We start from the raw sequence: 57,671 nt of genomic DNA on the forward strand, positions 1-57,671 counted from the left end.
CCGACCGAGCTGGCCGTCAGCGCGGATGGCACCGTCCTGACCGGCCGTGCCGAACCGGGCAGCACTGTGCGTATCGTGGCTGCCGATGGCACCGAACTGGGCACGGCTGTAGTCGGCCCAACCGGCGTGTTCAGCATCAACCTCAACCCCCCACAGGTTGACGGCGAAGTCCTGCAAGCCACCGCGACCGATGCCGCTGGCAATACATCCGTAGCCAGCGCGGTCACTGCGCCGGATATCGACGGGGGCGACACCACGCCGCCTGAGGCCCCGACCAACTTGGTCATCGGCCTGGCCGGCAGCCAGCTGAGCGGCCGTGGCGAAGCCGGCACCACCGTGCAGGTGCGTGATGCAGCGGGTAATCTGCTGGCTACAGGAACCGTCGGCCCGGATGGCACCTTTGTGATGTCCTTGAGCCCTGCCGTGAAAGACGGCAGCGCTCTGCAAGTGACCCTGACCGATGCCGCTGGCAATGTCTCGCCACCCGCTTCGGTCACCTCGCCAGACCTGCAGGCCCCTGCGCAGCCTACCGAGCTGGCCCTGGCTGACGGCGTGACCCTCACCGGTCGCGGCGAACCGGGCGCTACCGTGCAGGTGCGTGATGCCGCAGGCACTCTCATCGGCACTGGCACTGTGGGCGCCGATGGCCTGTTCAGCTTGACCCTGAACCCTGCACAGGCCAACGGCGAAGCCTTGGATGTGCGCTTGGCGGATGCCGCCGGCAACACCTCTGCACCGCTTCAGTTCGATGCCCCGGATATCACGCCACCTGGCGCAGTAAGCAATATCGTGGTCGGCCCTGATGGCCTGGCCCTGAGCGGCCGCGGCGAACCGGGCGCCACTGTCGAAGTACGCGATGCCAACGGCACCGTGATCGGTACCGGTGTGGTCGGTGCCAACGGCACCTTCCTGATCAACCTCGACCCGGCGGTGCAGCCAGGTGAGCAACTGAGCCTGGTGCAGACCGACCCAAGCGGCAACGCTTCCGCTGCCCTCGAATACGACGTACCGCTGACCACGGCGCCGACTAGCCCAAGCAACCTGGTCATTGATGCCGACGGCACCACCCTCACCGGCTCCGCCCCTGCGGGTACTCGCGTGGAGGTGCATGACGCCAACGGCACGCTGATCGGTAGCGCCATCGCCAATGCCGATGGCACCTTCAGCATCGAGCTGAGCCCGGCCCAGGCCAACGGCGAACTGCTGGATGTGGTCGCCATCGATGACAGTGGCGTTTCCTCGTTGCCCGCACAGATCACCGCGCCGGACATCACCGCGCCGGCCGCACCGACCGAATTGGCCGTCAGCGCTGACGGCAGCGTCATCACCGGCCGTGCCGAACCCGGCAGCACTGTGCGTATCGTTGCCGCCGATGGCACCGAACTGGGTACGGCCGTGGTCGGCCCGACCGGCGTGTTCAGCATCAACCTTGCTCCGCCACAGGTAGACGGTGAAGTCCTGCAAACCACTGCGACTGATGCTGCTGGCAACACGTCCGTGGCCAGCTCCGTCACTGCACCGGATATCGACGGTGTGGATACCACACCGCCTGAAGCCCCGACCAATCTGGTAATCGGCCTGGCCGGCAGCCAACTGAGCGGCCGTGGCGAAGCGGGCACCACGGTGCAAGTGCGTGATGCCGCAGGCAACATCATCGGCACGGGTGTAGTCGGCACCGATGGCCTGTTCAGCCTGACCCTGAACCCTGCGCAAGCCAACGGCGAAACACTGGACGTACGCCTGGTGGACGCGGCCGGCAACAGTTCGATACCACTGGAATTCACAGCCCCGGACATCACCCCGCCCAATGCCGTAACCGACATCCTGGTCGGTGTGGGTGGCGCGGCCCTGAGCGGTCGTGGCGAACCGGGCGCCACGGTCGAAGTGCGCGATGCCAACGGCAGCGTGATCGGCACTGGCGTAGTCGCTGCCAACGGTACCTTCCTGATCGACCTCAGCCCAGCTGCGCAGCCTGGCGAACAGCTGAACCTGGTGCAGACTGACACAAGCGGTAACGCTTCCGTGGCAGTGGAGTACGACGTACCGCTGACCACCGCGCCGGACAGCCCGAGCAATCTGGCCGTCGATGCCGACGGCACCACCCTCACCGGCTCGGCCCCTGCAGGGACGCGCGTGGAGGTTCATGACGCCAATGGCACCCTGATCGGCAGCGCCATTGCCAATGCCGACGGCACCTTCAGCATCGAGCTGAGCCCGGCCCAGGCCAACGGCGAACTGCTGGATGTGGTCGCCATTGATGACAGTGGCGTTTCCTCACTACCTGCGCAGATCACCGCGCCGGACATCACCGCGCCGGCCGCACCGACCGAACTGGCCGTCAGCGCTGACGGCAGCGTCATCACCGGCCGTGCCGAACCGGGCAGCACTGTGCGTATCGTTGCCGCCGATGGCACCGAACTGGGTACGGCCGTGGTCGGCCCGACCGGCGTGTTCAGCATCAACCTCGCGCCGCCACAAGTCGATGGTGAAGTGCTGCAAGCCACCGCAACAGATGCCGCCGGCAACACATCGCCCACCAGCGTGGTGACCGCACCGGACATCGACGGTGTCGATACCACGCCACCGGTAGCCCCGACCGACCTGGTAATCGGCCTGGCCGGTAGCCAGCTTAGCGGGCGCGGCGAGCCTGGCACCACTGTGCAGGTACGCGATGCGGCAGGTACTGTGCTGGCCACCGGCACTGTCGGCACCGATGGCAGCTTTGCAGTTACCCTGACCCCTGCCGTGAACGACGGCAGCGCCCTGCAAGTGACCCTGACCGATGCCGCTGGCAATGTCTCGCCACCCGCTTCGGTCACCTCGCCAGACCTGCAGGCCCCTGCCCAGCCTACCGAGCTGGCCTTGGCTGACGGCGTGACCTTCACCGGTCGCGGCGAACCGGGCGCTACCGTGCAGGTGCGTGATGCCGGTGGCAACCTCATCGGCACGGGTGTAGTCGGCGCCGATGGTCTGTTCAGCTTGACCCTGAACCCCGCACAGGCCAACGGCGAAGCACTGGACGTACGTCTGGTGGATACCGCCGGCAACAGCTCTGCACCGCTGCAGTTCGATGCACCGGACATCACTCCGCCGACGGCGGTCAGCAACATCGTGGTCGGCAACGGCGGCCTGGCCCTGAGTGGTCGTGGCGAAGCCGGCGCCACTGTCGAAGTGCGTGATGCCAACGGCACCGTAATCGGCACCAGTGTGGTAGCCGCCAACGGCACCTTCCTGATCAACCTCGACCCGGCTGTGCAGCCAGGTGAGCAACTGAGCCTGGTGCAGACCGACCCAAGCGGCAACGCCTCCGAAGCGCTGCAGTTCGAAGTGCCGGTCACCACTGCCCCGGCAAGCCCCAGCGACCTGGTGTTCGCCGAAGACGGCAGCAGCATCAGCGGTACGGCACCTGCCGGCACCCGTGTGGAAGTGCATGATGCCAACGGCACGCTGATTGGCAGTGTCGTGGCGAGCCCCGATGGCAGCTTCACCGTGGTCCTCGACCCGGCCCAGGCCAATGGGGAACTGCTGGACGTGGTGGCCATCGACGATGCTGGCGTAGCGTCCCTGCCAACGCAGGTCACCGCACCGGACATCACCGCACCTGCCGCCCCGAGCGACCTGGCCGTCAACGCTGACGGCACAGTAGTCACCGGCCGTGCCGAACCGGGCAGCACCGTGCGTGTGCTGGCCGCCGATGGCACCACCGTGCTGGGTAGCGCGGTGGTGGGCGCCACGGGCAGCTTCAGCATCACCCTGGACCCGGCACAGGTCGACGGCGAAGTGCTGCAAGTCACCGCCACCGATGCGGCAGGCAACACCTCGACCGCTGGCTCGGTCACCGCGCCAGACATCGACGGGGGCGATACCACGCCACCTGACGCACCGACCAACCTGGTGATCGGCCTCGCCGGCAGCCAGTTGAGCGGGCGTGGCGAGGCCGGCACCACCGTACAGGTACGCGATGCGGCAGGCACTGTGCTGGCAACCGGCACTGTCGGCCCGGATGGCACCTTCGCGGTAACCTTGTCCCCTGCCGTGAACGACGGCAGCACGTTGCAAGTCACCCTCACCGATGCCGCTGGCAACGTCTCGCAACCGGGCTCGGTCGCCTCTCCAGACCTGCAAGCCCCGACACAACCGACCGAACTGGCCCTGGCCGATGGCGTCACCTTCACCGGCCGCGGCGAACCTGGCGCCACGGTGCAGGTGCGCAATAGCGCCGGCAACGTGATTGGTACCGGCCTGGTCAACGCAGACGGCACCTTCAGCGTCACCTTGTTCCCGGCCCAGGCCAATGGCGAGGCGCTGGACGTGCGCTTGGTGGATACCGCTGGCAACAGCTCTGCACCGCTGCAGTTCGATGCACCGGACATCACCCCGCCTGCGGCGGTCAGCAATGTCGTGGTCGGTACCGGTGGCCTGGTGCTCAGCGGTCGCGGCGAGGCCGGTGCCACTGTTGAAGTGCGTGATGCCGGCGGTACCGTCATCGGCACTGCCACGGTCGGCGCCAACGGCACCTTTGTGGTCAATCTCGACCCGGCAGCCCAACCGGGCGCCGCACTGAGCCTGGTACAGACCGACCCGAGCGGCAACGCGTCCGAAGCCTTGCAGTTCGAGGTGCCCGTTACCCCTGCCCCCGCCAGCCCAAGCGACCTGGTAGTGGCCGCGAATGGCACCAGCATCACGGGGTCTGCACCGGCCGGCAGCCGCGTGGAAGTCCACGATGCCAACGGCACGCTGGTGGGCAGTGTGGTAGTGGGCGCTGAAGGCACCTTCACCGTCATCCTCAACCCGGCCCAGGCCAACGGCGAGCTGCTGGATGTGGTCGCCATCGATGGCACGGGTGCATCGTCCCTGCCGGTGCAGATCAGTGCGCCGGATATCACCGCCCCGGCCGCCCCGAGCGAACTTGCGATCAACGCCAACGGTACCGTCGTCACTGGCCGCGCGGAAGCGGGCAGCACCGTGCGCGTGCTGGCCGCCGATGGCACTACCGTGCTGGGTACGGCGGTGGTAGGCGCCACCGGCAGCTTCAGCATCACCCTCAGCCCGGCACAAGTGGACGGTGAAGTGCTGCAAGTCACCGCCACCGACACCGCCGGCAATGCCTCCAGTGCCGGTAGCGTCACGGCCCCAGACATCGACGGTGTCGATACCACGCCACCCCAGGCGCCGACCAACCTGGTCGTCGGCCTGGCCGGTGGCCAACTGAGCGGCCGTGGCGAAGCGGGCGCCAGCGTGCAAGTGCGCGATGCCCAAGGTAACGTGCTGGCCAGCGGTACGGTCAACCCGGATGGCACCTTCCAGGTCAGCCTGGCCCCGCCGGTGAACGATGGCAGTACCCTGCAAGTGGTGCTGACCGATGCCGCCGGCAATGCCTCCACTCCGGGCACGGTGGCCACCCCAGACCTGCAGGCCCCCGCCCAGCCGACCGGTCTGGAGCTTGCCGGCGGCGTTACCTTGACCGGTAGCGGTGAGCCTGGCGCTACCGTGCAGGTGCGCGACGCCTCGGGCAACGTGATCGGCAGCGGCGTGGTCAACCCGAACGGCAGCTTCAGCGTTACCCTGTCCCCTGCCCAAGCCAATGGCGAGGTCCTCGACATCCGAGTGGTGGACGCCGCGGGTAATGTCTCCACCCCATTGCAGTTCGATGCGCCGGACACCACGCCCCCAGCCGTAGTCGGCAACATCGTGGTCGGTACCGGCGGCCTGACCTTGAGCGGTCGCGGCGAAGCCGGTGCTACCGTTGAAGTACGCGACGTCAATGGCACCGTGATCGGCACTGGCACGGTGACCGCCAACGGCACCTTCCTGCTCGACCTGGACCCGGCCGCGCTGCCGGGCGAGCGCCTGAGCCTGGTGCAGACCGACGCCAGCGGCAACGCGTCTGGGGCCTTGACCTTTGATGTACCGCTGGTGGCCACACCGGCAAGCCCGAGCGACCTGGTAGTCGCTGCGGATGGCACTAGCGTCAGCGGCTCCGCGCCGGTCGGCAGCCGCGTGGAAGTGCAGGATGCCAATGGCGCGGTGGTGGGCAGCATCGTGGTCGGCGCCGAGGGCACCTTCACCGTTGTGCTCAACCCGGCCCAGGCCAACGGCCAATTGCTGGACGTGGTCGCCATCGACAACAACGGGGCTTCGTCACTGCCGGTACAAGTGACCGCGCCGGACATCACCGCACCCGCCGCCCCCAGCGAACTCGCTGTCAGCGCCAATGGCAGCGTGGTGACCGGGCGCGCCGAAGCCGGCAGCACCGTGCGCGTGCTGGCAGCCGACGGCACTACCGTGCTAGGCAGCGTCGTGGTGGGGGCCGGCGGTACGTTCAGCATCGGCCTTACCCCGCCTCAAGTGGCCGGCGAGCAATTGCAGGTAACCGCCACCGATACCGCAGGCAATGCCTCCGCAGCCGGCACCGTCACTGCCCCGATCGTTGATAACGGTGGTGATACCACACCGCCAGCGCCTGCCACCCAACTGGTCATCAGCGTCGATGGCCGCACGGTCTCCGGCCGGGGTGAAGCAGGCACCACTGTGGAGGTGCGCAACGACCAGGGCCAGGTGCTGGTGAGCGGCACCGTGCAACCGGATGGCAGCTTCAACGTGCAACTGCCAACCCCGGTGGTGGATGGCTCGTCCCTGCAAGTGACCCTGACCGATGCCGCCGGCAACGTCTCGACACCTAGCCCGCTGACAGCGCCGGACCAGGTGGCACCGCTGCAACCAACCGACCTGGTGCTGAGCAATGGTGACAGCCTGGTCGGCACTGCAGAAGGGGGCGCCCGGGTGGAGGTGAAAGATGCCTTGGGCAACCTGATCGGCAGCGCCATTGCCGGGCCCGATGGCAGCTTCAGCCTGACCCTCGACCCGCCTCAGGCCAATGGCGAAACCCTGTCCATCACTGTGACCGATGCGGCCGGCAACACCTCGGTGCCGCTGAGCTACACGGCGCCAGACATCACCGCACCGGCGATCGTCACCGACGTGGTGGCAGGCGATGGCAGCCTGGCCGTGTCTGGCCGTGGTGAGCCCGGTGCCACGGTGCAAGTGCGTGACACCCAAGGTGTCGTGCTCGGTTCCGGCATCGTGGCGCCCAATGGCACCTTCGTGGTTGACCTGGAGGCACCGCTGGCCGCAGGTGAGAACATCGTCCTGGTGCAGACCGATGCCGCCGGCAATACCTCGGCAGGGGTCAGTGTGACCGTTGCCGATACCCCGCTGCCCGAGAGCCCGAGCGGCGTGCAGGTGGCCGGCGACGGCTCCAGCGTTTCCGGTACCGCACCGGCCGGTACGCAGGTGCAGGTGCGTGACGCACAGGGCAATGTCCTGGGCAGCGTCCAGGCTGGCCAGGATGGCAGCTTCACCATCGGCCTGAGCCCGGCCCAGGCCAATGGCGAGACCCTGGATGTGGTGGCGGTTGATGGCGCTGGCAACAGCTCGCTGCCGACCCAGATCACCGCCCCTGACATCACCCCGCCCAATGAAGCCAGCGAACTGCAACTGAGTGCCGACGGCGGCCTGCTCACCGGCCGCGGCGAACCGGGCACCACCGTGCAGGTCATCAGTGCCGACGGCACTGTGCTGGGCAACGCCCAGGTCGGTAACGATGGTGTGATCAGCGTGGTCCTGAACCCACCGCAGACAGACGGCCAGGAACTGGACGTGGTACTGCGCGACCCCGCTGGCAATACCTCGACCGCCACCATCGTGGCGCCCGATACCGATGGCCCGCTGCAACCCTCGGGGCTGGCCATCGATACCGCTGGCATTCACCTCACCGGCCAAGGCCAGAACGGTTCCATCGTCACCGTGCGTGACGCCGATGGCAACGTGCTGGGCACCGCCACCGTAGGCGCCGACGGCCGCTTCGATGTCACCCTCAACGCACCGCAGCGCAATGGTGAAAGCCTCACAGTCGAAGCCACTGACAACCTGGGCAACAGCGCAGGGCCCGTAGACTTCACTGCACCCGACTCCACCCCTCCGCAAGTGGTCACCACCCCGGCCATCGATGGCACCGGCACCACGGTCACCGGCAACGGCGAACCCGGTGCCACCGTCACCGTGCGCGGGCCGGACGGCAGCGTGCTGGGCAGCACCGTGGTCGGCACTGGCGGCGCATTCGAAATCACGCTCGACACGCCTCAGACCAACGGCCAGGCACTGACCGTGGAGCAACGCGACCCGGCTGGCAACCTGTCAGCGGCGGTCGACTTGCCAGCACCGGATACCCAGGCACCCGATATACCCACCGGCCTGATTCTGGCTGGCGACGGCAGCAGCCTGAGCGGCAGCGGCGAGCCTGGTGCGCAGGTGACCGTGGGCGGCGCGGGTGGCGCAGTACTGGGTACCGCAACGGTCCAGCCCGATGGCACCTTCCAGGTGACAATCGACCCGCCACAGCTCAACGGCCAGACCCTGTCCGTCACCCAGACGGACAACGCCGGCAACGACTCACCGGCCGGCACCGTCACCGCACCTGACTTCGAGGCACCGCTGCCGGCGCAAGGCCTGGGCCTCGACCCTACGGGCACGCTGCTCAGCGGCCAGGGCGAAGCCGGGAGCACCGTCGAGGTTCGCAACGCCGCCGGTGACCTGCTGGGCACCATACCGGTGGCGGCAGACGGCACCTTCGAAGTTCCACTCACCCCCGCCCAGACCAATGGCGAGGTGCTGTCGGTGGTGCTGATCGATGGGGGCGGCAATGCCTCGCCGTCGGCTACTTTTACCGCCGACGACAGCACTGCACCGGCCGCACCGACCGGCCTCACCATCACCCCGGGCGGCAACGCCATCCAGGGTACGGGTGAAGCTGGCTCTACGGTGGAAGTGCGGCTGGCAGACGGCACCGTGGTCGGTACCGTAGTCGTGCCGGCAGGCGGCAACTTCACGGTACCGCTGTCGCCTGCGCAACTGGACGGCCAGGCCCTGAACGTGACCTTGACCGACGCGGCGGGTAATGAGTCCCTGCCCGGCCAGATCACTGCGCCGGACATCACGCCACCGGCTGCGCCCACAGGTGTGCTTGTCAGCGACGACGGCACCACGGTCACCGGTAACGCACCTGGCGCGGACTCGGTCACCGTAAGCGATGGGGCTGGCAATGTGATCACTGTCCCGGTCAACCCGGACGGCAGTTTCAGCGTGCCACTGGATACAGCGCAGAACAACGGCCAGACCGTGACCGTGGTAGTGACCGACGCTGCCGGTAACGACTCGGCACCGGTCTCTGTCACCGCCCCGGACACCACTGATCCACTGCCGGCCACCGGCATTAGCGTGAGCCCGGACGGCGGCACGGTCGGCGGCACCGCCGAACCCGGCAGCACGGTAGAAATCCGCAACCCGGATGACACCGTGCGCGGCACAATCACCGTAGGGCCGGACGGTACCTTCGTGGTGCCGGTCGACCCGCCACTGACAACCGGCGAAACTGTCGCTGTGGTGGTGATCGACCCTGCCGGCAATGAGTCACCCCAGGTGCCAGTAGCAGGCCCGACTGGCACGGAAGTGGCCACACCGTCGGCCCTTGCCATCAGCGCCGACGGCTTCCTGCTGACCGGCCAAGGTACGGTCGGCTCGCTGATTACCGTGACCTCCGGGGGCACTACCCTGGGCACCGCCACGGTCGGCAGCGACGGCACCTTCCGGGTGTTCTTCCAGAACGCCCAGCTCAATGCCCAGACCTTGCAAGTCAGTGCCAAGGCTACTGTCGACGGCCAGCCTTCGGTGCCGGCCATCGTGGTGGCCAATGACACCACGGCACCGAACGCGCCGGCCCAGGTAACCCTCAACGCCACCGGCAGCACACTGACCGGCCAGGGCGAAGTGGGCGCAACCGTGCGCGTGACAGACGCTCAAGGCACGCTGCTGGGGACTGCTACCGTCGGCAGCAATGGCCTGTTCAGCGTCAGTTTCTCGCCGGCCGTGGCCAATGGGCAGAACCTGATCGTGACCCAGGCCGATGCTGCGGGTAACGTTTCGCTCGCGGCCACGCTGCAAGCACCTGACCTGCAAGCACCGCTGGCGGCCAGCAACCTCAGCCTCAACAGCGCGGCCACCGTGCTCAGCGGCCAGGGTGAAGCCGGCGCCAGCGTCACCGTCCGCGACGCCAGTGGCGCCATCCTGGCCACCGGCACCGTCAACCAGAGCGGCCAGTTCCAGATCACCCTGCCCAGCGCGCAAACCACCGGCAGCCCGCTGCAAGTCACCCTCAGCGATGCTGCCGGCAACGTCTCCGGCCCGGCCAGCCTGGCCACGCCCGACCGCACGCCACCCGCCGCCATCACCAACCCGCTATTGAGCCAGGACGGCCGCCAGCTGTCCGGCAGCGGTGAAGTGGGCGCTACCGTGCAGGTGCGCAACGCCGCCGGCACCGTGCTGGGCACCGCCACCGTGGGCGCCGACGGCCGCTTCACGGTGACCTTCGACACCCCGCAAGCCAATGGCCAGGCCATCGGCGTCACGCAGGTGGATGCCGCCGGCAACACGTCGCCAGCCATCAACGTGTCGACCCCGGACCTGACCCCACCCGCGCCGCTGACCAATGTGGTGCTGAACAACAACGGCCTGACCCTGACCGGCTTGGGCGAAGCCGGCGCCACAGTCACCGTGCGCGGTCCGGACGGCACCATCATCGGCAGCGGCCTGGTGGCGGCCAATGGCAGCTTTACCCTGACCCTGAACAGCGCCCAGCTCAACGCCCAGCACCTGAACGTTACGCAGACCGATGCGGGCAACAACACCTCAACCGCCGTGGCGGTCACTGCGCCGGACTTCACCCCGCCTGCGGCACCGACCACACTCGCCCTGTCCGGTACCGGGCTGCAACTGACCGGGAACGCCGAAGCCGGCAGCACCGTGACCGTACGCGATGCCAGCGGCAACGTGTTGGGCACGGCGGTGGCCGGCAGCAACGGCACCTTCCAGGTCACCCTGAACAGCGCCCAGACCAATGGCCAGACGCTGCAGGTGACCGCCACCGACGCCGCCGGCAACGTGTCGCCGGCCGCGCCTTACAGCGCAGCCGACACCACGCCGCCAGCGGCCGTGACCAATCTGGCGGTCTCCGCCAATGGCGCGACCCTGACAGGCAATGGCGAAGCAGGCGCAACAGTCACTGTGCGGGCACCCGACAATACCGTGCTGGGCACCGCCACGGTCGGGGCCGACGGCCACTTCAGCGTGGCCCTGTCGCCGGCCGCGATCACCGGTGAAAGCCTGAGCGTGATTCAGGCGGATGCCGCACAGAATGTCTCCCCTGCGCAAAACGTCACCGCGCCGGGTGTTCTGGCACCGGCAACCCCGGACAACCTGGTCCTGGCCGCTGACGGCCTGTCGGTGACCGGCACCGCAGCGGCGGGCAGCACAGTCAAGGTGTATGGCCCCAATGGCGTCTTGCTGGGCAGCAGCCCGGTCGCCAACGACGGTACCTTCACTGTCAACCTGGGCAGTGCACAGGCCAATGGTGAAGTGCTGCAGGTCAGCGCAACGGGCACCGATGGCAGCGTATCGCTGCCTGCCACCTTGCAGGCACCGGACACCACGGCACCGCAACCACTGACCAACCTGGTGCTGTCCAACGACGGCCTTGTCCTCAGTGGCCGCGGCGAGGCAGGTGCCACCGTTACCGTGCTAGGCGAAGGCGGTATCGAGCTGGGTACTGCCGTGGTCGATGCCAGTGGCAACTTCAGCGTCAACCTGAGCGCGCCGCAGATCAATGGCGAACAGCTCAACGCCAGCCAGTCCGATGTGGCCGGCAACGAGTCCAACAGCGTCAGCTTGATCGCCCCTGACCGCGTCGCCCCGGATGCTGCCGGCAACCTGGCCTTCGCAGGGGGCGGCAGCTTGCTGAACGGTACCGGCGAAGCAGGTGCCGGCGTGCGCGTGCTCGCCGCCGACGGTTCGGTGCTGGGCAGTGCAACGGTGCGCGCGGACGGCACCTTCCAGGTCAACCTTGCATCGCCTCAGGCAAACGGCCAGCAAGTGCAAGTGGTACTGACCGATGCGGCTGGCAACCAGTCCGCCGCCAGCGCCATTACCGCACCCGATACCACGCCGCCAACGGCACCAGCCGAACTGGCCGTTTCCGGGGATGGCGTCACCCTCACCGGCCGCGGCGAAGTTGGCGCGCTGGTGACCGTGACCAACCCGGCCGGCGACGAAATCGGCAGCGCCACCGTCGATGCCAGCGGCCACTTCACCATCACCCTGAACCCGGCACTGGGCAACGCCGAGCTGCTTAGCTTTACCCAGGCCGACGCAGCCGGCAACGTGTCGGCAGTGGCAACCCTGCAAACCCCGGACTTCACCCCACCCGCCCCGCTCACCCAAGTGGTGATCAACGCAGACGGCAGCGTTGTCAGCGGCCTGGGCGAAGCCGGCGCGACGGTCATCGTAAGCAATGCCGCCGGCACGGTGCTGGGTACTGGCACGGTGCTCGCCGATGGCAGCTTCCGTGTCGAACTTACGCCTGCGCAAATCAACAACCAGTTGCTGTCGGTACTGCAGGCCGACCCACCCGGCAACGTCAGCCTGCCGGTCAGCGTACTGGCGCCGGACCACACGCCGCCTGCTGCGGCAACCGAGCTACGGCTCAATGCGGCGGGTGACGAACTGGGCGGTGTCGGCGAAGCAGGCGCCACGGTGCGGGTCTACGTTGGCACCACGCAGGTCGGTACCGGTACGGTGGGAGCCAGCGGCACCTTCGTGGTCGAGCTGGATACCGCAAAACTCAATGGCCAAGTGCTGCAAGTGACCCTGACCGATGGTGCCGGTAACATCTCGCCAATCAGTTCGGTCACGGCTGTGGACACCACGCCACCGGCCACCGTGATCGCCACCATCAACGACAGCGGCACCCAGGTGATCGGTACCGCCGAAGCCGGCACCCGCGTCACCGTGGTCAACAACAACGGCGACCTGCTGGGCCAGGTGACGGTCGATCCGGACGGCACCTTTGTCCTCAACCTGAACAACCCGCAGATCAACGGTGAAGTCCTCACCGTCATCGCCCAGGACGCCACGGGCAACCCGTCGGCGCCCCTGCAGGTGAACGCGCCAGACCTTACGCCGCCAGTGCAACCCGATAACCTGTTGCTCAACCCGGCAGGTACGTCGATGACCGGTACGGCAGAAGCCGGCACCACCATCACGGTGCGTGACCCGAACAACAACGTCGTAGGCACCGTGGAAGTGGGTGCAAACGGCCAGTTCACCGTGCCGATCAACCCGCCGCAGAACAACGGCCAGTTGCTCACAGTGGTGTCCACGGACGATGCCGGCAACGCCTCGGTGGTTGTGCCCTATCAGACCAACGACACCTCACCGCCTGGGGTGGTCACCGACATGGCCATCAACAACACGTTCAACGTGCTGACCGGCAAGGGCGAGCCGAATGCCACCGTCACCATCAGCCGCGGCGGATTGGTTATCGGCACGGGTACGGTAGATGCCGCGGGTAACTTCCAGATAACCCTGGTGCCGGCGGCGGGCTCGCTCGCCACCTTGGCAGTGACGCAATCCGACGGCATCAATACCTCTGCGGTCGCCACGTACATCACACCACTGATCGCGCCACCAGTGCCCCCCACCAATGTGACGCTGGGCAGCGACGGGCTGACCTTGGCCGGTAATGCGCCAAGTGGCGTGGGCATCCGGGTCTACGATGCCGCAGGCAACCTGATCGGCACAGGCGGCGCTACCCTGAACGGCACCTTTACCCTGACGCTGAACACAGCGCAGCTCAACGGCCAGCATATTTCGGTGACAGCTGTAGCACTGGTAGGCGGTGAATCGCAGCCAACCTTCCTGCAAGCCGCCGACATCACACCACCGGCCAACCCGCTGGTGACCGGGCTGTCTCTGAACGGCCTGGTGCTGACCGGTACCGGTGAAGCCGGCGCCACGGTGACCGTGCGCGACGCCAGCAACAACGTGCTCGGCACGGCGGTGGTGAATGGCGGTGGCGTGTTCACCGTCAACCTGAACGCCGCACAGCTCAACGGCCAGGTACTGGGCGTGAGCCAGGCCGACGCTGCGGGTAATGTGTCCGGCAGTACCAGCTACACCGCCACGGACGTGCAACCACCTGCAACACCGACCAACGTCACCATCAACGGCGCGGGTACCGTGCTCACCGGTAACGGTGAAGCGGGCGCCACCGTGACGGTGCAAGGCCCGAACGGCCAGGTCGGTACCGGTGTGGTGCAAGCCGACGGCACCTTCACCATCACCCTGACCTCGCCACAGAACGACGGGCAACTGCTGGTGGTGCGCCAGGCCGATGCTGCCGGCAACCTGTCCGGTAGCACCAGCCTGACCGCGCCCGACACCACCCCGCCAGCCGCCCCGCTGGCCACCATCAACGCCAACGGCACCTCGGTCAGCGGTTCTGGCCAGATCGGCAGCACGGTCACCGTGCGCAACAGCGCCGGCACCGTGCTGGGGACAGCAACGGTGGGCAGCAACGGCCTGTTCGTGGTCAGCCTGACTGCGGCGCAGATCGACAACCAGGCGCTCAGCGTCACCCTCACCGACAGCGCCGGCAACGTCTCCACCGGCACTACGCTGACCGCACCAGACCTGACCCCACCTGCGGCTGCCGGCAACCTGCTGATCAGTGCCGACGGCGGTACCCTGACCGGTACTGGCGAAGTGGGCGCCACCGTGACCGTGCGCAGCGCCAACGGTACCGTGCTGCAAACCGCGACGGTGCAGCCGGGCGGCACCTTTACCGTGACCCTGAGCCCGCCTCAGGACAACGGCCAGATCCTCTCGGTGACCCTCAGCGACCCGCGCGGCAACGTGTCGGGCAACGTCAACGTCACCGCGCCGGATGTGGATGCCAACGCGCCGGTCATCGCCAGCGACAACCTGGCCACGGCCACGGTCAACCTGGCAGCGGTCAGTGCCACCAAGACCTACACCGACAGCTTCACCACGCTGCTGTCGGGCTTCTCCAAGACCTACACCTGGACGGTGGCGGCAGGCACCACGGCCGACCCGACCCTGACACTGACCACCAACAGCGTGCTGGCACTGCTCAACAACACCAGCTTCACCCTGCAGGTAAAAGACGCCAGCGGCGCCTGGGTGACCCTCGCCACCGGCAACACGCAGGGCCTGCTCGACCTGATCGTGCTGCCGATTGGCTTGCAGGTGGACATCGGCGTGCTGCAAGCCGGTGACTACCGGTTGACCGTGGGCAGTGGCGGCATCGGCCTGGTCACCAACGTGAGCACCGCGCTGGACATCACCTCCACCAGCCTGACCCAGTTCACCGGCACCGGCACTGCCACCACCGGCAACGTCATCACCGACGTGGGCACCGATGGCGCGGTGGATGCCCGCGGCCCGGACAGCGCCGCCGTGCTGCAAGTGCTGAAAAACGGCAGTTATGTCTCGGCCGGTACATCGACCACGGTTCAGGGCCAGTACGGCACCCTGGTGATCAGTGCGGATGGCAGCTACACCTACACCCCGAACGGCAGCCCGAACAGTGTCGGCAAGGTGGATGTGTTCAGCTACCAGCTGGTGCACCCGAACGGCCTGTCCGACACCGCCAACCTGTACGTACGCATCGACAGCCCGCAAGCCACGGAGGTCTGGAGCAACACCAACTACGCTGCACCGGCCACGGTGGTCGACGCGGTCAACGATGTCGGGACCAGCCATGTCACCCTGGCCAACCGTGTTGACACCAGCAGCAGTGCGCTGGGCTCGCTGAGCCTGCCGGTGATCGGTACCCGCCAGGCCACCTACACCACCACGGTTGCCGCCGATACCACGGCCAACCTGCAGGTGGTGGTCAACTCCGCCAACCTGTTGAGCCTGCTCAACGGCACCACCATCGAACTGCTCAAGCTCAACCCGGCCACCGGCCAGTACGTACTGGTGCAGTCGGTACCGGGGGGGTCGCTGATCAGCCTGCTCGGTGGCGGCGCGGGCTATACCTTCCAGAACCAGGGGGCCGGCACCTACCACGTACGTGTCACCGCCGGCGGCATCGGCCTGCTCAGCTCCATCACCACCAGCCTCAACGCCACCACCACGCACCTGACCGAGTTCGTGGTCAGCGGCGCGACGGCAGCCACCGGCAACCTGCTGAGTGACGACAACGTCGGTTCGGCACTGACCGTGCTGAGCGTGCTGACAGCGGCCAACACCTACACCATCCCGGGCTACAACGGGGTGAGTGTGGCCGGCACCTACGGCACGCTGCTGGTGCATGCCGACGGCAGCTACACCTACACCCTCAACCCAGGGCTTACCTCGGCGGTGGTCGGCCAGCACGACACCTTCACCTACGAGCTGACCCACCCGAACGGCACCACCGACACCGCCACGCTGACCGTCAACCTGGACAATGCTGCCGGCCTCACCACCTTCACTTCGCTGCAGGCCGACACCGGTGACGAGGCGGTAGCGCTGGCCAGCCTGGCAGCCGCCACCGATGTCATCGCCGGCACCGACGGCAACGACCACCTCGATGGCAGCCAGGGTGGCCACATCACCCTGCAGGGTGGTGCGGGTAACGACACGCTGGTGGTGGTCGACCAGAACTTCGCCAGCGTCGAGGGCGGCACAGGTACCGACACCCTGCTGTGGGGCGGCGGCGATGCCAGCATCGACCTGGGCAACCTGGCCGGGCGCGTGCACGACATCGAAGTCATCGACCTCAACGACACCAGTTCGGTGGCGCTGACGCTCAACCTGGCGGACGTGGTGGCAATCACCGAAACCGGCACCGACACACTCATCATCAAAGGGGACAACAAAGACTCGGTTCACATGACGGACAACTGGACGCTGGTCGGGAACCAAACTGCCGACGGTATCGACTATAACCAATACACGGCCCAGGAGGATCCAAGCCATCACCTGTGGGTACAGAACGGTATCCATGTGGTCTGAGGCCGCTGCAAACCCGCCGGGCAAATGCCCGGCGGCAAGGACGACCAGCAGTAAGGGAACTATGTGAAGCGAAGCAGTCCGCTGTCACCGCTGTTGCTGGGAGCCTTCGGGCTCCTGGCCCTGAACTTCCACCCGGTTGCCCTGGCAGCCGATGACATAGACCCCCAACTGCGCCAGATCGGGCCATCGCTGCTACGCGATGCGCCCGAAGCAGTGCCCGCACGCCCCGCCACCGGCATGGCCCCGGTCGCCAGTGGCGAGCGGCTGGGGCTGACCGACGCGGTGCTGCAGGCCGCTCAATGGCACCCCAGCATCGCCGAGGCCATCGGCAACCTCTATAAGCAGGGCGAAGGCATCAACGTCGCCCGCGCCGGGTATTACCCGCAGATTTCCGGCGGTATCCGCACCGGTTATGACACCGGTTATGGCGGCGACCGCAACAGCCAGGCGCTGAACCTGTCGCTCAAGCAGATGCTCTACGACTTCGGCAAGGTCGACAGCGCCGTCAGCGCGGCGCAGGCTGCTGCCGCCCGCGCCCAGGCCAATATCCTGCTGGTGGTCGACGACCTGGCCCGCGACACGGCTTATGCCTGGATCGAAACCCGCCGCTACGAGCAACTGATGACCATCGCCCGCGACCAGATTCGCGGGGTCGGTGACATTGCCGGCATGGCCCGCCAACGCAGCGACATGGGCGCCAGCACCCGTTCCGACGTGGTGCAGGCCGAGTCCCGTGTGGAAAGCGCCCGCGCCACGCTGGAGGAATACCAGTCGCAGTACGAGCGCTGGCGCTCGACCCTGGCGGCACTGATGGGGCGCATCACTCCACCGGCGCTGGCCGAGGATTCGCCAGCAGCGCTGAACCAGGCCTGCAAGCGGCCCTCGCAAGGCGATGACCGCCTGCCTGCCGTGCTCATGGCCCTGGCCCAGCGCGCCCAGGGCCAGGCCGAGCTGGCCCAGGCCAAGGCCGAGGCCTACCCGACACTGTCGTTGCAACCACAGGTCAACCACTACCTGGACAACGACTACAACCGCGACAACTCACGGATGGACCGCACCCAGGCAGGCATCTACCTGAACGTCGAGGTACCTATCTATCAAGGGGGTGCCATCAGCGCCCGCAGCCGCGCTGCCGGCCACGCCCTGACCGCCGCCGACTCCGCCGAAGACGCGGCCCGCCTGCAAGCCCGTCGTGGCCTGGCCGAGGCCATGGCACAAACCTCCGGGCTAGGCCGCCGGCTGACTTCGCTGGAAGCCCGCCAGGTCAGCATTCAGGAAGCACGCATGCTTTACGGGCGCCAGTACCTGGACCTGGGCACGCGGCCCCTGCTCGACCTGCTCAACGCCGAGCAGGAGATCTACCAGTCACGCTTCGAACTCGCCGGCACCCGCTCCGACCTGCTGCGCCTGGATGTCGACTGCCTGTACAACACCGGCGCCCTGCGCACGGCCTTTGGCCTTGAGGGGCGCAACCTGCAAGGGGTGGAGATCCAGCCATGACCGATTCGATCAATGTGACCCTGCCTGAACAGCCCACTGCCCCCGCGGCCGAAGCGCCTCATCGACCGGACCTTGGACCGTGGCTGGAAGTAATGCTGCAGGTGGCGCACCACTACCGCTTGGACGTGTCGCCCCAGCGTATTCGCCTGGCCGCCGTCGAGGACGCCCGCCCGCTGGATGAAATCCTTCGCCACATGGCGCGCCAGGCCGGCCTGGCCCTGCGCTTCGTGCGCTTCGACGCCAAGGGCTTGCGACAGTGGCGTACACCGCTGGTACTGGAACTGGATGATGGCCAGTTGGCGGTGGTCGAGTCGGTCACCGAAGAGGACGACCTGGCGGTGGTGTTTGCCGGTGACCAGGGCCTGACCTCTCGCCTGCCCCGCGACAGCCTCAAGGGCCGCATCAACCGCGTTGCGCTGCTGCGCCCGGCACGGCCGCTGCGCGATGTACGCACCGATGACTACACCGCACCCTACGACCGCCACTGGTTTGCCCGCATCGTGCTGCGCGACCTGCGCCCGTATGGGCAGGTGATGGTCGCCTCGCTGGTAGCCAACGTCTTGGCCCTCGCGGGGGTTTTGTTCTCGATGCAGGTGTACGACCGGGTGATCCCGGCCGAGTCGCTGCCCACCCTGTACGTGCTGTTCGGGGGGGTAGTGCTGGCGCTGGTGTTCGACTTCAGCATGCGCCTGCTGCGGCTGAAGGTGACCGACCTGCTGGGCAAACGCGCCGACCTGCGGGTGAGCGACCTGGTCTACGGGCATGCCTTGCGCCTGCGCAACTCGGTGCGCCCTAAGTCCACCGGGTCGTTCATCTCGCAACTGCGCGAGCTGGAATCGATCCGCGACCTGATCACTTCCAGCACCGCCACGGCGCTGGCCGACCTGCCGTTCTTCCTGTTGTTCCTGTTCGTGTTCTGGCTGATCGGCGGCGTGCTGGTGTTCATCCCGCTGGTCGCATTGCTGGCCATGGTGGTGCCTGGGGTACTGGCCCAACGGCGCCTGGCGCGGCTGGCCAATGCCTCCATGCGCGAGTCGGCGCTGCGCAACGCCATGCTGGTAGAAAGCATCCAGGGCCTGGACGAAATCAAGGCACTGCAGGCCGAAGCACGCTTCGAACGGCAGTGGAACCAGTACAACGCCGCCTGCGCCCATACCAACCTGCGCCTGCGCACCCTCACCAACGGCCTGGTGACCTGGACCCAGAACGTGCAAGGCGCGGTGTTTGCTGTGGTCATCGTGGTCGGCGCACCGATGGTCATCGCCGGCGACCTTACGACCGGTAGCCTGGTGGCGGCGTCGATGCTGTCGTCACGGATGATGGCGCCGCTGGCGCAACTGACCCATGTGCTGACCCGCTGGCAGCAGGCCAAGGTGGCCCTGCAAGGGCTGGACAAGCTGATGCAGTCACCGGTCGACCACCCCGAAGGCGAAGCCCGCGTACACCTGCCGGCGATTCGTGGCGAGTACCGCCTGCGCCAGGCCAACTTCCGCTACAGCGAGGAGTCCCCGCCAGTGCTGAACATCGGCCAGCTGGATATCCAGCCGGGCGAGCGCATTGCCGTGCTCGGGCGCAACGGCGCCGGCAAGTCGACCCTGCTGCAAGCGCTGGGAGGGGCCATGGACCTGGTGCAAGGCGAGGTCAGCCTGGACGGCATCGCCATGGGCCACCTCGACCCTGCCGACCTGCGCCGTGACGTGGGCCTGCTGCCGCAATACGCACGCTTGTTCCACGGCACCCTGCGGGAAAACCTCACCCTCGGTGCCGGCCAGGCCAGCGACCAGGAACTGGTGGCCGCACTGGCTGCCACGGGCGCGCTGGACTTCGTCCGCCGCCTGCCCAAGGGCATGGACCATCTGATCCTGGAAGGCGGCCTGGGCTTGTCGGGCGGCCAGCGCCAGGCCCTGGTGCTGTCGCGCCTGCTGGTGCGCCAGCCGCAAGTGTTGCTGCTGGACGAGCCGACTGCGTCGCTGGACGACATGACCGAGCGCAAGCTGCTGGATAACCTCGAACGCTTCTGCCAGGGCCGCACCCTGGTGATCGCCACCCACCGCCTGAGCGTGTTGCAACGGGTCGACCGCATCCTGGTGCTGGACGGCGGGCGCATCGTCATCGATGACACCCGCGATGCCGCGCTGGCCAAACTGCAGGGAGCCCAGGCATGAGCAACCATGAACTCCCGGCCTCCTACCTGGATGGGCAGGACGACCAGGCAGTGTTTCGCGCCGGCCGCATCATTACCCTTTGCGCCTTGATGCTGGCCGCGTTCCTGGCCTGGGCCGCCTGGTTCGAGGTGACCGAAGTGTCCACCGGCACCGGCAAGGTGATCCCCAGTTCGCGGGAGCAGGTGATCCAGTCGTTCGAGGGCGGCATCGTCGCGCAGATGAGCGTGGCCGAAGGCGACCTGGTCGAGCGCGGACAGGTGCTGGCCCAGCTCGACCCGACCAAGACCGCCTCCAGTGTCGGCGAGAGCGAAGCCAAGTACCGCGCTGCCAAGGCCAGCCAGGCCCGCTTGCAGGCAGAGGTCACTGGCAGGCCGCTGACTTTCCCGGACAGCCTGCGCGACTCGCCCGACCTGATCGACGCCGAAACCGCGCTGTACCAGACCCGCCGCCGCGGCCTGGAGCAGACCCTGGCGGGTATCCAGGACTCGCTGCAACTGGTGCGCAGCGAGCTGAAGATCACCGAGAACCTGGCAAAGATGGGCGCCTCCAGCCGGGTCGAAGTGATCCGCCTGAACCGCCAGCGTTCAGAGCTGGAGCTCAAGGCCAACGAAGCCCGCTCCGACTACCTGGTGCGTGCCCGGGAAGAACTGGCCAAAGCCAGCGCCGAGGCCGACAGCCTGTCAGAAGTGGTCCGCGGGCGCAGCGACTCGCTTACCCGCCTGACCTTGCGCTCACCGGTGCGTGGCATCGTCAAGGACATTGAGGTCAACACCCTGGGCGGCGTGGTGCAGCCCGGTGGCCAGGTCATGAAGATCGTGCCGATGGACGAACGCCTGCTGATCGAAACCCGCATCGCCCCGCGCGATATCGCGTTCATCCACCCCGACCAGGCGGCCAAGGTCAAGATCAGTGCCTATGACTATTCGGTGTATGGCGGACTGGATGGCAAGGTGGTGGGGATTTCGCCGGATACCCTGCAGGATGAGGTGAAACCGGAAATCTACTACTACAGGGTGTTCATCCGCACCGAGCAGGACAGCCTGCAGAACAAGGCCGGCAAGCACTTCGCGATCGTGCCGGGGATGATTGCCACGGTGGATATCCGCACCGGCGAGAAGACCATCCTCGATTACCTGATCAAGCCGCTGAACCGGGCCAAGGAGGCACTGCGCGAACGCTGATCCAGGCGTTTACACACATCACCTGTGGGAGCGGGCATGCCCGCGAACACCGGCGGAGCCGGTGCCATGTACCGCGTCGCACGCTTCGCGGGCATGCCCGCTCCCACAGGGTCCCAAGCATCCCCAGGTTCTGTGCAAAATGCCTAAAGCCCGACCAAAACGGGCCGATAACCGGTTATCCCCTGTTCCCCACCGAAGGTCACCATGGCCACGCAAAATGCCCGCGCGGACTCGTTGTCCCTGCTGCTGTTCACCCTGCGCAGCGGCAAGTTGATGGCAATCAACCTGCTCAAGGTCAGCGAAATCATCCCCTGCCCGCCGCTGACCAAGCTGCCGGAGTCGCACCCCAACGTGAAGGGTGTGGCGACCCTGCGTGGCCATTCGCTGTCGGTCATCGACCTGTCACGCGCCATCGGCGAGCGGCCCCTGGAAGACCCGCAAGGCGGCTGCCTGATCGTCACTGAAATCAGCCGCTCGCGCCAAGGCCTGCATGTGCAGGCGGTCAGCCGCATCGTGCATTGCCTGAGCACCGACATCAAACCGCCACCCTTTGCTTCGGGCAACCGCTCGTTCATCACCGGCGTGACCCGGGTCGACAACACCCTGGTGCAGGTGCTGGACATCGAAAAAGTCATCCACTCCATCGCCCCACCGCCGGCCGAACCCGCACACGGCACCTTGAGCGAAGAAGACGCCAGCCTGCTGGCCGCCGCCAACATCCTGGTGGTGGACGACAGCCTGGTGGCCCTGCAGCAGTCGGTGCACACCCTGCGCAACCTGGGCATCGAATGCCACACCGCGCGCAGCGCCAAAGATGCCATCAACGTGTTGCTGGAGCTGCAAGGCACCGCGCAGGAGATCAACATCATCGTCTCCGACATCGAAATGAGCGAGATGGATGGCTACGCCTTCACCCGCACCCTGCGCGAAACCCCTGATTTCCAGCACCTGTACGTGCTGCTGCACACCTCGCTGGACAGTGCCATGAGCAGCGAGAAGGCAACCCAGGCCGGGGCCAACGCCATCCTCACCAAGTTCTCCTCGCCAGAGCTGACCGATTGTCTGGTGGTGGCCGCGCGTACCGTGGTGTTTGCCGAGCACTGATATATTAAGCGACAAACTCCCCGGCTTGCCGCCGGGGGTGAGTCGGGCATAATTCGCGCCCCTCGCAAGCAAATTGCCGGAATCGCGTATGAAGTTTTTCAGCTCTATCCTGATCACCTGCGCCCTCCTCAGCGGTATCGCCCAGGCCTCCAGCAGCCAGGCCTGGAACGAGCAGCGCCAACAGATGCTCAAGGCCTGCCTGGCCGCCAGCCAGTTCAAGGATGCCCACGCCCGCGGCAAGCCCGCCGAGTTCGATGACCAGGTCGGCATGAGCGCCCTGCTGGTCGAAGGCGTCTACCCGCAGAAGCACATGCAGCAACGCACCGGCACCGAGCTGTGCCTGTACGACCGCCAGCACCAGCGTGCCTTCATCAGCGAGTGGAGCCCGGAAGCCAAGTGACCGACAACTTGCGATTCGGTTGTACCGGCTGCGGCAAGTGCTGCACCGGGCACCACGTGCCCCTGACGCTGGCTGAGGCACGCCGCTGGGCAGATGATGCCGGCCAGGTGATAGTGCTGATCGAAGCCTTCGTGGCCGATGGCCCCGGCATGCCGCCTGAGCAGCGCGAACATGTGCTGCGCCGCTCGTATCCGGTGGCCTGCGGCGACGGTGAGGCACGCGTGTCGGTGACCTTTGCCGCGTTCAACCCCGGGCGCTGCCGCAACCTGGACGACGACGACCTGTGCACCATCTATGAACAGCGCCCGCTGGTCTGTCGCATCTACCCGGTGGAAATCAACCCGCACATTCCGCTGCGCCCGGACAGCAAGGACTGCCCGCCGGAGGCCTGGCAGCAAGGGCCGGAACTGATTCACGGCACGCAACTGGTCGATGCGGAACTGCAAGCGCTGGTGCAAGCGTCACGGCAAGCCGACCGCGATGACATAGCTGCCAAGGTGGCGGTGTGCCAGGCGCTGGGCATGACCACCAGTGCGCTCAAGGGCAATGGCTTTACCGCCTACCTGCCAGACATGGGCGCGTTTGCCACGGCGCTGGCGCAGGAGCCCATACCTGACGCTGCACAGTGGACCTTGCATGTGCAGGATGAACCGCTGGTCGCGAGCTTGCAGGGGCTTGGTTTGCGCACTACCCACGAAACCCCGGTGTACTACGCCTTCATAGGCTTTTAGCCTGAGCGACTTCAGCAAGCATTCCACGGTAACCTGTGGGAGCGGGCGTGCCCACGAACACCGGCGCAGCCGGTGCCATCCACCGCGTCGTCTTCTTCGCGGGCACGGCCGCTCCCACAGTGGTCCCCTGTCGCATGCCACCCGGTGAAACTGACAGCGCTGTCAGCCAGCCGTCACGCTGCCGACCCGGTGCGGGGGCTATAAGATTGAGTACAGACAACCGTTTCCCTCCCACCTGGCCAAGGTGCCCGCACCGATGCGACGTCCGTCCCGCTCTGCCTTCCTCGCCGCACTGGCGCTCCTGGCCCTGGTGGTAGCAGGCACCTGGTTCAGCCAGCACCAACCCGCACCGGCCGCCCGCGCGCAAACCGCCGTACCGGTGCGCGTGGTCAGCGTCGCCCAGCAGGACGTGCCACGCTATGCCAGCGCCATCGGCTCGGTATTGTCGCTGCACAGCGTCGAGGTCCGGCCCCAGGTCGAGGGGATACTCACCCAAGTGCTGGTCAAGGAAGGCCAATGGGTCAAGGAAGGTGACCTGCTCGCTACCCTCGACGACCGCAGCATCCGCGCCAGCCTCGATCAGGCCCGCGCACAACTCGGCCAAAGCCAGGCACAGATCCAGGTGGCCGGCGTCGACCTCAAGCGTTACCGCCTGCTCAGCAGCGATGACGGCGTGTCCAAGCAAACCCTCGACCAGCAACAGGCGTTGGTCAACCAGCTGCAAGCCACGGTCAAGGGCAACCAGGCGGCCATCGCCAACGCCGAGGTGCAACTCTCCTACACACAGATACGCTCACCGGTAACCGGGCGCGTGGGCATCCGCAATATCGACCCGGGCAACCTGGTGCGCACCAGCGACACCCAGGGGCTGTTCAGCGTGACCCAGATCGACCCGATCGCTGTGGAGTTCTCGCTGCCGCAACAGATGCTGCCAACCCTGCAAGGCCTGCTCAAGGCGCAAACGCCGGCGCTGGTCGAGGCCTACATGGATGCCGATGGTGAGCGCAACCTGCTCGGCGCAGGCCACCTTGCCCTGATCGACAACCAGATTTCGGCCAACACCGGCACGGTGCGCGTCAAGGCCGAGTTCGACAACAAGGACGGCCTGCTATGGCCGGGGCAACTGGTCACCGTGCGCCTGCGCACGGCGATGGACCAAGACGCCCTGGTGGTGCCGCCCCCCGTGGTGCAACGCAGCATCGATGGCCACTTCGTCTACCGCGTCGACGGCGACAAAGTCACCAACGTGCCGGTCAAGGTACTGTATCAGGACAGCACGCTGAACATCGTCGCCGGGGTCAAGGCCGGCGACCAGCTGGTACTCGATGGCCAATCGCGCCTCAAACCCGGCTCCAGGGTCGAGATCACCCCTGACGCCCCGCCGCCTGCCGAGATGGCCGAGCGCAGGAGCCAGCCATGAACACCCGCAATGGCGTCTCGGCGTGGTGCATCGACCACCCTATCGCCACCCTGCTGCTGACCTTCGCCTTGGTCCTGCTCGGCGCCATCGCCTTCCCGCGCCTGCCGGTGGCACCCTTGCCAGAAGCGGACTTCCCGACCATTCAGGTCACCGCCCAGTTGCCCGGTGCCAGCCCGGAAACCATGGCCTCGTCGGTGGCCACGCCGCTGGAGGTGCAGTTCAGCGCCATCCCCGGCATGACCCAGATGACCAGCAGCAGCGCGCTGGGCTCGACCACGCTGATCCTGCAGTTCACCCTGGACAAGAACATCGACACCGCCGCCCAGGAAGTGCAGGCAGCGATCAACACGGCCACCGCCCGCCTGCCCCAGGACCTGCCCAGCCCGCCCACCTGGCGCAAGGTCAACCCGGCCGACAGCCCGGTGGTAATCCTCACCGTCAGCTCCGCACAGATGCCCGGCAACGAGCTCAGCGACTACGCCGAAACCCTCTTGGCGCGCCAGCTCAGCCAGATCGACGGGGTCGGCCTGATCAACATCACCGGCCAGCTGCGCCCGGCCATACGGGTGCAGGCACAACCCGAGAAACTCGCGGCCATCGGCCTGACCCTGGCCGACGTGCGCCTGGCTATCCAGCAGACCAGCCTGAACCTGGCCAAAGGCGCGCTGTACGGCGAGCACAGCGTGTCGACCATCGCCGCCAACGACCAGCTGTTCCACCCCGAAGACTATGCGCAGCTGATCGTCAGCTACCGCAATGGCGCCCCGGTGCACCTGAAGGACGTGGCCAAGGTAATCAATGGTGCCGAGAACGCCTATGTAAGTGCCTGGTCAGGCAACCAACCGGGGCTGAATCTGGTGATCTTCCGCCAGCCTGGCGCCAATATCGTCGACACCGTGGACCGGGTGCTCGACGCCTTGCCGCGCTTGCAAGAGATGCTGCCGGCCTCGGTTGAAGTGTCGGTGCTGCAGGACCGCACCCAGACCATCCGCAGTTCGCTGCACGAGGTCGAGCTGACCCTGATGATCGCCGTGGCGCTGGTGATTGGGGTGATGGCGCTGTTCCTGCGTCAGTGGTCGGCCACCTTCATCGTCTCCAGCGTGCTCGGCGTCTCGCTGATCGCCACGTGCGCGCTGATGTACGTGTTCGGCTTCAGCCTCAACAACCTGACCTTGGTGGCCATCGTCATTGCCGTCGGCTTCGTGGTCGATGATGCCATCGTTGTGGTGGAGAACATTCATCGCCATCTGGAAGCCGGCGACGATAGCCGCACCGCTGCGCTCAAAGGCGCCGGCGAGATCGGCTTTACCGTGGTGTCGATCAGTTTCTCGCTGATCGCCGCGTTCATTCCGCTGCTGTTCATGGGCGGTGTGGTGGGCCGGCTGTTCAAGGAGTTCGCCCTGACCGCCACGGCCACCATTTTGATCTCGGTGGTGGTATCGCTGACCCTGGCCCCCACCCTTTCGGCGCTGTTCATGCGCCGCCCACCCGGCGACCACCAGGGCGGTTTCGGCCAGCGCCTGCTGGGTTGGTACGAAAAAGGCCTGGACCGCGCGCTGGCCCACCGGCGGATCACCCTGGGGGTGTTCGGCATTACCCTGGCGCTGGCCGTGGCCGGCTACGTGGGCATCCCCAAAGGCTTCTTCCCACTGCAGGACACCGGCTTCATTCTCGGTACCACCGAGGCAGCTGCGGACGTGTCCTACCCGTCGATGATCGACAAGCACCTGGCGCTGGCGAAAATCATCGGTGACGACCCGGCAGTGCGCGCCTATTCGCACTCGGTGGGGGTGACTGGCAGCAACCAGACCATCGCCAACGGCCGTTTCTGGATCTCGCTCAAGCCCCGCGGCGAGCGCGATGTCTCGGCCAGCGAATGGATCGACCGGATTCGCCCGAAACTCGCCCAGGTGCCGGGCATCGTCCTGTACATGCGCGCCGGCCAGGACATCAACCTCAGCTCCGGCCCGTCACGCACCCAGTACCAATACGTGCTCAAGAGCAACGACGGCGTCGCGCTCAACCTGTGGACCCAGCGCCTTACCGACCGCCTGCGGGAAAACCCGGCGCTGCGTGACCTGTCCAACGACCTGCAACTGGGCGCCAGCGTCACCCGCATCGATATCGACCGCCAGGCCGCGGCGCGTTTCGGCCTGACCACCACCGACGTCGACCAGGCCCTGTACGATGCCTTCGGCCAGCGCCAGATCAGCGAATTTCAGACCGAGACCAACCAGTACAAGGTCATCCTCGAACTGGACGCGCAACAGCGCGGCAAGGCTGAAAGCCTCAACTTCTTCTACTTGCGCTCACCGCTGACCAACGAGATGGTGCCGCTGTCGGCCCTGGCGCATGTCGCCGCGCCAAGCACCGGGCCGCTGTCGATCAGCCACGACGGCCTGTTCCCGGCCGCCAACCTGTCGTTCAACCTGGCGCCCGGCGTGGCCTTGGGCGATGCGGTGCAGATCCTGGAGCGTGCGCAGCGCGAGCTGGGCATGCCCGACTCGATCACCGGCAACTTCCAGGGCGCCGCCCAGGCGTTCCAGAGCTCGCTGTCGAGCCAGCCCTACCTGATCCTCGCCGCGCTGGTGGCGGTTTACATCATCCTCGGTGTGCTCTACGAGAGCTTCGTTCACCCGCTGACCATCATCTCCACCCTGCCCTCCGCAGGCCTGGGCGCGATCATCCTGCTGTGGGCCAGCGGCCAAGACTTCAGCATCATGGGGCTGATCGGCGTGGTACTGCTGATCGGCATCGTCAAGAAGAACGGCATCCTGCTCATCGACTTTGCCCTCGAAGCCCAGCGCCACCACGGCATGACACCCGAACAGGCGATACGCCAGGCATGCCTGGTGCGCTTCCGTCCGATCATCATGACTACCCTGGCCGCGCTACTGGGCGCGGTGCCGCTGATGTTCGGCTTTGGCACCGGCGCCGAGCTGCGCCAGCCACTGGGCATCGCCGTGGTGGGTGGCCTGCTGGTGAGCCAGGCCCTGACGCTGTTTACCACCCCGGTCATATACTTGGCCCTGGAGCGCCTGTTCCATCGCCGCCAGGCTGCCCGCGCGGCAGCGCCAAGTGCCAGTTAGGACAAGACCATGCGTGTGCTGATCATCGAAGACGAAGAAAAAACCGCCGACTACCTGCATCGCGGCCTGAGCGAACAGGGCTTTACCGTTGACCTGGCACGGGACGGTATCGATGGCCTGCACCTGGCCCTGGAGGGCGACTACGCGGTGATCGTGCTGGATGTGATGCTGCCTGGCCTGGACGGCTATGGCGTGCTGCGCGCCTTGCGCGCACGCAAGCAGACGCCGGTGATCATGCTGACCGCCCGTGAACGGGTCGAAGACCGCATTCATGGCTTGCGTGAGGGCGCCGACGACTATCTGGGCAAGCCGTTCTCGTTCCTTGAACTGGTCGCCCGCCTGCAGGCCCTGACCCGGCGCAGCAGCAGCCATGAACCGTTGCAGGTGCAGGTGGCAGACCTGTGGATCGACTTGATGGCCCGCAAGGCCACACGCGCCGGGCAGCGCCTGGACCTGACGGCCAAAGAGTTCTCGCTGCTCAGCGTGCTGGCCCGGCGGCAGGGTGAAATCCTGTCGAAAACGGCGATTGCCGAACTGGTCTGGGACATCAACTTCGACAGCGACGCCAACGTCGTGGAAGTGGCAATCAAACGCCTGCGCGCCAAGCTCGACGGGCCCTTCGACAACAAGCTGCTGCACACCATCCGAGGCATGGGCTATGTCCTGGAAAACCGCGCGGGGTAATTCCATCGCCCTGCGCCTGTCGGCGCTGTTCATCCTGGTGGCGCTGGGCGTGTTCCTGCTGATCGGCTCGGCGCTGTACCGCCAGGTCGACCGCAGCCTGGACCTGCTGCCGCAGGCGGAACTGGATGCGCGCTTCAGCGTGCTCGAATCTACCCTCAACCGCTTCGGCACACAGGAACACTGGGCCAAGATCAACAACAAGCTCAACCTGCTCAGCGAAGAAGACAAGCGCATCCGCTTCTGGGTAGTCAGCAGCAACCCGGCCTACGAATACGGCCACCCCAGCGAGCTGGTCCGTGCCTTTGCCGAAGGCCCGCAGGGTATGCGCGACCTGCGCCTGCCCGACCGGCCCTACCCTTACAAGGTGCTGGTCAGCGAGCTACCGGGCCTGGGCGAGCGGCCACCGCTGCGCTTTTTGATTGGCATCGACACCGAAACGTTCTGGCAGGCCCAGCACAGCCTGCTGCTGGCGATTGTCGGGCTGGCGGTGCTTGGCGTGCTGCTGGCTTCAATGCTGGGGTACTGGGTCGCGCGCATTGGCCTGCGCCCGCTGCTGGCGTTGTCCAACGAGGCCCAGGCCCTGGCCCCGCCACGCCTGGATGGGCGTTTGCAAACCCACGCCCTGGCCCCGGAACTGGCACAGTTCGCCGGCGCCTTCAACGCCGCCCTCGACCGGGTCAGCCAGGCCTACTCACGGCTGGAAGCCTTCAACGCCGACGTCGCCCACGAACTGCGCTCGCCGCTGACCAACCTGATCGGCCAGACCCAGGTAGCGCTTACCCGTGGCCGCAGTGCCGAGCATTACTTCGAAGTGCTGCAATCAAACCTGGAAGAGCTGGAGCGCCTGCGCAGCATCATCAACGACATGCTGTTTCTGGCCAGCGCCGACCAAGGCAGCAAGGCCACCGCCCTCACCCAGGCCTCGCTGGCCGAAGAAGTGGCAACCACCCTCGACTACCTGGACTACATCCTCGAAGACGCCCAGGTCAGCGTGAGCGTGATCGGCGACGCCCAGGCGCCCATCGAAAAGGCCCAGTTACGCCGGGCGCTGATCAACCTGCTGAACAACGCCGTGCAGCACACCGCGCCGCACCAGGTGATCCAGGTGCAGATCGATGCCGGGCCCGAGCAGGTCAGCATTGCCGTGAGCAACCCGGGGCCGGCGATTGACGATGAACACCTGCCGTTGCTGTTCGAACGCTTCTACCGCGTGGATGCGGCGCGCAGCAACAGCGGTGGGGGCAACCATGGGCTGGGGTTGGCGATCGTCAAGGCGATTGCGCTGATGCATGGGGGGGAAGTGTTTGTGCGCAGTGGGGCCGGGCTCAATACCTTTGGTATCCAGTTGCCGACCTTGAGGCCTGCGCGCTCTGTGTAGGAGCGGCCTTGTGCCGCGAAAGGGTCGCGAAGCGGCCCCAGACGTTTTGGCAGGGCCAAGATTGCCGGGGCTGCTGCGCAGCCCATTCGCGGCGCAAGGCCGCTCCTACAAGGACCGCGCAGGCTCTCTAGCGCGGGAGTTTGCGGCCAAAGTCCTATTGCTTTTTCTTGGATCGTTACCTTTTGCGCAACAGTGCTTATCGCACTTCGCTCTGTTTCAAGTGCACTGAAAGGACTAACTTTACCCCCGTCCTCATTAGCACTTGCACCGCAAGAAGGTAGTTTCAAATGTCCAACAGTATGGGTATTGCCAGCGTCTTCGTTCTGTCTTCCCTGTTGTTGTCGCCCCTGGCCATGGCCGAAGAATCCAGCGCTTTCGTCACCCGTAATGCAGAGCTCGCCGCCGTCCATCAAGAGGCCCGCGACGCTGTAGCAGCAAACAAGGCAGAAGCCGCCAAATCCCCAGAACAGACCGCTTCCAAAGTTTCTGTCGATGCCAATGCCGACAGCTGATCAAGCGCTGTTGCTGCTCCCGATTTCCCTTGGCTACACCATGGGCACCACCGGTGCCGATATGTTAGCCTTTTAAAGCCGCTGCCGATCAGCGGCTTTTTTTATGTGCTTTAAACCTCAGCCCGGCTGTAACATCTACCTAAAAAAAAAGACGCACATTCAAAAATAAAAACTGCCCCACCGTCAGACCAAAGGAGCTAGTACCGGTGCCTTCCGCGTTTCGCTTTACCCCGCTGTTCATTGCGTTGACTGCAACGATCCCTGTCGCCGCCCAGGCAGATGAAGACAAGGCTGATGGCTTCATTGAAGGGTCGTCCTTCAACCTGCACTTTCGTAATGCCTACTTCAACCGCGACAACCACAACGCTGGCGTGCGTGACACCCGCGAGTGGGGCCAGGGCGCGGTTGCGCGCTTCGAGTCGGGCTACACCCCAGGCGTAATCGGCTTCGGCCTGGATGCCCACGCCATGCTGGGCCTCAAGTTGGACGGCGGTGGCGGCCATGCCGGCACCAGCATCCTGCCCGAGCACATCAAGGACGACGGTGAGCTGGGCGCTGCCCCGCATTCGTTCTCCACTGCCGGTGCTGCGGTCAAGCTCAAGGCATTCGACACCGAGCTGAAAGCCGGTGACCTGTTCCTCACCAACCCGGTGATCGCGGGCGGCGAAACCCGCATGCTGCCGCAGACATTCCGTGGTGTGAGCCTGACCAACACCAGCATCGACGGCCTGCTGCTCGAAGGCGGCCAGGTGAGCTTTACCCACCCGTACAACCAGAGCGGCCACCGCCGCATCGACACCTACTACGGTTCGCTGGACGAGCACGACAAGAGCAAGCACCTGAACTGGGCCGGCGCGTCATGGAGCGGTACCGAGAACATCACCAGCAACCTTTACGCCGCCGAGCTGAAGGACATCTGGAACCAGTACTACGCGGACTTCGACTACACCTACGTGGTCAACGACTTGGTCAGCCTGAACCCGGGCGTGCACTTCTACCACACGCAGGACACCGGCCAGGCCCTGCTGGGCAAGATCGACAACAACACCTACAGCGTGCACTTCACCGTCAATGCGGGCTTCCACAGCGTCACCGCCGCCTACCAACGGGTCAATGGCAACACGCCATTCGACTACATCAACCTGGGCGACAGCGTGTATCTGGACAACTCGCGCATGTACTCGGACTTCAACGCGCCAAACGAGCGCTCGTGGAAGCTGCAGTACGACTATGATTTCGCCGGTGTCGGCGTGCCTGGCCTGACCACCTCGCTGTCGTACTCGCGCGGCGAGGCCGACCTGACCAAAGCCACCCAGGACACCAGCCACTACGACTACTACCGTGAAGATGGCAAGAACGCCATGCACTGGGAACGTGACCTGGACGTAAAGTACGTGTTCCAGGAGGGTGACCTGAAGGACCTGTCGGTACTGGTGCGCTATGCCACTCACCGTGGCAGCCAGGGGTATGCGTCGATCGACAGCAACAGCGACAACGATGAAGTGCGGGTGATCGTCGACTACCCACTGAACGTGTTCTGATCCAGGACCGCTAGCGAGGGCTGCGCCCTCGATCGCCGGCAAGCCAGCTCCCACAGGTACTGCATAACCGCTAAGCCTGATGCTGTACCTGTGGGAGCTGGCTTGCCGGCAAAGGGCTGCGCAGCAGCCCCAGACGTGATTCCGTCGGACAAATCTTGTCCGACAATCACTGCTTCCCTAGAATATCGCCGCCGCGAATGGCCCTGCCCACGCAGTAGCGAGCATGCCCACCCGATTACCGCGTTTCGCATTTCTCAGGTCGCACCCCGAGCTGGCCCTCAACCTGGGCAGTTGCCTTGCCGTGCTCGCCATCGTGGCCATCGTCAGCTTCCTGCTGGCGCGTGAACGTGACAGCGTCGAGCTGTCAGCCATTCGCTCGTCAAGCAACATTGTCCAGCTGATCGAAAGCGACATCCTGCGCAACGCCGAACTCTACGACCAGTCACTGCAGGGCCTGATCTGGGCCGTCGGGCGCAAGGAGCTGCCGGAAATACCCGGCCCGCTGCGCCAACGCCTGCTGTTCAATGAAGCCTTCGTCGACCGCAAACGCGGCGACGTGCTGTGGCTGGACAAGCAAGGCAATGTGGTGGGCGACTCCACCAGCAGTGTGCCGCGCAAGGCCAACTTTGGCGAAACCGGGGTGTTCAAGGCACACCAGGCCAACGCCAATCTGGGCTTGCTGGTAGGCCCGCCATTCAAGGCCAAGCTCGGCGACCTGGACTGGTGTATCAGCTTCAGCCGGCGTATCTCCGGCCCCGATGGCGAGTTTGCCGGACTGGCAGCAGGCGCATTGCGCCTGTCGTATTTCAGTGAGCTGTTCCAGCGCCTGGACATCGGCGCCGACAGCAGCATCAACCTGTTCAATACCGACGGGCAGCTCCTCGCCCGTCAGCCCTCACGCCCGCAAGACCCGCTGATCGGTTCCAACTATGCCGAGCGGCCCAACTTCAAGCGCATTCTCAGCGAACAGAGCGGTAACTTCACTGCCCGCTCTGGCAGCAACGGCAATCCGCAGATCTATACCTTCGCCCGGGTCGCGCAGCTGCCACTGATCGTGCTGGTGGTGCACTCGGCCGACGAGGTGTTCCAGTCCTGGCGCCGCACTGCGGTTCTGGTCAGCGTCGCCACGGGCGTGCTGTGCGTGGGCATCCTCTGGCTGACCCTGCTCCTGGGCCGCGAACTGCGTCGCCGCCAAGAGGCCGAACAAGGTCTGGCAACATTGGCCGCCACTGATAGCCTGACCGGCCTGGCCAACCGTCGCCGTCTGGACCAGGTGCTGCGCCAGGAGTGGGCGCGTGCGCAGCGCAATGGCAAGCCGCTGGCGGTACTGATGGTGGATGTGGACCATTTCAAGGCGTTCAACCAGCGTCATGGACATGCCGGTGGCGACCACGCGTTGCGGGAGGTAGCCAAGACCATCGAGGCGAGCATCCGCCGGCCGGCAGATCTGGCTGCTCGTTATGGTGGGGAGGAGTTTCAGGTGGTGCTGCCGGAAACCGATCTGGCCGGCGCGCGGCTGCTGGCCGAGCGCATTCGTACAAGTGTAGAAGCGCTGGCACCTTTTGCCGATGACGCCCACGCGGTAACAGTGAGCATCGGCATCGGCCTGTCCGGCACCCAGCACGAACTGAGCAGTGTGCTGGGCGCTGCGGACGAAGCCCTCTACCGGGCCAAGGCCAAGGGCCGCAACCGGGTAGAGGGGCCCGACGCTTAAGAGCGGGCGCGGGCGGCGTTGCGCAGGGCTTTGACCTGGTCATGGTTGCGCTGCACGCCTTGCAGCTGTTTTTCCACCAGTCCATAGGTCATGTCACTGGCGCTGCGGCCCAGCTTTACCAGCTTCTCGCGGGCTTCCTTGTAGGCTTTGAGGGCGTGGTCTTCACCGCGTTCGACCTCGTTCAGCACCGCTTCTTCGTCCTTGCCGGTGACCAGCGACTTCAGGTTCACCCAGCCGCGATGCAAGTCGCCGCTGATGCTGGTGGATGTTTCCGGGTCGCCGCCCAGCCGGCGCACTTCGCTTTGCAGTTCGCCGGCAGCGTTGGCGCATTCACCGGCACGCTGAACGAAGAACGCTTTGAGCTCGGGATTCTTCACATCATCGGCCGAGGCTTTGAATCCTTTCTCGCCATCCTTGCTGTATTCGATCAGGTCGTTGAGTACGTCAATCACGTCTTTGTTGGGGTTGCTCATGGTCGAACTCCTTGGCAGGTGATAGTCATCTACAGAGTTGCAGCGTTCGTGCCATGCTTTCGAGTAAAATAAATCCTTTGTTTTTCAATTACTTATCTAATATTCAAGAATGGCTGATACCGGCGTTCTGCATGATCGCCGCTTGGGGCTTCGTGCAGATTGCAGTATGGTCGGCACTTTTCCACTCAAGGCGCACCGAAGATGAAGCCGGAAATGCTCGAATTGCTGGTGACCCGCAGCATGCCGTTCGGCAAGTACCAAGGGCGCATCATTGCCGACCTGCCGGGGGACTACCTGGCGTGGTTTGCGCGCAAGGGTTTCCCCACGGGTGAGCTGGGCGGGTTGCTGGCGTTGATGCATGAAATCGACCACAACGGGCTGGGGGATCTGCTGGTACCGTTGCGCAACAAGCATGGGCGTTGACCTGCGACGGCCCTATCGCCGGCAAGCCAGCTCCCACAGGATCACGCAGGCCTCAAAATCTGCGCTATCCCTGTAGGAGCTGGCTTGCCGGCGATTAGGGCCAGCGGGGCCAACCAAAAGCTCTAGCCTTTCACTGGCGTCACGGCCAGCTCTACCTGCTCGCTCTTCTTGATCACGGCATACACCACCGCCGTCAGCAGGCTACCCGCCACGATCGCCAGCAAATACAGCAACGCATGGTTAATGGCATTGGGGATCAACAGCACGAACAAGCCGCCGTGCGGCGCCATCAGCTTGCAACCGAAGTACATCGACAATGCCCCGGTCAGCGCACCGCCGGCCACGCTGGCGGGGATCACCCGCAGCGGGTCATTGGCAGCAAACGGAATAGCCCCTTCGGAAATGAAACAAAGCCCCAGGGCCAATGCGGCCTTGCCCGCCTCGCGCTCACTCTGGGCGAACTTGCGCCGGGCCAGGAAGGTGGCGATACCCAGGCCGATCGGCGGCACCATGCCAGCAGCCATGGTCGCCGCCATCGGCGCGTAGCTCGACGATGCCAGCAGCCCCACCGAGAAGGCGTAGGCGGCCTTGTTGATCGGCCCGCCCAGGTCGACACACATCATGCCGCCCAGCAACAGCCCCAGCAGAATGGCATTGGTGGTGCCCATGCTGTCGAGGAAGTGCGTGAGGCCTTCGAGCATGGCTGCCACCGGCTGGCCGACCACGTAGATCATCACCAGGCCGGTGACCAGGCTGGCCAGCAGCGGAATGATCAAGATCGGCTTGAGCGCTTCCAGGCTGCTGGGCAAGCGTGCCCAGCGGGCAATGGCCTTGGCGCTGTAACCGGCAATGAAGCCGGCGACAATGCCACCGATGAAGCCGGCCCCCAAGGTACTGGCCAGCAGGCCACCGATCATGCCCGGCGCAAGCCCCGGGCGGTCGGCGATGGACCAGGCGATATAGCCGGCCAGCAGCGGCACCATAAGCTTGAACGCCGCCTCACCGCCTATCTGCATCAACGCAGCCGGCAAGGTGCCCGGCTGTTTGTAGGCCTCAATACCGAACACGAACGACAGCGCAATCAGCAGGCCGCCAGCCACCACCATGGGCAGCATGAACGACACGCCGGTGAGCAGGTGCTTGTACACACCGGTCTTTTCACCCTTCGCCGTGGTAGCAACCGCTGCGGCATCGGCGCTGTTTTCCACCTTGGCTTCGGCCAGGGCCTTGTCCAGGGTGGCACGTGCCTGCTTGAGTGCAATGCCGGTGCCGCATCGGTAGATGCGCTTGCCGGCAAACCGCGCGGTCGGCACTTCAATGTCAGCAGCTAGCAGCACCACATCCGCTTCAGCAATGGCCTGGGCAGACAACGGGTTACGCGCACCGACCGAGCCTTGGGTCTCGACCGTGAGCTGATATCCCATTAGTTGCGCGGCTTGCTGCAAGGCCTCCGCCGCCATGAACGTGTGCGCGACGCCCGTCGGGCAGGCGGTGACCGCGACAATGCGTGCGCCCGTGCTGCCAACCTCGGGCGGCGCACCTGCTGCGGCCAACAGCGGTTGGGCGTTGGCCGCCGCTTCATCGAGGAAGCCCTCGCGGTCGGCCAGTGCCTGGGCGGGCGTGCTCTGGTAAACCCGCTTGCTGACGAAGCGGGCCAGGTCCACCGGGCCGGTGCTGACCACCAGCACCCAGTCGGCCTCGGCGATCTGCGCGGCACTCAGTTGCCGTTCGGGGTGCCCGGCATCCTGCACTTCTACACTGGTGCTCCAGCCGCGCCGCTGGGCAGCGGCAGACAGCAAGCGCGCGCTCAGCACGCTCGACACCTGGCCGTTGGGGCAGGCGGTGACAATGGCAATGTTCATCGGCAACCCTCTTGTTGTTCTGTCAGTTGCACGGCAGCTTCCAGACACGTCAGTTGCTCACGGTCATGGATGCCGAAGCCAACCTGGGTGACGGCCTGGGCGGCAATCGCGGTGGCGCGGATCAAGGTCTGCGCAGGCGCCTCGCCCTGCAGCAGGCCATGGACCATGCCAGCCACCAACGAATCCCCCGCCCCCACTGTACTGGCAACCCGCACGGTGGGCGGGCAGGCATGCAGGGCCAGGTCGCGGGCGAACCAGCTGACGCCCTGCTCGCCGGCAGACACCACCACGTGTTCCACGCCGCTGGCCAGCAACTGCTCGGCGGCGACGCGTTGCTGCGCCGGGTTATCCACGGCCTGGCCAAGCACTTCGCCAAGTTCTTCGGTATTGGGTTTGACCAGCCAGGGCGCGCTTTGCAGGCCGGCGCGCAGGGCTTCGCCGCTGCTGTCCAGCGCCACCTTGAGGCCAAGGGCCTTCAACTGGTCAAGCAACTGGCGGAACCAGTCGGCGCTGATCCCTCGCGGCAGGCTGCCCGCCACCACCACGGCATCGTGCCCCGGGGCGACCTGCTCCAGCCGCTGCATCAAGGCAATGCATGCCGCTTCGTCGACCTCGGGGCCTTGGCCATTGATGTCAGTCACGCGGCCATCGGCTTCTACCAGCTTGATGTTGCTGCGGGTTTCGCCGGGGACGCGAACAAAGCAGTCGGTAAAGCCACGCCATTCAATCAACGATTCAAACGGCTGCAGGTTATCGCGCCCGAGGAAACCGCCAACGGTCACGCGGTGCCCCAGGTCGGCCAGTACCTGGGCAACGTTCAGCCCTTTGCCCGCCGCGTGGCTCTGTTGTGCATGGCTGCGGTTGACCTGCCCCGGGCGCAGGGTATCAAGGCCGATGGTGATATCCAGCGCCGGGTTCAGGGTGAGGGTAAGGATCTTGGCCATTCAGTAACGCTCCACCAGCGCGCGAACCGCTGCGGCGCTGTCTTGTTGCAGGGCCTCTCGCGCCAGGGCGCGGGCCGTCTGATGATCGGCCTGGCGAACCAGGGCCTTGACTTCGGCAATGCTGCGCGCAGACACGCTGAGTTCGTCCACGTCCAGCCCGAGCAGCACAGGCACCGCCTGCGGATCTGCCGCCAGCTCACCGCATACGCCCACCCACTTGCCGTGGGCATGGGCGGCGCGCACGGTCATGTCGATCAGGCTCAATACTGCCGGGTGCAGGCCGTCGGCCTGGGCCGAAAGGCTGGGGTGGCCACGGTCGATGGCCAGGGTGTATTGGGTCAGGTCGTTGGTGCCGATACTGAAGAAGTCCACTTCGCGCGCCAGTTGCCCAGCCAACAGGGCCGCCGAAGGCACCTCGACCATGATGCCCAGCTGCAGGTCGGCCACGGGAATTTCTGCCCGCAGGCGCTCGACCATGGCCCGCGCCTCGCGCCACTCATGCACCTGGCCCACCATGGGGAACATGATGCGCAGCGGGCGCTGGTCGGCAGCCCTGAGCAAGGCGCGCAGCTGGTCCTCCATCACTTGCGGCCGTTGCAAGGTCAGGCGTACGCCACGCACGCCGAGGAACGGGTTTTCCTCAGCGGTAATCGGCCAGTACGGCAGCGGCTTGTCGCCGCCGACATCGAGGGTGCGCACCACCAGCGGTCGTCCGTCCAGGCCATCGAGCACGCGACGGTACTCAGCCTCCTGGGTGGAAACGTCCGGGGCCTGGGGGTGGGCCATGAAAATCAGTTCGGTGCGCAGCAAGCCGACACCTTCGGCGCCCTGCTCCACCACCTTGGCGATACCGCTGCTCTCACCGATGTTGGCGAACACCTCCACGGCGTGGCCATCGCGGGTGACGGCCGGTTCAAAACGGTTGGCCCAGGCGGCCTGCAAACGCTGTTCGCGCGCATCTCGCTCGGCCAGGGCGCGCTGCAATTCATCCTCCGGCGGTGCCACGCTGACCACGCCGCGTTGGCCATCAAGCAGTAACGGTGTGCCTGCTTCCAACAGCAAGATCGCCGCCCCCGCACCCACCACAGCCGGGATGCCCAAGGCACGGGCGACAATGGCGCTGTGTGCAGTGGCGCCACCCTGAGCAGTGACGATACCGGCGACCCGGCCTGGGTCCAGCCGGGCAACATCGGACGGGCCGACTTCGGTCATCACCAGTACGTAGGGTTGTTCGGGCTCAGCCTGGGCCTGGACACCGCACAACTGCGCCAGCACGCGGCGGCCAACATCGCGCAAGTCAGCGGCGCGCTCGGCCAGCAGGGCATCGTGCAACGCCTCTTGCTGGCGCGCCGCGGCCTCGATCACAGCCATCCACGCTGCCGCAGCGCTCTCCCCCTGGGCAAGGCGCTGCTCGACATCATCGGTCAAGGCCGGGTCGGCGAGCATTTCCTGATGCGTGACGAATATCTCGCCAATGGCCTTGTCGCTGCGCTGGACCAGCGCCTGAAGCTCGCTGGCCACCGTTGCCAAAGCCTGGTGCAACTTTTGCCGTTCCTGGGCGCAGGATTCGCCGCGCAGTGGGTAGTCGAACTCGCGCTCGACACACACATGGGCAGGTCCACTGGCAATGCCGGGCGCAGCGCCCACGCCCTGAACACGGCTACCGGCGGCGGGGGCTTGCAGCACCTGGGCCGCAACACTGGCAATGGGCTCCATGCTCTGCGGCAGCGGCTCTACCTCTTCACCCAGGCCCTGTTCAATGGCAGCCAACAGCACCGGCAAGGCGTCGGCGGCAATACCCGGCTCGGCCACCAGTTCCAGGAGCTGGCCACGACGGGCGCCAAGGCTGAGCAGCTTGCTCAGGCTCTTCACCGACACCGCCGGCTGCGCGCTGTCGACCAGGCGTACACGGATTTCCCCGTCGAAGCCTTTGGCCAGTTGCGCCAGCACCTTGGCCGGGCGGGCATGCAAGCCATGTGGGTTGGCCAGCACGACGCGCGCGCTGGGCCAATCCGCCGGCGCCTCGCCCCCCAGCACTGCCAGCACAGCTCGGCTGCTGGTGGCCTGATAGAGCATCTGCCCGCGGCCTTCGATCAGCACTTCGCACAGGCGCTCAAGCAGGGCCTGGTGAGCGGCGCCAAGGCTGGCCAGGCAGAACAGGCCATTGAGCGGCTGGTCGCGATAACGCAGGGGCTGCTGTGGAGTAACGAAGGCCAGGCCCGGCTGGCGCACCTGGCGCTCGCTGTGCAGCCACCACAGGCCCTCGCCCAGCGGCAGCGGCTCGGCCTGCTGCAGCACCGCGGCAAAACCACTGTCGACGCAGTCGGCACGCTGCAACAGGCGGGCGCCGCGCCAGGCCAGTTCGTCAAAGTCTTCAGCCGGCAGGTTCAGGCCGACCAGTTGTGCATCCAGTGCCAGCTCCTGTGGCGCGCCTTGCAGCAGCTTGAGCAGCGCTTCGGCGGAACTGGCCCGGCGCAGCGCTTCGGCCAGGTCGGTTTCGCCCAAGGCGCGGGTCAGCAGCTGCAGCAAGCGCAGGTGTTCGTCGGAACGGGCGGCGATACCGATGGCCAGGTAGACCATTTGCCCATCGCCCCAGTCTACGCCCTCGGGAAACTGCAGCAGGCGCACGCCGGTGGCATAAACCAGGTCACGGGTTTGCGGGGTGCCATGGGGAATGGCGATGCCCTGGCCAAGGAAGGTGGAGCCTTGCCCCTCGCGGTCCTGCAGCCCTTGCAAGTACCCCTGTGCGACCAGGCCATCAGCGACCAGCCGGTCCGCCAGCAGGCGCAACGCCTCGGCCTTGTCGGCGGCCGTCTGGCCCATGGCTATCTGCTCCTTGGCGAGTTCGAGCATGACCTTCTCCTTTTGCAGTTCCCGGTCGGGTACTGGAGTATTGTTGTGAAATTCACATGAAGGGCCAGTTCAACAGCCTTGCACAGATGGCAGCCGAGGCAGAAAATTCGGCAGCTGAAACGTTTAACCTGACCAGGCGGCCACGTTACTCGATAATCTGCCCGGTAAAAAGCCCCATCCTGTCGGACAATTGCGACAATGGTCGTCTGCGCATGGCGCCAGTACCGGGTCAGAATACCCGGTCCGGCCTCACAGCCAGCCCCGGAAATAACAAGGAAAATTCGGTGAAACTCAGCGATATCGCCCGCCTGGCCGGTGTGTCCGTGACCACTGCCAGCTACGTCATCAACGGCAAGGCTGAACAGCAACGCATCAGTAACAGCACTGTAGAACGGGTACGCGCGGTGGTTGAAGCCCACGGCTTTACCCCCAACCCGCAGGCTGCGGGCCTGCGCAGCCGGCACACGCGCACCCTGGGCTTCATTCTCCCGGATCTGGAGAACCCCAGCTACGCCCGCATCGCCAAGCAGCTGGAACAAGGTGCCCGCGCCCGTGGCTATCAGCTGCTTATCGCCAGCAGCGATGACCAGCCCGACAGCGAGCGCCAGTTGCAGCAACTGTTCCGCGCGCGCCGTTGTGATGCCCTGTTCGTCGCCAGCTGCCTGCCGCCGGAAGACGACAGCTACCGCGAAATGCAGGACAAAGGCCTGCCGGTGATAGCCATCGACCGCCGCCTGGACCCTGCGCACTTCTGCTCGGTTATCAGCGATGACCGCGATGCCAGCCGCCAACTGGCCGCCAGCCTGCTCAGCGCAGCCCCGCGCAGCATTGCCCTGATTGGCGCACGCCCCGAGCTGTCGGTCAGCCAGGCACGTGCCGGCGGGTTCGACGAAGCCCTGCAAGGCTATGCCGGTGATGTGCGTCGCTACCAGGGCGAGGCATTCAGCCGTGAGTGCGGCCAGCGCCTGATGCAACAGCTTATCAATGACCTGGGCGGCCTGCCGGATGCCCTGGTGACCACCTCGTACGTGCTGCTGCAAGGGGTGTTCGACACATTGCAGGCGCGCCCTGCCGACTCGCGCCAGCTGCAGTTGGGCACCTTTGGCGACAACCAGTTGCTCGACTTCCTGCCGCTACCGGTCAATGCCATGGCGCAGCAGCATGGCCTGATTGCCGCCACTGCGCTGGAGCTGGCGCTGGCCGCAATCGAGGAAAAACGCTACGAACCTGGCGTGCATGCTGTCGGCCGCACCTTCAAGCAGCGCATCACGGCGGCCTGAGCATGCGCCTGATCGACACCCACACCCACCTGGACTTCCCCGAGTTCGACGCCGATCGCCCGCGCCTGTTGGCCAACGCGGCGGCGCGCGGGGTGGAACGGATGGTGGTGCTGGGGGTTTACCAGGCAAATTTCCAACGGGTGTGGGACCTGGCCTGCGCCGATCAGCGCCTGTTCGCGGCACTGGGCCTGCACCCGGTGTACCTCGACCAGCATCGCCCGGAGCATTTGACGCAATTGCGCGAATGGCTGGAACGCCTGCACGGCGACCCACGGCTCTGCGCCGTGGGTGAGTTTGGCCTGGACTACTATCTCGAAGACCTGGACAAAACGCGCCAACAGGACCTGTTCGAAGCGCAACTGCACATGGCCTGCGACTTCGAGCTGCCCGCGCTGTTGCACGTGCGCCGCAGCCATGCCCAGGTGATCGCCACGCTCAAGCGCTACAGGCCGGCGCGGGCGGGAGTGATTCATGCGTTTGCCGGCAGTTACGAAGAGGCGCGTGAATATATCAAGCTGGGATTTCGGCTTGGGCTTGGCGGTGCCGGCACCTGGCCACAGGCGCTGCGGCTGCGCAAGACGCTGGCGCGGCTGCCACTGGAGAGTGTAGTGCTGGAGACCGATGCGCCGGATATGGCGCCGGTGATGTATGCGGGGCAACGGAACAGCCCGGAGCATCTGCCGGACATTGCCGGGGCGCTGGCCCTGGTGATGGGAGTGGATGTAGAGGCGCTGGCGCAGGCCAGTAGCCGCAATGCTTGCGAATTGTTTGGCTGGTGCTCGCCTTTGTAGTTGCTGCGCCTGGCAGATCGAGCGCCGCGCGGGCGGCGCTCGATCTGCCAGGCGACGCAAATAGCAAGGCGACCCTATGTCAGACCAGCACGGTCCACAGCGCAAACCCGGCATACCACAGCACTGCACAGCGCAGCAGCAGCTCCCAAAGGCTGTCCAGCCGCCCCAGGCCACGCTGACTGTCTTCTTCCTCGGGAATGTCATCGGCAATACGCCCCACCCGCGCCACCAGGTGTGCAGCGCTGATGTGCCAGTTGAGCACCTCGTGCAGCATCACCCGGGTCACTGCGAGGAAGTTGCCCACCAGCGCAAAGCTCATTGCCATCAAGCGCACCGGTAGCCAGTCCATGATGTGCCGCAGCTGTTCGGCACGCGCCTTCAGCGCAGGCTGCTGGCTGTGCTCGCCGCACAGCGCCACCAGTCGATAAGCCAGCGCCGCACCAGGGCCTAGCACGAAATACCAGAAGATCACCGCAAAAAACCCTTGGTACACCTGCCACAGCAAGTTGCCCTGCACACGCACCAACAGGCTGTGCGGCTCATCCGCCACCACGCCCAGGTCGCGCTCTGCAACATGCAGCGTCGCTTGGTCGTCACCCCGCCGCCAGGCATCACGGAACGGGCCCAGCGACGCCTTGGCATCGCCACGGCCCAGGCTGTAGACCAGCACCAGCAAATGCACCGGCAAGGCCAAAAGCCCATAGGCCACCGGTTCCAGCACATGCAGCAGCAACACCAGCAGCGCTACCGGTGCCAGCACCACGACGGCCAGCGTCCACCAGGGGTGCACCTTGCCGCTGCGCTCCAGGCGAAGCAGCTCGCCAAGGAAGAACCCGTCACGCTGCACTTGATGCCGCAGGGCCGAAAACTTCTCGACCCACAGCGCCAGCAACAACACCAGAAAACTCATGCCTTGTCCTCGTTGTGCAACAACGCTTCGCGGTAGCGCGGCCAATCGAAAGACGGGCCGGGGTCGGTCTTGCGTTGTGGGGCAATGTCGCTGTGGCCCTGAATACGGCCCAGGTCGATGGCCGGCCAGGCGCTACGAATGTGCCGGGTAAGCTGCTCCAGCACGGCGTACTGAGCATCGGTATAGGGCAGGTCGTCGGTGCCTTCCAGCTCTATGCCGATGGAAAAATCGTTACAGCCTTCACGCCCGTCGAAGCACGACACACCCGCGTGCCAGGCACGCTCGAGCAACGAAACGAACTGGGTCACCGCGCCGTCACGCTCGACGAACAGGTGCGCCGAAACGGTGAGGTGGCTGATGCTGGCGAAATAAGGGTGTTCGTTGGGGTCCAGGCGGTTCTGGAAGAACTGCTGCACCTTGCCGGTACCAAAACAGGCCGGCGGCAGGCTGATGTTGTGGATCACCAGCAGGGAAACCGATTCGCCTTCGGGGCGGGCATTGAAGTTCGGCGAGGGGCAGTGGGTGATTCCGATTCCGTGGAACCAGCCAGTGGCACGGTCCAATTGCATGGGGCAAATCCTGAAAGCGCCTTGAACAGACCCACAGTATGCCCTGCCGCCAACACCGTTTGCATGTGAATGATTGTAATGTTGCCGCCTACCTCACCGGTGGCTGCCGCAGCCCATCGAGCACCGCTTCCAGCGCCCGCTCGAACAACAACCCGTCATCCAGCAGCCGCACGTCCCCTCGCTGTAGCGCCTGGGCCAGGCCGGCACCGTTCCACTCTCTCACCTTCATGCCGGTGCGGTTGGCAAACACCAGCCTGTCGCTGCTGCCGATACGCGCCACCAGTTTGCAGCGCAACGGTTCGTCGTCATCAAGTACTTCGACCCAGTTACCGATGCGCAAGCGCTGCACCTGCCGCAACGCGGCTGCCTGGCCTTCGGCAACGTGCAGCGGCGCGCAGGACGGTTCTTCGGCAATCGCCAGCACAATATCTTCGTCCACCCGCACTTCGGCCAAGGGTTGCTCATGGCCAACCGGTAACTCAGCGCCTGTGCAGGCACGCAAGTGCAATTGCTCCAGTTGCAGGAAGAACTCGCGGGTTGCCGCCGAGTTCAGGGCCACACTGGCCAACCCATCGCGCAGCGCCTTGAGCAGCCCAGGTACCTGCTGCAACAGCGCTTGCGGTTCATGCCCAGGGGTGATGCTGGCCAATAGCGTGTCCAGCGTGTGCAGGGCATCCCGCCAAGCCTGGGAGGCCTCACCATGCTTGAGCCAGGCCAGCAGCAGCACCTGGCTCCAGGCCTGTACCAGCATTTGCACCACCACCAAAGGCAGTACCCGGCCCCGCAGGCGCTGGTTGAGCACCCGCTGCACCTGCTGCCGGGCCTGCAGGGCACGGGCGCGTCCTTCTTCGGCGTCGCGAGTGCGCTGCTCAAGCAACTCGTTGCGCCGCCGCTCCTCCTGGTTGAACGCAAGAAACTCGTCGAGCAGGTCGGTGAAAATGCCGACATCTTCGGCAAAATCATTGATCAAGCGCTGGACCACGCGCTCTACCCGTAAGTGCAGGCTGTCGCGCAGACCTTCGCCGCTGCACTCCCAGCCAATAGCTGCGCCAGCGATTTCGTTAAGCAGCCGGCGTGCAGGGTGGCTGGCCCGACTGAACAGCCCCTTGTCCAGCAGTGCCACCTTTAACAATGGGATATGCAACCGCGCGATCAACGCACGCAGGCTGGCCGGCAGGTTGTCATCGCCCTGAATACAGGCGAACAGCAGGCCAACCAGGTTGATCGTGTCTTCGTCGGCCACGGCTATGCGCCGCCGGGTGCCGCTGCGCACGCTGACCCTCAGCAGCAATTGTTCAAGCTGTTGGCCGAGTTCAAAATCCTCAGCCTCGCCGGCAGCGGGTACGTAGTGCTGCAAATGCGAAAGCAGGCGGACCAGGTCTGCGGTGCTGATGGACTGGGCGGCAGCCACCGCCTGCAATCGGGGTGCGAACTGCCCACGCGCCGGGGCCAGCAAGGTTTGCAAAGAGGCAAAGAACGCCTGCCCTGCCGCATCTGCGCTCGCTCCCTGGCCTTGGCTTGCCACCCGCTGGCTTGCCATCATGCGCTGATCCTCGGCGCGACGGCGCGGGGCCGGTTGCAACTCGGGCAGCACACCGGCGACGGCCAGCAATTGATTGGCTTCGGCATAGATGACGTCCAGATCGCGCAAGACATAACGCTCGAACAGCTTGAGCAGGACCAGTTTGACCCTCAGGCCAACCCCCAGGTTCCGGCCAGCCTCAAGGAAGTAGCCGCACAGCGCGGCAGGGCCCAGTGGGCTGCATTGCTCATGCACGGGGCGATCGAGCAGGGCCTGCAACCGCAGGCCCAGTTGCTGCAGGGCAATGCCATCACGCGACAGCACCCGCGCAACCATGCATTCGATGGCCGCAGCCCGCTCGAGTTGCATCTTGTTGCGCAGGTTGCCCGGTTCGGCGAGAGGCGCCAGCAGGTCGACATGGCCGATGCGGGAATAGGTGTCATAAAACGTATCAAGGAAGCCGCGTTCGATACTTTTTCGCTTCAGACGCAGATCGCGCATGGCCTCGAAATACAGATTCTGGTCACAACGGTCCACGGCCTTGTCGGCCATTCCGAACAAGGTGTCATCGGCATTGTCGAACAGCGCCTGCAAGCCCTGACGCAGTTGCAACGCAGCCTTGTCGCGCACTTGCAGGAGCAATACCGGAAGGCAAGGAAGAGGCGTGCGCCCCCCTCGGTCGATGGCTGCCGCCAGGGGCACCACCTTGCCTTCGTTTTGCATCCTGGACTCCTTGCAGGTTGTCATGCCCGAAAGGGCTGAAAATCGTCAAAGCTATGACGCCAAATACTGGTCGCCATTATCGGTAAAAAATCTCACAGCTGCCAGCGCCGATTCATGGGCGGTCAACGCCCTCATTTGCAGTCATCGCCCAGCAAGACCGACCAAGGGTCATAGCCCAGGCAGCTGTACACATCTGGCCCCTGCCCTATAATCGCCGGCATCTTGCTTGTGGAGCCGACCATGCCGAACCTACGCCTTGCCGACCTGACCGCTGAAATCGAAGCCAACGTGCGCCGCGCACTGTTGGAGGACATCGGCAGTGGCGATATCACCGCGCAGCTGATCCCGGCCGAGCGCCTGGCCAAGGCGACCATCATCACCCGCGAGGACTGCGTGATTGCCGGCACTGCCTGGGTTGACGCCGTGTTTCGCCAGCTCGACCCGCGCGTTGCAGTGCACTGGCAGGTGGCCGACGGTGAACGGGCTACTGCCAATCAGCCGCTGTTCCACCTGGAAGGCCCGGCCCGCTCGCTGCTCAGTGGTGAACGCAGTGCGCTGAACTTCCTGCAGCTGCTGTCGGGCGTGGCCACCCGCGCGCGCGCGCTCGCCGACCTGGTGGCAGGCACGCAAGTGCGCCTGCTGGACACCCGCAAAACCCTGCCAGGCCTGCGCCTGGCGCAGAAGTACGCGGTGACCTGCGGCGGTTGCGACAACCACCGCATTGGCCTGTACGACGCCTTCCTGATCAAGGAAAACCACATTGCCGCCAGCGGCGGCGTAGCCCAGGCAGTGACAGCGGCGCACCGCATTGCGCCGGGCAAGCCGGTGGAAATCGAGGTGGAAAGCCTGGATGAACTGCGCGAGGCGCTGGCCGCTGGCGCGGATATCATCATGCTCGACGAGCTGAACCTGGACGAAATGCGCGAAGCGGTACGCATTACCGCTGGCAAAGCCAAGCTTGAGGCCAGTGGCGGGGTGAACGAGACGACCTTGCGGGTGATTGCCGAGACTGGGGTGGACTACATCTCGATTGGCGCCATGACCAAGGATGTGAAAGCCGTGGACCTGTCCATGCGGTTGAGCCTGTGAGCTGACCGCAGGCAATAAAAAACCGGCCTTTCGGCCGGTTTTTTTGGGGCGCTATCTGATCAGAACGAGGCGTTGGCCAGCCCGTCCAGGTAACGCTCCACGTCAAGGGCCGCCATGCAGCCAGCGCCGGCCGAGGTAATGGCCTGACGGTAAACGTGGTCAGCCACGTCACCCGCAGCGAACACACCTTCAACGTTGGTGGCGGTGGCGTTGCCTTCACGGCCGCCGTTGACTACCAGGTAGCCGTCCTTGAGGGTCAGCTGGCCTTCGAACAGCGACGTGTTCGGGGTGTGGCCAATGGCAATGAATACGCCGTCGACCTTGATTTCGTCGCTGCTGCCGTCGTTGTTCTTCAGGCGCGCACCGGTCACACCCATGTTGTCACCCAATACTTCGTCCAGGGTGGCGTTGAGCTTGAGCTCGATCTTGCCTTCGGCCACACGGGCGTTGAGTTTGTCGACCAGGATCTTCTCGGCGCGGAAGGTCTCGCGGCGGTGCACCAGGGTTACCTTGCTGGCGATGTTGGCCAGGTACAGCGCCTCTTCCACGGCAGTGTTGCCGCCGCCAACCACGGCGACTGGCTTGTTGCGGTAGAAGAAACCGTCGCAGGTGGCGCAGGCCGAAACGCCCTTGCCCATGAAGGCCTCTTCCGACGGCAGGCCCAGGTAGCGGGCGCTGGCACCAGTAGCGATGATCAGTGCGTCGCAGGTGTACTTGCCGCTGTCACCCTGCAGGGTGAACGGCTTGTTGGCCAAGTCGACGGCGTTGATGTGGTCGAAGACGATTTCGGTTTCGAAGCGCTCGGCGTGTTCCTGCATGCGCTGCATCAGGGCCGGGCCGGTCAGGCCGTGTGGGTCGCCCGGCCAGTTGTCGACTTCGGTAGTGGTAGTCAGCTGGCCGCCGGCCTGCATGCCGGTGATCAGCAGCGGCTTGAGGTTGGCGCGGGCCGCATAGACCGCAGCGCTGTATCCGGCAGGGCCGGAACCGAGAATGATGACGCGCGAATGACGTACTTCAGACATGTCGAACTCCTGTCGAGCCGGCCGCTCGGGCCGGCATCGGTGTACCGGCTGCGCCAGCTGGAAAATTAAAACGGACCCACGCAGCACTTGGGGAAGGCTACAACGCGCAGGCCCTGAAAGCGAAAAGTTGAGCGCACTGTAGCGAGGTCGCAAAGATTAAGGAAATATCCTTAGACAATCCACCTCATAGGCATCGTCTATTCACTGTTTTCATCGATAGCCCAGACCCCGGCGCTTTTGTTACAGCCCGTGTCCGGCTTGCCAGCCACCTTTCGTCGGCGATGCAAACTCGGTAAGGTCAGCGCGTTTTCCTTCTCTGCGGAGTCTCCCGATGCAAGCCCCTGTCCTCTCCGGCCCCCAATACCTGCGCGAAGGCCTGAAACTGGTGCTGAGCCCCAACCTGCGGCTGTTCGTGCTGCTGCCGCTGGCGATCAACCTGCTGCTGTTCGGTAGCATGGTCTACTTCGCCGGCCACCAGTTTGCCCTTTGGCTCGATGCCCTGATGCCGACGCTGCCAGACTGGTTGAGCTTCCTCAGCTACATCCTCTGGCCGCTGTTCGTTGCCTTGCTGGTGCTGATGGTGTTCTTCACCTTCACCCTGGTGGCCAACATCATTGCCGCGCCGTTCAATGGCTTTTTGGCGGAAAAGGTCGAGGTTGTGGTACGGGGCGAAGACACCTTCCCGGCGTTCAGCTGGGGCGAGCTGGTGGCCATGGTGCCACGCACCTTCAGCCGCGAAATGCGCAAGCTGGGCTACTTCCTGCCGCGGGCAGTCGGCCTGTTCATTCTGTCGCTGATCCCGGTGGTCAACGTCGTCGCCGCGCCACTGTGGCTGATGTTCGGGGTATGGATGATGGCCATCCAGTACATCGACTACCCGGCGGACAACAACAAGATGAGCTGGCAGGACATGCTGGCCTGGCTGCGCAGCAAGCGCTGGCAGTCGCTGGGCTTTGGCGGCATCACCTACCTGGCGCTGATGATTCCGGGGGTGAACGTATTGATGATGCCGGCGGCGGTGGCCGGGGCTACGTTGTTCTGGGTGCGGGAGCGCAACTGATCCCGGAGCGCATGCGAGATTCTCTGCAGGAAATCGCTCGGTCCTTTGAGGTGCCCTGTGGGAGCGCCCGCGAATGGGGGCACGCGGTGCCTGGCACCGGCTTTGCCGGTGTTCGCGGGACAAGCCCGCTCCCACAAAGTGGACTGCTCACAGAAAAGAACCAAGCTGGCCTGGGGCTTACTGCCCCAACCGGCTGGAGAACTGCCCCACCACATCCACCACCCGTTTCGCCCCGTCCTGAATCTCGACAATCACGCTACCTGTCTCGTCAGCCAGCGCCAGCCCCTGCTCGGCCTGGCGCTTGCTGGTGTCGATGATCGCCACTGCCGCCTGAGCCAGCTGTTCGTTCTGCTGTACCACCCGGGCAATTTCCTCGGTGGCGGTACTGGTGCGCGACGCCAGCTGGCGCACTTCGTCGGCAACCACGGCAAAGCCCCGCCCTTGCTCGCCCGCGCGGGCCGCTTCAATGGCCGCGTTAAGGGCCAGCAGGTTGGTCTGCCCGGCAATGTCGCTGATGGTCTTGATGATCGAACCGATCACCCGCGACTGGGTGTCCAGCGCCTGGATGCCCTCGGCCGCCTCTTGCATCGAGGCCTCCAGGCCACGCATGACGCTGACGGTCTGGGTAACCACCTCGGTGGCTTTGCGGGCGCTGACATCGGTACCCAGCGAGGTGCTGTAGGCGACATCTGCTGCCTGGGCCACGGCCTGCTCCTGGTTGACCTGGTCGGTGATGACAGTGGCGAACTTGACCACCTTGTACAGGACGTCGTGGGCATCGAAGATCGGGTTGTAGGAAGCCTCCAGCCAGATCACCCGGCCATGGGCATCGATACGCTTGAAGCGTTCGGCGACATATTCACCACGGCGCAGCTTGTCCCAGAACGCCTGGTAGCCGGCCGAGTGCGCCTCCTCCGGCTCGCAGAACATGCGGTGATGCTTGCCGCGAATCTGCTCCAGGCGGTAACCGACAGTGGCCAGGAAACGCTCGTTGGCCGTGAGGATGGTGCCGTCGAGGTCAAACTCGATGACAGCGGTAGAACGCATCAGCGCCTTGATCAGGCTTTCATGCTCGCGGGATGCCTCGATAGTGCGGGTAAGGTCGCTGGAATGCAGGGTGAAATACTTGATGCGCCCCTCGCCGTTCTTGACCGGCTGCAGAATCGAGCGCAGCCAGGCTTCCTGGCCGTTGCCGCGCAGCAGGCGGAAGGCACCATTAAGGTGCTCGCCCCGGCTGATAGCGCTCTTCATGCGTTGATAGAAATCCAGCGACTTCACATGGGAAGGGACGATGTCCTCGATGTTGCGTCCAAGCAATTGTTCGGAACGGTAAAACATTTCGCTCTCGAAATTACCGTTGACCATCTCGATCCGTCCCTGGGGGTCGAGCTGAAGTACCAGCATCTCGCTGTCGAGACTGCTCTTGACCTGTTCCACTGACATCAGGTCTTCGCGCAGCTGCCGGATTTCTTGCTTGAGCTTGCTGTTGAACATCACCGCACTCCTGGAGCGCATCATCTAATCGAATGCATCTTCATCGGCTGCCGGTTGCACCTTCTTGAGCACCGGGCAACGAAATATTCATGAAGGCAAAAGCGTCAGTGGTCAGGCGTCATCTCTACGTCACATAACCGTCAAATTGGCGCAACCCGGCAGGCGGAAACTTTTTGTCATGAATACAGCCGCCCTGCGCATCACCCTGGTCAGCGAGACCTTCCCACCCGAAATCAACGGCGTGGCCAACACACTTGGCCGCCTTGGTGAAGGGCTGCGTCAACGCGGCCATGAGGTCGAGGTGGTACGCCCGCGCCAGGCCGGCGAAGCACCTGTGCACAACGACCCGCATCTGATGCTGTGTCGTGGCTGGGCACTGCCCGGCTACCCGGGTTTGCAGTGGGGCGAAGTGTCCATGCACACGTTGCTACGCCGCTGGCGGCGGCAGCGCCCGGACGTGCTGTACATCGCCACCGAGGGGCCGCTGGGGCTCAGCGCCCTGCGCGCCGCCAAACGCCTGGGAATCGCGGTCGTCAGCGGCTTCCACACCAACTTCCCGCAGTATTCCGGTCAGTACGGGCTGGGTTTGCTGGCGCGCCTGCTCACCCACTACCTGCGCTGGTTCCATCGCCGCACGGCAATCACCTTGGTGCCCAGCCTCAGCCAGCGCCTGGAGCTGGAACGCCGTGGCTTCGAGCGCCTGGAACTGCTGGCCCGGGGTGTCGATGCCTGCCTGTTCAACCCCGCCCGGCGCAACCAGGCGTTGCGCGAAAGCTGGGGGCTGGGCCCGGACGATATCGCCGTGTTGCATGTCGGACGGCTGGCAGTGGAAAAAAACCTCGGATTACTACGCCCATGCGTTGAAGCATTGCAGAAGACTTATCCACAGAAACGCCTGCGCCTGATCCTGGTGGGTGACGGGCCACAGCGCGCCGCCCTCCAACAGCAGATACCGGATGCCATGTTCTGCGGCGCCCAGCGCGGTGAGGTGCTGGCCGAGCACTACGCCAGCGGTGACCTGTTCCTGTTCCCGAGCCTGACCGAAACCTTTGGCAATGTGGTGCTCGAAGCCATGGCTTCGGGGTTGGCGGTGGTTGCTTATGACGAGGCAGCCGCAGCGCAGCACATACGCCACGGTCACAGCGGCGTGCTGGCGATGCCGGGGGACCAGGCGGGGTTTGTCGACGCGGCCTGCTGGCTGCTGGAGGAAGAGGAAACGTTGCGCCGGGTGCGCCTTAATGCCCGCCAGCATGCCAGCCGTCAGGGTTGGCCGGCGATTGTCGAAGAATTTGAGGAGTACCTGTGCAACGCTTGCAGGCAACCAGGTGTTGCGGCTGGGCGTTCTGCGCCATTTTTGCAGCGCCTGTGAGATCGAGCGCCGCGCGGGCAGCGCTCGATCTCACAGGTGCCAAACGTTTCGCGGCAGGCACTCTTCAGGCCAACGCCTTCTCGATCGCCTGCACCACCGCCGGGTCATCCGGCGCCGTGCGCGGCGAAAAACGCGCCAGCACCCGCCCATCCTTGCCCACCAGAAACTTCTCGAAGTTCCAGGTGATATCACCGGGGAACTCGGCCCCCTCACCCGCCAACAGGCGGTACAACGAATGGCGTTGCGGCCCGTTGACCTCCAGCTTGCCGCCCAGCGGGAAGCTCACCCCGTAGTTGAGGCTACAGAATTCCTGGATTTCCTTTTCGCTGCCCGGCTCTTGGCCGGCAAACTGGTTGCACGGCAGGCCAAGCACGTTGAAGCCCTTGTCCTTGTAAACCTGGTAGAGGTTTTCCAGGGCCTTGTACTGCGGCGTGAGACCACATTTGGAGGCAACGTTGACCACCAGCACCACTTGGCCCTTGAACGGTGCGAGGGACAGCTCCCCGCCGTTCAGCGCCTCCAGTTTCAGGTCGTGAAATGCACTCATGACGAATCCCCTCTCAGGTTCCCGGTTGCCGCACAGGCGAATTGCGCCCACTAAAAAGGCGCCCGTTCAAACCGTCCACCTCCCGTAGGAAGGCAAATCGGCTTGCCCGAGCGCCTGGCGACTTTCTGAGCTTAGCGCAGAAAATCAGTGGTGATGGCCACCCTCACCGTGGATGTGGCGGTGAGCGATTTCTTCTTCGCTGGCGTCACGCACGTCGACTACCTTGACCTGGAAGGTCAGGCGCTGGCCGGCCAGCGGGTGGTTGCCGTCAACGGTGACGTCGTCGCCGTCGAGGTCGCGGATGGTCACGATCTGCATCTGGCCGTCCGGCGCCGAAGCGTGGAACTGCATGCCCACTTCCAGCTCGTCAACGCCTTCGAACAGGCTGCGGTTCAGGGTGCTGACCAGCTCGGCCAGGTATTCGCCGTAGGCGTCTTCCGGCTCGATGGTAACGTTCAGCTCGTCACCGGCCTGTTTGCCTTCCAGGGCTTTTTCCAGGCCCGGGATGATGTTGCCGGCACCGTGCAGGTAGACCAGCGGCGCGCCACCGGCGGAGCTGTCGATGGTCTCCCCGGCGTCGTTGGTCAGGGTATAGTCGATGGAGACAGCCTTGTTGGCGGCGATCAGCATGGGGCAAGACCTTTTGCAAAAGTATGTAGAGCGGACAAGTGTAACCAAGCCATCGTCCGATTGCGAACGCACTGCGGACGAGCAACGGCCCATCAGTCGGATCACCGGCTTCCACCAGGACGAAGAAGGCCACTGGGTGGTCGAGCTTTCGTGCGGTCACACACAGCACCTGCGCCACCAACCGCCGTGGCAGGCACGCCCCTGGGTGCTCGATCCGGCACAACGTACGCAGCGCATAGGCCAACCTTTTAGTTGTGGCTGGTGCGCACAAGGGACCGATAGCGCTACCCTTGGCCGTTAATTTCTTGCACCGCTTATTTCGAGAAGCACGCATGCAGACATTTTTCATTGCGCCGACCGACTTTGGTGTCGGCCTGACCTCCATTAGCCTGGGCCTGGTGCGCACCCTGGAGCGCGCCGGCCTGAAAGTCGGTTTTTTCAAGCCGATCGCCCAGCCCCACCCGGGCGACACCGGCCCCGAGCGCTCGACAGAACTGGTGGCGCGCACCCACGGCATCAAGCCACCCGTGCCTCTGAGCCTGGCCCAGGTCGAGCGCATGCTTGGCGACGGCCAGCTGGACGAATTGCTCGAAGAAATCATCCGCCTCTACCAGCAAGCCTGCGTTGGCAATGACGTGGTGGTGGTCGAGGGCATGGTGCCCACGCGCCACGCAAGCTACGCGGCGCGGGTCAACCTGCACCTGGCCAAGAGCCTGGATGCCGAGGTGATCCTGGTGTCGGCGCCGGAAAACGAAGTGCTCAGCGAACTGTCCGGCCGGGTTGAACTGCAGGCACAGCTGTTCGGCGGCCCACGCGACCCGAAGGTCCTCGGAGTAATCCTCAACAAGGTGCGCACCGATGAAAGCATGGCGGACTTTGCCACCCGTCTGCGCGAGCACTCGCCCTTGCTACGCGGCAACGACTTCCGCCTGCTCGGCTGCATCCCCTACCAGCCAGAGCTGAACGCCCCGCGCACCCGCGACGTGGCCGATCTGCTCGGCGCCCAGGTGCTCAACCCCGGCGACTACGAGCAACGGCGCATGAGCAAGATCATCATCTGCGCACGCACCGTGGCCAACACGGTGCCGCTGCTGACGTCGGGTACCCTGGTGGTCACCCCGGGCGATCGCGACGACATCATCCTCGCCGTCAGCCTGGCCGCAATCAATGGCGTACCACTGGCCGGGCTGCTGCTAACCAGCGACAGCAAGCCCGACGCGCGTATCCTCGGCCTGTGCCGCGGCGCGCTGCAGGCAGGCTTGCCGATCCTGTCGGTCAGCACCGGCTCGTACGACACTGCCAACCAGCTCAATTCGCTGAACCGCGAAATCCCGGTCGACGACCGCGAGCGCGCCGAGTTCATCACCGACTTTGTCGCCAGCCACCTCGATGCAGCCTGGTTGCACCAACGCTGCGGTACGCCGCGCGAAATGCGCCTCTCGCCAGCGGTTTTCCGCTACCAGCTGATTCAGCGGGCGCAGCAGGCCAACAAGCGCATTGTCTTGCCAGAAGGTGCCGAGCCGCTGCTGGTGCAGGCCGCAGCTATCTGCCAGGCGCGCGGCATTGCCCGCTGCGTGCTGCTGGCCAAGCCCGAAGATGTCGAGGCCGTAGCCCGTGCGCAAGGCATTACCCTGCCGCCTGGCCTGGAAATTCTCGACCCCGAGCTGATTCGCGGGCGCTACGTGGAGCCGATGGTCGCCCTGCGCAAGAGCAAGAACCTCAACGCGCCAATGGCCGAGCAGCAACTGGAAGACCCTGTGGTGATCGGCACCATGATGCTGGCCCTGGACGAGGTGGACGGCCTGGTCTCGGGCCTGGTGCACTCCACCGCCAACACCATCCGCCCGGCCTTGCAGTTGATCAAGACCGAGCCGGGCTCCAGCCTGGTGTCATCCGTGTTCTTCATGCTGTTCCCCGAACAGGTGCTGGTGTACGGCGACTGCGTGATGAACCCTCACCCGAGCGCTTGCGAACTGGCCGAGATCGCCCGGCAGAGTGCTGAATCGGCGCAGGCCTTCGGCATCGCGCCGCGGGTGGCGATGATCAGTTATTCAAGCGATTCGGCCAGTGATGAAGAGGTTGGGAAAGTGCGCGAGGCGACACGCCTGGCACAGGGTGCAGCGCCGCAGCTGCTGATTGATGGGCCGCTGCAGTATGACGCGGCAGCCAACCCGGCGATTGCACGGGAGCTGGCGCCAGGTAGCCCGGTGGCAGGGCGTGCCACGGTGTTCGTGTTCCCCGACCTCAATACCGGCAACACTACGCACAAAGCAGTGCAACGCAGTGCCGACGGGGTCAGCCTGGGGCCAATGCTGCAGGGGTTGCGCAAACCGGTGAACGACTTGCCGCGCGGGGCTCAGGTTGACGATATCGTGCATACCATCGCCCTGACGGCGATTCAGGCCAGCGTAGCGCGCTAAAAGCTGGGGCTGCTTTGCAGCCATTCGCGGCACAAGGCCGCTCCTACAGGGATCGTGTAATGCCCGTGGGAGCGGCCTTGCGTCGCGATAGGGCCGCAAAGCGGCCCCGGGGGTCAATCAGGGATACTGCTGAACCTGGCCTTGCTGCTGGTCATATTGCTGACCCGGAATCGGCTTCAGGTTCACTTCCACCCGGCGGTTCTGCGCACGGCCATTGGCATCGGCGTTGCTGGCGATCGGCTGGTCCGGGCCCATGCCACGCACCGAGATACGCGAAGCATCCACACCCTGCGAGGTCAGGTAGGTGCTGACCGCCTGCGCACGGCGCTGGGACAGGTCCATGTTGTGCTGGCGGCTGCCAGTGCTGTCGGTGAAGCCGACCACTTCGATGGTGTTCTGGTTGAACTGCTTGAACGAGCCTGCCAGGTTGTTCAGCGGCGAGTAGAAGCTTGGGGCAATGTTGGCCGAGTCGGTAGCGAAGGTGATGTTGCCCGGCATGATCAGTTTGATCTGGTCGCCCTGGCGTTGAACTTCAACCCCAGTGTTGGCCATCTGGGCGCGCAGCTCGGCCTCTTGCTTGTCGGCATAGTAGCCATAACCTGCGGCTGCAGCACCTACCGCAGCGGCACCGATCAGCGCACCCTTGCCACGGTTGTTGTGGTCGATGGCAGCACCGGCGATGGCACCAGCCAGCGCGCCCAGGCCGCCGTATTTGGCAGTCTTGCTCATCCCCGTTGAGCCCTGCGCCTGACCTTGGTTGTCATAAGGGTTCTGGCCGGCGCAGCCGGTCATCAGGGCCGCGGCAGTTGCGACGATAATCAGACGACGCATGGTGAACATGGACAAGCTCCTACTGAAATTCATAAATGCGGCAGATCACAAGCGGATCTATGCCAGCCTTGGATTGCATCGGCAATGAAAAATTCCATGAAAGAGCCTTCATGTGCCTTCAGGCACGGACAAAGGGGTTTTCACGCATCTCATCGCCCAGTCGGGTATCGGGCCCGTGGCCGGTCACCACGATAGCCTCCTCGTCCAGCCGGTACAGCCGCTCCTTGATGGAACGCACGATAGCCCGCTGGTCACCCCCCCACAAATCAGTGCGGCCAATGCCACGGCGGAACAAGGTATCGCCGGCAATCAACAGCTTGGCGTCGGCGAACCAGAAGCTCATCGAGCCTGGGGTATGCCCTGGCGTATGCAAGGCCACGCCACAGCCGCAGGCCAGTTCTTCGTCATCGCCCAACCAGCGATCGGGAGCCGGCACCGGCGTGTAGGGAACGCCGAACATCTGGCATTGCATCTCCAGGTTGTCCCACAGTACCTGGTCGTCCTTGTGCAGGTGCAAGGTGGCGCCGGT

The 57,671-nt window shown here is 65.1% G+C and carries 35 protein-coding genes and 1 pseudogene (1 of these 36 running past the window's edge); 22 read left to right on the forward strand and 14 right to left on the reverse strand.

Annotated features, from left to right (window positions below):
* The 14 genes from AC07XM_RS20585 to AC07XM_RS20650 form a co-directional block, all read left to right on the forward strand.
* A partial coding sequence (locus AC07XM_RS20585; RefSeq protein ID WP_495045352.1) for a BapA/Bap/LapF family large adhesin occupies window positions 1-16,911 on the forward strand: 16,911 nt, incomplete at its 5' end.
* 63 nt (window positions 16,912-16,974) lie between these two features.
* Complete coding sequence (locus AC07XM_RS20590) at window positions 16,975-18,411, forward strand: TolC family outer membrane protein (protein WP_016484935.1); 1,437 nt, start codon at window positions 16,975-16,977, stop codon at window positions 18,409-18,411.
* Complete coding sequence (locus tag AC07XM_RS20595; RefSeq protein ID WP_016484934.1) at window positions 18,408-20,576, forward strand: type I secretion system permease/ATPase; 2,169 nt, start codon at window positions 18,408-18,410, stop codon at window positions 20,574-20,576. Before AC07XM_RS20590 ends, AC07XM_RS20595 begins: the two co-directional genes overlap by 4 nt.
* Window positions 20,573-21,757, forward strand: a complete 1,185-nt coding sequence (locus tag AC07XM_RS20600) for an HlyD family type I secretion periplasmic adaptor subunit (protein WP_016484933.1) — start codon at window positions 20,573-20,575, stop codon at window positions 21,755-21,757. Before AC07XM_RS20595 ends, AC07XM_RS20600 begins: the two co-directional genes overlap by 4 nt.
* 204 nt (window positions 21,758-21,961) lie before the next feature.
* A complete protein-coding gene (locus tag AC07XM_RS20605; RefSeq protein ID WP_016484932.1) occupies window positions 21,962-22,861 on the forward strand; it encodes a chemotaxis protein in 900 nt (299 codons plus the stop codon).
* Window positions 22,862-22,949: 88 nt separating this feature from the next.
* A complete protein-coding gene (locus AC07XM_RS20610) occupies window positions 22,950-23,261 on the forward strand; it encodes a hypothetical protein (RefSeq protein WP_016484931.1) in 312 nt (103 codons plus the stop codon).
* The gene (locus AC07XM_RS20615; protein WP_095115839.1) at window positions 23,258-23,992 is read left to right on the forward strand and encodes a YkgJ family cysteine cluster protein; all 735 of its coding nucleotides are present in this window, start codon (window positions 23,258-23,260) and stop codon (window positions 23,990-23,992) included. The genes AC07XM_RS20610 and AC07XM_RS20615 overlap by 4 nt, the downstream gene beginning before the upstream one ends.
* Window positions 23,993-24,248: 256 nt before the next feature.
* Complete coding sequence (locus tag AC07XM_RS20620; protein WP_016484929.1) at window positions 24,249-25,412, forward strand: efflux RND transporter periplasmic adaptor subunit; 1,164 nt, start codon at window positions 24,249-24,251, stop codon at window positions 25,410-25,412.
* Window positions 25,409-28,501 carry a multidrug efflux RND transporter permease subunit gene (locus AC07XM_RS20625; RefSeq protein ID WP_060517664.1) on the forward strand — a complete coding sequence of 1,031 codons (3,093 nt, stop codon included), beginning with the start codon at window positions 25,409-25,411 and terminating at the stop codon, window positions 28,499-28,501. The genes AC07XM_RS20620 and AC07XM_RS20625 overlap by 4 nt, the downstream gene beginning before the upstream one ends.
* A 9-nt stretch (window positions 28,502-28,510) precedes the next feature.
* Window positions 28,511-29,185 carry a heavy metal response regulator transcription factor gene (locus tag AC07XM_RS20630; protein ID WP_012270545.1) on the forward strand — a complete coding sequence of 225 codons (675 nt, stop codon included), beginning with the start codon at window positions 28,511-28,513 and terminating at the stop codon, window positions 29,183-29,185.
* Window positions 29,160-30,563, forward strand: a complete 1,404-nt coding sequence (locus AC07XM_RS20635; RefSeq protein ID WP_016484927.1) for a heavy metal sensor histidine kinase — start codon at window positions 29,160-29,162, stop codon at window positions 30,561-30,563. Before AC07XM_RS20630 ends, AC07XM_RS20635 begins: the two co-directional genes overlap by 26 nt.
* Window positions 30,564-30,850: 287 nt before the next feature.
* Complete coding sequence (locus AC07XM_RS20640) at window positions 30,851-31,075, forward strand: hypothetical protein (protein WP_023047986.1); 225 nt, start codon at window positions 30,851-30,853, stop codon at window positions 31,073-31,075.
* Between the two features lie 206 nt (window positions 31,076-31,281).
* On the forward strand, window positions 31,282-32,616 hold the full coding sequence (locus tag AC07XM_RS20645; RefSeq protein ID WP_016484925.1) for an OprD family porin: 1,335 nt from the start codon (window positions 31,282-31,284) through the stop codon (window positions 32,614-32,616).
* Between the two features lie 223 nt (window positions 32,617-32,839).
* Window positions 32,840-34,330 carry a sensor domain-containing diguanylate cyclase gene (locus tag AC07XM_RS20650; RefSeq protein ID WP_016484924.1) on the forward strand — a complete coding sequence of 497 codons (1,491 nt, stop codon included), beginning with the start codon at window positions 32,840-32,842 and terminating at the stop codon, window positions 34,328-34,330.
* Here AC07XM_RS20650 and AC07XM_RS20655 read toward each other — a convergent pair.
* The gene (locus tag AC07XM_RS20655; protein ID WP_016484923.1) at window positions 34,327-34,803 is read right to left on the reverse strand and encodes a ferritin-like domain-containing protein; all 477 of its coding nucleotides are present in this window, start codon (window positions 34,801-34,803) and stop codon (window positions 34,327-34,329) included. The two genes, AC07XM_RS20650 and AC07XM_RS20655, sit on opposite strands and share 4 nt — an antisense overlap.
* A gap of 201 nt (window positions 34,804-35,004) precedes the next feature.
* On the opposite strand from AC07XM_RS20655, the gene AC07XM_RS20660 reads away from it, so the two are divergent.
* The gene (locus tag AC07XM_RS20660; RefSeq protein ID WP_016484922.1) at window positions 35,005-35,226 is read left to right on the forward strand and encodes a DUF3820 family protein; all 222 of its coding nucleotides are present in this window, start codon (window positions 35,005-35,007) and stop codon (window positions 35,224-35,226) included.
* A gap of 122 nt (window positions 35,227-35,348) precedes the next feature.
* Here AC07XM_RS20660 and AC07XM_RS20665 read toward each other — a convergent pair whose 3' ends face one another.
* The 3 genes from AC07XM_RS20665 to ptsP are packed head-to-tail and all read right to left on the reverse strand — an operon-like array spanning window position 35,349 to window position 40,885.
* On the reverse strand, window positions 35,349-37,088 hold the full coding sequence (locus AC07XM_RS20665; protein WP_102689655.1) for a PTS fructose-like transporter subunit IIB: 1,740 nt from the start codon (window positions 37,086-37,088) through the stop codon (window positions 35,349-35,351).
* Window positions 37,085-38,032 carry a 1-phosphofructokinase gene (gene pfkB / locus AC07XM_RS20670; RefSeq protein ID WP_016484920.1) on the reverse strand — a complete coding sequence of 316 codons (948 nt, stop codon included), beginning with the start codon at window positions 38,030-38,032 and terminating at the stop codon, window positions 37,085-37,087. The genes AC07XM_RS20665 and pfkB overlap by 4 nt, the downstream gene beginning before the upstream one ends.
* Window positions 38,033-40,885 carry a phosphoenolpyruvate--protein phosphotransferase gene (gene ptsP, locus AC07XM_RS20675; protein ID WP_102689656.1) on the reverse strand — a complete coding sequence of 951 codons (2,853 nt, stop codon included), beginning with the start codon at window positions 40,883-40,885 and terminating at the stop codon, window positions 38,033-38,035. It lies immediately after the preceding gene.
* Window positions 40,886-41,169: 284 nt separating this feature from the next.
* Between ptsP and cra the strand changes: the two genes are divergently transcribed.
* Both cra and AC07XM_RS20685 read left to right on the forward strand, forming a co-directional pair.
* The gene (gene cra / locus AC07XM_RS20680) at window positions 41,170-42,165 is read left to right on the forward strand and encodes a catabolite repressor/activator (RefSeq protein WP_024717667.1); all 996 of its coding nucleotides are present in this window, start codon (window positions 41,170-41,172) and stop codon (window positions 42,163-42,165) included.
* 2 nt (window positions 42,166-42,167) lie between these two features.
* Entirely contained in the window at window positions 42,168-42,956 is a 789-nt protein-coding gene (locus AC07XM_RS20685; protein WP_102689657.1) for a TatD family hydrolase, read from the forward strand.
* Between the two features lie 79 nt (window positions 42,957-43,035).
* Here AC07XM_RS20685 and ampE read toward each other — a convergent pair whose 3' ends face one another.
* The 3 genes from ampE to AC07XM_RS20700 form a co-directional block, all read right to left on the reverse strand.
* Window positions 43,036-43,866 carry a regulatory signaling modulator protein AmpE gene (gene ampE / locus AC07XM_RS20690; RefSeq protein ID WP_024717666.1) on the reverse strand — a complete coding sequence of 277 codons (831 nt, stop codon included), beginning with the start codon at window positions 43,864-43,866 and terminating at the stop codon, window positions 43,036-43,038.
* The gene (gene ampD / locus AC07XM_RS20695; protein WP_016484915.1) at window positions 43,863-44,435 is read right to left on the reverse strand and encodes a 1,6-anhydro-N-acetylmuramyl-L-alanine amidase AmpD; all 573 of its coding nucleotides are present in this window, start codon (window positions 44,433-44,435) and stop codon (window positions 43,863-43,865) included. Before ampD ends, ampE begins: the two co-directional genes overlap by 4 nt.
* An 88-nt stretch (window positions 44,436-44,523) precedes the next feature.
* Window positions 44,524-46,680 carry a DUF1631 domain-containing protein gene (locus AC07XM_RS20700; RefSeq protein WP_023047698.1) on the reverse strand — a complete coding sequence of 719 codons (2,157 nt, stop codon included), beginning with the start codon at window positions 46,678-46,680 and terminating at the stop codon, window positions 44,524-44,526.
* Window positions 46,681-46,920: 240 nt separating this feature from the next.
* Between AC07XM_RS20700 and nadC the strand changes: the two genes are divergently transcribed.
* Window positions 46,921-47,769, forward strand: a complete 849-nt coding sequence (nadC, locus tag AC07XM_RS20705; protein ID WP_060517676.1) for a carboxylating nicotinate-nucleotide diphosphorylase — start codon at window positions 46,921-46,923, stop codon at window positions 47,767-47,769.
* Window positions 47,770-47,828: 59 nt separating this feature from the next.
* Here the strand turns inward: nadC and trxB are convergent, their stop codons facing one another.
* The gene (trxB, locus tag AC07XM_RS20710; RefSeq protein WP_016484911.1) at window positions 47,829-48,791 is read right to left on the reverse strand and encodes a thioredoxin-disulfide reductase; all 963 of its coding nucleotides are present in this window, start codon (window positions 48,789-48,791) and stop codon (window positions 47,829-47,831) included.
* 331 nt (window positions 48,792-49,122) lie between these two features.
* Between trxB and cysZ the strand changes: the two genes are divergently transcribed.
* Entirely contained in the window at window positions 49,123-49,851 is a 729-nt protein-coding gene (gene cysZ, locus AC07XM_RS20715) for a sulfate transporter CysZ (protein WP_102689658.1), read from the forward strand.
* A 177-nt stretch (window positions 49,852-50,028) separates the two neighbouring features.
* Here the strand turns inward: cysZ and AC07XM_RS20720 are convergent, their stop codons facing one another.
* Together AC07XM_RS20720 and AC07XM_RS20725 are read right to left on the reverse strand one after the other, a co-directional pair.
* On the reverse strand, window positions 50,029-50,460 hold the full coding sequence (locus AC07XM_RS20720) for a methyl-accepting chemotaxis protein (protein WP_371262304.1): 432 nt from the start codon (window positions 50,458-50,460) through the stop codon (window positions 50,029-50,031).
* A gap of 156 nt (window positions 50,461-50,616) precedes the next feature.
* Window positions 50,617-51,369: pseudogene (locus AC07XM_RS20725) on the reverse strand (PAS domain-containing protein); the annotation flags it as partial.
* 154 nt (window positions 51,370-51,523) lie between these two features.
* Here AC07XM_RS20725 and AC07XM_RS20730 point away from each other — a divergent pair.
* On the forward strand, window positions 51,524-52,714 hold the full coding sequence (locus tag AC07XM_RS20730) for a glycosyltransferase family 4 protein (protein WP_102689659.1): 1,191 nt from the start codon (window positions 51,524-51,526) through the stop codon (window positions 52,712-52,714).
* Between the two features lie 64 nt (window positions 52,715-52,778).
* Here AC07XM_RS20730 and AC07XM_RS20735 read toward each other — a convergent pair whose 3' ends face one another.
* Window positions 52,779-53,261, reverse strand: coding sequence for a glutathione peroxidase (locus tag AC07XM_RS20735; protein WP_016484907.1), 483 nt, complete (start codon window positions 53,259-53,261; stop codon window positions 52,779-52,781).
* 144 nt (window positions 53,262-53,405) lie between these two features.
* Window positions 53,406-53,891: an FKBP-type peptidyl-prolyl cis-trans isomerase gene (locus AC07XM_RS20740; protein WP_016484906.1), complete on the reverse strand. Its 486-nt coding sequence runs from the start codon at window positions 53,889-53,891 to the stop codon at window positions 53,406-53,408.
* Between AC07XM_RS20740 and AC07XM_RS20745 the strand changes: the two genes are divergently transcribed.
* Window positions 53,890-54,192, forward strand: a complete 303-nt coding sequence (locus tag AC07XM_RS20745; protein WP_024717665.1) for a DUF3565 domain-containing protein — start codon at window positions 53,890-53,892, stop codon at window positions 54,190-54,192. The two genes, AC07XM_RS20740 and AC07XM_RS20745, sit on opposite strands and share 2 nt — an antisense overlap.
* A gap of 31 nt (window positions 54,193-54,223) precedes the next feature.
* Window positions 54,224-56,311, forward strand: coding sequence for a phosphate acetyltransferase (gene pta / locus AC07XM_RS20750; RefSeq protein WP_016484905.1), 2,088 nt, complete (start codon window positions 54,224-54,226; stop codon window positions 56,309-56,311).
* A 117-nt stretch (window positions 56,312-56,428) separates the two neighbouring features.
* Here the strand turns inward: pta and AC07XM_RS20755 are convergent, their stop codons facing one another.
* Window positions 56,429-57,151: a YiaD family glycine zipper/OmpA-like lipoprotein gene (locus AC07XM_RS20755; protein ID WP_016501466.1), complete on the reverse strand. Its 723-nt coding sequence runs from the start codon at window positions 57,149-57,151 to the stop codon at window positions 56,429-56,431.
* 109 nt (window positions 57,152-57,260) lie between these two features.
* Window positions 57,261-57,671: the 3' portion of an MBL fold metallo-hydrolase gene (locus AC07XM_RS20760; RefSeq protein ID WP_024717664.1), read on the reverse strand. It continues 234 nt past the right edge of the window; 411 of the gene's 645 nt are visible here — the last part of the coding sequence; the start codon falls outside the window, past its right edge; its stop codon occupies window positions 57,261-57,263.

Source organism: Pseudomonas sp. GW460-LB5 (genome assembly GCF_059423245.1).

Coding starts and splice junctions, on each gene's coding strand:
- AC07XM_RS20595 (WP_016484934.1), top strand. CDS start 18,408: ATGACCGATTCGATCAATGTGACCCTGCCTGAACAGCCCACTGCCCCC.
- AC07XM_RS20600 (WP_016484933.1), top strand. CDS start 20,573: ATGAGCAACCATGAACTCCCGGCCTCCTACCTGGATGGGCAGGACGAC.
- AC07XM_RS20605 (WP_016484932.1), top strand. CDS start 21,962: ATGGCCACGCAAAATGCCCGCGCGGACTCGTTGTCCCTGCTGCTGTTC.
- AC07XM_RS20610 (WP_016484931.1), top strand. CDS start 22,950: ATGAAGTTTTTCAGCTCTATCCTGATCACCTGCGCCCTCCTCAGCGGT.
- AC07XM_RS20620 (WP_016484929.1), top strand. CDS start 24,249: ATGCGACGTCCGTCCCGCTCTGCCTTCCTCGCCGCACTGGCGCTCCTG.
- AC07XM_RS20625 (WP_060517664.1), top strand. CDS start 25,409: ATGAACACCCGCAATGGCGTCTCGGCGTGGTGCATCGACCACCCTATC.
- AC07XM_RS20630 (WP_012270545.1), top strand. CDS start 28,511: ATGCGTGTGCTGATCATCGAAGACGAAGAAAAAACCGCCGACTACCTG.
- AC07XM_RS20635 (WP_016484927.1), top strand. CDS start 29,160: ATGTCCTGGAAAACCGCGCGGGGTAATTCCATCGCCCTGCGCCTGTCG.
- AC07XM_RS20640 (WP_023047986.1), top strand. CDS start 30,851: ATGTCCAACAGTATGGGTATTGCCAGCGTCTTCGTTCTGTCTTCCCTG.
- AC07XM_RS20650 (WP_016484924.1), top strand. CDS start 32,840: ATGCCCACCCGATTACCGCGTTTCGCATTTCTCAGGTCGCACCCCGAG.
- AC07XM_RS20655 (WP_016484923.1), bottom strand. CDS start 34,803: ATGAGCAACCCCAACAAAGACGTGATTGACGTACTCAACGACCTGATC.
- AC07XM_RS20660 (WP_016484922.1), top strand. CDS start 35,005: ATGAAGCCGGAAATGCTCGAATTGCTGGTGACCCGCAGCATGCCGTTC.
- AC07XM_RS20665 (WP_102689655.1), bottom strand. CDS start 37,088: ATGAACATTGCCATTGTCACCGCCTGCCCCAACGGCCAGGTGTCGAGC.
- pfkB (WP_016484920.1), bottom strand. CDS start 38,032: ATGGCCAAGATCCTTACCCTCACCCTGAACCCGGCGCTGGATATCACC.
- ptsP (WP_102689656.1), bottom strand. CDS start 40,885: ATGCTCGAACTCGCCAAGGAGCAGATAGCCATGGGCCAGACGGCCGCC.
- AC07XM_RS20685 (WP_102689657.1), top strand. CDS start 42,168: ATGCGCCTGATCGACACCCACACCCACCTGGACTTCCCCGAGTTCGAC.
- ampE (WP_024717666.1), bottom strand. CDS start 43,866: ATGAGTTTTCTGGTGTTGTTGCTGGCGCTGTGGGTCGAGAAGTTTTCG.
- ampD (WP_016484915.1), bottom strand. CDS start 44,435: ATGCAATTGGACCGTGCCACTGGCTGGTTCCACGGAATCGGAATCACC.
- AC07XM_RS20700 (WP_023047698.1), bottom strand. CDS start 46,680: ATGCAAAACGAAGGCAAGGTGGTGCCCCTGGCGGCAGCCATCGACCGA.
- nadC (WP_060517676.1), top strand. CDS start 46,921: ATGCCGAACCTACGCCTTGCCGACCTGACCGCTGAAATCGAAGCCAAC.
- trxB (WP_016484911.1), bottom strand. CDS start 48,791: ATGTCTGAAGTACGTCATTCGCGCGTCATCATTCTCGGTTCCGGCCCT.
- cysZ (WP_102689658.1), top strand. CDS start 49,123: ATGCAAGCCCCTGTCCTCTCCGGCCCCCAATACCTGCGCGAAGGCCTG.
- AC07XM_RS20720 (WP_371262304.1), bottom strand. CDS start 50,460: ATGCGTGGCCTGGAGGCCTCGATGCAAGAGGCGGCCGAGGGCATCCAG.
- AC07XM_RS20730 (WP_102689659.1), top strand. CDS start 51,524: ATGAATACAGCCGCCCTGCGCATCACCCTGGTCAGCGAGACCTTCCCA.
- AC07XM_RS20735 (WP_016484907.1), bottom strand. CDS start 53,261: ATGAGTGCATTTCACGACCTGAAACTGGAGGCGCTGAACGGCGGGGAG.
- AC07XM_RS20745 (WP_024717665.1), top strand. CDS start 53,890: ATGGGGCAAGACCTTTTGCAAAAGTATGTAGAGCGGACAAGTGTAACC.
- AC07XM_RS20740 (WP_016484906.1), bottom strand. CDS start 53,891: ATGCTGATCGCCGCCAACAAGGCTGTCTCCATCGACTATACCCTGACC.
- pta (WP_016484905.1), top strand. CDS start 54,224: ATGCAGACATTTTTCATTGCGCCGACCGACTTTGGTGTCGGCCTGACC.
- AC07XM_RS20755 (WP_016501466.1), bottom strand. CDS start 57,151: ATGTTCACCATGCGTCGTCTGATTATCGTCGCAACTGCCGCGGCCCTG.